The following is a 57671-nucleotide window of genomic DNA, read 5'->3' as shown; positions in this document are numbered from 1 at the left end:
CGAGACAATCAGGTAAAGCAATGCGTGCACCGGGTGGGTATGGGTGATAACCCGCAGGGTTGCCAGTATCGCCACCAGGCCTGACAAATAAAAAGCGACTTCCATGCTTAACTCCTTAGGGCAGCAAACCTTTGACGTCAATGGGTTTGGCTTCGTTTTCCGCTTCGCCCTTATCTTTCCCGTCGATCGCCATACCGGCCATGCGGTAAAAATTATATTCCGGATATTTACCCGGCCCCGAAATCAGCAGATTTTCTTTTTCATAAACCAGATCCTGGCGCCGGTACTCACCCATTTCAAAATCCGGGGTCAGTTGGATAGCCGTGGTCGGACACGCCTCTTCGCACAGGCCGCAGAAAATGCAGCGCGAAAAGTTGATGCGGAAAAACTCCGGATACCAGCGTCCGTCCGCGGTCTCGGCTTTCTGCAGGGAAATGCAGGCCACCGGGCACGCCACCGCGCACAGGTTACAGGCCACGCAGCGCTCTTCGCCGTCCGGGTCGCGCGTCAGTACGATGCGGCCGCGAAAACGCGGCGCCGTATTGACCGGCACATCGGGATACATCAGCGTTTCACGCTTGCTGAACGCCTGCATGCCGATCATCCAGATACTGCGTAGCTGGGTGCCGGCACCATACACTAATTCTTTTAACGTCATGGTTTATTCACCCCTCATTGAGCGTTGTACAAAATGACCGCCGCCGTCGCCAGCAGGTTCAGCAGCGTTAACGGCAGGCAGATTGTCCAGCCGAACGACATCACCTGGTCATAGCGCGGACGGGGCAGCGCCGCGCGGATCAGGATGAACATCATCATGAAGAAGGCGGTTTTAATGGCAAACCAGATGAACGGCGGTAAAAACGGCCCCTGCCAGCCGCCGAAAAACAGCGTGACGATCAGGGCCGACACCGTGACGATGCCGATATATTCGCCGACAAAAAACAGGCCGAATTTCATGCCCGAATATTCGATATGGTAGCCGTCGGCCAGTTCCTGTTCCGCTTCCGGCTGGTCGAACGGATGCCGGTGGCAGACCGCGATGCCCGCCAGCACAAAGGTGGCGAAACCGAAGAACTGCGGAATGATATTCCACAGATGGGCCTGGGAGGCGACGATATCGCCGAGACTGAACGAACCGGCGCGCGCCACCACGCCCATCAGGGACAAGCCCAGGAAGACCTCGTAGCTGAGGGTCTGGGCCGAGGCGCGCATGGCGCCGAGCAGCGAGTATTTATTATTGCTCGACCAGCCGGCGAACAGCACCGCGTACACCGCCAGGCCCGCCATCATCAGGAAGAACAGCACGCCGATATTCAGATCCGAGACCACCCAGGTCGGGCTGACCGGGATCACCGTAAAAGACACCAGCAGAGCGGTAAAGGCGATAACCGGCGCCAGGGTGAAGATCATGCGATCGGAAAACGGCGGCACCCAGTCTTCCTTGAAAAACATTTTCAGCATATCCGCCACCAGCTGGAGCGAACCGCCCCAGCCGACCCGGTTGGGTCCGTAGCGGTTCTGGAACAGGCCCAGCAGCCGGCGTTCGGCAAAGCTCATGTAGGCGCCGCAGGTGACCACCACCAGCAGGATCACCACCGCTTTCAGTACCGTCAGAATGATGTCAATCACGTCCGATGTTAACCAACTCATAACGCGGCCTCCCGCAGGTTTTCAACGCGTTGTCCTACCCACACCGGCGGAATGCCGGGCAGGCCCAACGGCAGGCCCACCTGACCGGCCGCCAGGGCGTCGCTAAACCTGACCGGCAGGCGCAGCGACTGCCCGGCGCAGGTGAATTCCAACAGCGTGCCGCTGTTGACGCCCAGCCGCTCGGCGTCCTGGCGGCTTACCGCCACGTAAGGCTGCGGCATGCGCTCCTGAATCACCGCGGCGCGTTGGGAGGTTTCCTCGCTGCCGAACAGATGGTAGTACGGCGCCACGCGCCACTGGCCGTCGACCGGGGCGACAAACGCCGCCGGCACGTCGGTGAACCAGTCCATACGGCCCTCGCCCGCTTCCAGCAGCCGTACGCCGGGATCGCCGTGGCGCAGGTGTCCGCCCACTTCCGCCTGGAATTTATTCCAGGCCTGCGGGGAGTTCCAGCCCGGCGCCCAGGCGAAGGCCACCTGCTTGCTCATGCCCTGGGGGCTGCTGTTGCCTTCCATGGAGAACGCGAACATGGTGTCCTTGTCCTGGGGCTGGCGCGGCTCGTGCACGTCGATGTTGGCGCGCATCGCGGTGCGACCGCTGTAGCGGTGCGGCTCGCGGGCCAGCTTCTGGCCGCTGACGCGGAAACCGGCATCGGGCGCGGCCTCTTTGATCCCGGCCAGCTGCGGCAGCGTCTCGGCGCAGGCGCTGATGATATGATCGAACTGGGTCCAGTCCACGTGGCGATCCAGGTAGGTGGAGTGCAGCGAATGCAGCCAGCGCCAGCTCTCCAGCATAATGGTCTCGGCATCATAGTAGGCCGGGTCGTATACCTGGAAGAAGCGCTGCGCGCGGCCTTCCTGGTTGATAAGCGTACCGTCGCTTTCGGCAAAGCTGGCCGCCGGCAGGATCAGGTTGGCCTTATCCATGATGGCGGTGCGCTGATGATCGAGCACGATAAGATTGACGGTTTTGGCCAGCGCCGCGTCCACCCGCTGGGCCGGCGCGTGGCGGTACAGATCGTTTTCCAGCACGATCGCGCTGTCCGCCGCGCCCTGCTCAAGCTGTTCCAGCGCCTGGTCCAGGGTACCGCCGCCCATCAGCGCCAGTCCCATGCTGTTGGCGCTTGACGCCACGAAGGTTATGCCGACGTCGGCGCCGCGGCCTTTCAGCGCGCGGGCGACGTTGGCGGCGGCGGCAATCACCGCCTCGCTGCCGGCGTTGCTGCCGGAGACGATCAACGGCTTGCGGCTGCCCGCCAGGGCCTGCACGATCACATCGATCCTGGCGCGCAACTCGTCATCCAGACCCGCTACCGCCGGGGCGCTGTCGTCCAGCGCGTGGGCGACGGCAAAGCCCAGGCGCGCCTGATCCTCCACCGGGGCGCAATAGGTCCAGGCGGCGATATCGTCAAGCTTGGTGCGATCGACGCTGGTGACAAACAGCGGATGGCGGGCATGCTGGCCGATGGTCTGGATGGCGGCAATCTGCCAGTCGGCGACTTTTTGCGCCGCGGCCATTTCACGGGTCTTGCCCTTCACCGCCTGGCGTACCGCCAGGGCGATGCGCGCGCCGGTCTGGGTTAAATCCTCGCCCAGCACCAGCACCGCGTCGTAACTTTCCATTTCGCGCAGCGACGGGGTATGCACGCCGCCGTTGCGCAGCACGTCCAGCATCAGGGCCAGCCGCGCCTGCTCGGCGCCGGAGATGCCGGTATAGAAATTGGCGGCGCCCACCAGTTCACGCAGCGCGAAATTGCTTTCCACGCTGGCGCGCGCAGAGCCGATGCCGATCATCTTCTTGGCGTGGCGCAACGCGTCGGCCGCGCCCTGCATCGCCTGTTCGGCGTTCAGGGCGATCCAGTCGTCGCCGCGGCGCTGCAGCGGATGGCGCGGACGATCCTTGAGATTGACGTAACCGTAACCGAAACGGCCGCGATCGCACAGGAAGTAGTGGTTAACGCTGCCGTTAAAGCGGTTTTCAATGCGCCGCAGCTCGCCGTAACGCTCGCCGGGGCTGGTATTGCACCCCACGCTGCACTGCTGGCAAATGCTGGGCGCGAACTGCATATCCCATTTGCGGTTGTAGCGTTCGGAATGGGTTTTATCGGTGAACACCCCGGTCGGGCACACTTCCACCAGGTTGCCGGAGAACTCGCTTTCCAGCGTGCCGTCCTCGGGACGGCCGAAGTAGACGTTATCGTGGGCGCCGTAGACGCCCAGATCGGTGCCGTCGGCATAATCCTTATAGTAGCGGACGCAGCGGTAGCAGGCGATGCAGCGGTTCATCTCGTGGGAGATAAACGGGCCGAGGTTCTGGTTGCGGTGGGTGCGCTTGGTAAACCGGTAACGGCGGAAATTCTGGCCGGTCATGACCGTCATGTCCTGCAGATGGCAGTTGCCGCCCTCCTCGCACACCGGGCAATCGTGGGGGTGGTTAGTCATCAGCCACTCCACCACGCTTTTACGGAACTGTTGCGCCTCTTCATCATCGATGGAGATAAAGGTACCGTCCGACGCCGGCGTCATGCACGACATCACCAGCCGGCCGCGCGTATCCTCGGCGTTTTGATATTGCTTGACCGCGCACTGGCGGCAAGCGCCGACGCTGCCCAGCGCCGGGTGCCAGCAAAAATAAGGAATATCGAGACCCAGGGTAAGACATGCCTGCAACAGGTTGTCCGACCCCTTAACCTCGTATTCTTTGCCGTCTACATGAATGGTAGCCATAGTCAGCATGCTCAAGTGTGGCCCGCAATAGCGCGGGCGTTAATCAAAATGCGTCTCGGGTGCATAACATCCGCCCGGCCTCGTTTGGCCTAAAGGCGCGGATGCAGGGTTACCAACGCGCTTTCAGCAAGTTTGGCTGGATACCGGCAATAGTGCGGGTATTACCGATATGCTGCGTTGCAATTCCCGCTTCAAATTCTTCCCGGAAATATTTTATCGCGCTTTGCAGCGGCTCGACGGCGCCCGGCGCATGGGCGCAGAAGGTTTTGCCCGGGCCGAGGAACCGGCACAGCTGTTCCAGCGTTTCAATATCCCCCGGCTGCCCCTCGCCTTTTTCTATGGCGCGCAGCAGCTTCACGCTCCAGGGCAGGCCGTCGCGGCAGGGTGTGCACCAGCCGCAGGACTCGCGCGAGAAAAACTCTTCCAGGTTGCGCGTCAGGGATACCATATTGATTTCATTATCCACCGCCATGGCCAGCGCCGTGCCCAGGCGGCTGCCCGCCTTGCCGATATTCTCGAAATCCATCGGCAGGTCGAGGTGATCGCCGGTCAGGAAGTCGGTGCCGGCGCCGCCCGGCTGCCACGCCTTGAGCGTCAGGCCATCGCGCATGCCCCCGGCGTAATCTTCCAGGATCTCGCGCGCGGTGATGCCGAAGGGCAATTCCCACAGGCCGGGATATTTGACCCGCCCGGAAAACCCCATCAGCTTGGTGCCGGTATCGCTGCTTTTGCCCGCCGTGATGCCTTTGTACCAGTCCACGCCGTTCTCAAGGATGGCCGGCACGTTGCACAGGGTTTCGACGTTATTGACGCAGGTCGGTTTGCCCCAGGCGCCGGCGGTGGCCGGGAACGGCGGTTTGGAGCGCGGGTTGGCGCGGCGGCCTTCCAGGGAATTGATCAGCGCCGTCTCTTCGCCGCAGATATAACGCCCGGCGCCGGTATGGACGATCAGCTCGAAATCAAAGCCGGTACCGAGGATATTCTTGCCCAGATAACCGGCCTCGGTGGCTTCGGCGATGGCGCGCCTGAGGTTCACCGCCGCCTCGATATATTCGCCGCGCAGGAAGATATATCCGCGATAGGCCTTAAGGGCAAAAGCGGCAATCAGCATACCTTCCACCAGCAAATGGGGCAGTTGCTCCATCAGCAGGCGGTCTTTATAGGTGCCCGGCTCCATCTCATCCGCGTTGCACAGCAGATAGCGGATGTTCATGGCCGGATCCTTGGGCATCAGGCTCCATTTCAGGCCGGTGGAAAACCCCGCCCCGCCCCGCCCTTTCAGGCCGGAGTCCTTGACCAGGGTGACAATGTCGTCCTGGGACATGCCTTTGAGCGCTTTTTCCGCGCCGGCATAGCCGTTCTTGCCGCGATACTCGTCAAGCCATACCGTCTGGCCGTCGTCGCGCAGGCGCCAGGTCAACGGATGCATTTCGGCGGTACGTACAATCTGTTTGATCATCGATACTGCTCCAATAGCGGACCGATACCTTCCGGCGTCAGATGAACGTGGGTGTCGTCATCAATCATCATGCTCGGCCCCTTGTCGCAGTTGCCCAGGCAGCAGGTGGGCAGCAGGGTGAAGCGCCCATCGCCGGTGGTCTGCCCCGGCTTGATATCGAGCGCTTGCTCCAGCGCCGCCTGGATGCCCTGGTAGCCGGTGATATGGCACACCACGCTATCGCAATATTTAATGATATGGCGCCCGACCGGCTGGCGGTAAATCGAACTGTAAAACGTGGCCACGCCTTCCACATCGCTGCCCGGAATGCCCAACACCTCGGCAATCGCCGCGATGGCGCCGTCCGGCACCCAGCCGCGCTGTTTCTGCACGATTTTCAGCGCTTCGATGGAGGCGGCGCGGGCATCTTCATAATGGTGCTTTTCATGCTCGATGGCCTCTCGCTCCTGGGCCGTGAGCACAAAGGCGGCGGTGTCGTCCTGGCGGCCGGGGGCGGCGTCGCGCCCATGCGTATCTGTATGTTCATGCATAATTAGCGGTCCACATCTGACATAACAAAATCGATACTGCCCAGATAGACGATGAGATCCGATACCAGGCTGCCGCGAATCACCGAGGGAATTTGCTGCAAATGCGGGAAACTCGGGGTGCGGATACGGGTCCGGTAGCTCATGGTGCTGCCATCGCTGGTCAGGTAATAACTGTTGATCCCCTTGGTGGCCTCGATCATCTGGAACGATTCGTTAGCCGGCATCACCGGTCCCCAGGAGACCTGGAGGAAGTGGGTAATCAGGGTCTCGATATGCTGCAACGTCCGCTCTTTCGGCGGCGGCGTGGTCAGCGGATGATCGGCCTTGAACGGGCCTTCCGGCATATTGTTCAGGCATTGTTCAAGGATGCGCAGGCTCTGGCGCATCTCCTCCACCTTCAGCATCACGCGGCTGTAGCAATCGCTGACGCCGTCGCCCACCGGCACCTCGAAATCAAACTTGTCGTAGCCGGAGTACGGACGCCATTTACGCACGTCGAAAGAGATGCCTGTTGCGCGCAGCGCGGCGCCGGTCACGCCCCAATCCAGCGCTTCCTGGGCGCCATAGGCGGCGACGCCCTCGGCCCTTCCGCGCAGTACGCTGTTGCGCAGCGCCGCCTTGACGTAGGAATCCAGGCGCTTGGGCAGCCAGTTCAGGAAGTCGCGCAGCAGGCCGTCCCAGCCGCGCGGCAGATCGTGCGCCACGCCGCCGATGCGGAACCAGGCCGGATGCATGCGAAAGCCGGTAATGGCCTCCACCACGTCATAAATTTTCTGCCGGTCGGTAAAGGCCAGGAATACCGGCGTCATGCCGCCGACGTCCTGGATATAGGTGCTGATATACAGCAGATGGCTGTTGATGCGGAACAGCTCGGAGAGCATGACCCGGATCACCTCGACCCGTTCGGGCACCACGATGCCGGCGAGTTTTTCCACCGCCAGCACATACGGCATTTCATTGACGCAGCCGCCGAGGTATTCCACCCGGTCGGTATAGGGAATATAGCTGTGCCACGACTGGCGCTCGCCCATTTTTTCCGCGCCGCGGTGGTGATACCCGATATCGGGCACGCAGTCGACGATTTCCTCGCCGTCCAGCTGCAGGATAATGCGGAAAGCCCCGTGCGCCGACGGATGGTTCGGCCCCAGGTTAAGAAACATGAAATCTTCGTTTTCGCGCCCGCGTTTCATGCCCCAGTCTTCCGGCTTGAAGGTCAGCCCTTCCATTTCCAGATCCTCTTTCTGCTTGGTCAGCATATAAGGATCGAATTCGGTGGCGCGCGCCGGATAGTCTTTACGCAACGGATGGCCCTGCCAGCTTTGCGGCATCATGATGCGGGTCAAATGCGGATGGCCGTCAAAGGTCATGCCGAACATTTCCCAGGTTTCGCGCTCATACCAGTTGGCGTTGGGGAAAATTTTGGTCACGGTGGGCAGATGGAAATCGCTCTGCGAGAGCGCCACCTTCAGCATGATATCCCGGTTGCGGTCGATGGATATCAAGTGATAAAACACGGTGAACTCAGCGGCGGGCAGGCCCTGGCGATGGGTGCGCAGGCGCTCGTCCACGCCATGCAGATCGTAGAGCATTACATAGGGCTTCGGCAGTTTTTTTAAAAACGTCAAGACCTCGAGAATCTGCTCGCGTTTGACCCATACCACCGGAATGCCGGTACGGGTGGGCTGGACGGTAAACGCCTCGGCGCCAAAACGGTCACGCAATTCGCCGATTACCGGATCGTCAAGATGATCCCGGGTCTGCCAGGCCGGCTGGGCGAGATGTTGCGTCATCAACTCTGTCATAGTTATTTTCACCAAATTAATGCTGTGCCGGCGTCATGCCACTGTGCGCGTTAAATGATTATGGACGACAACCGCCACATCGCCGCGCGCGTCAAATCTCGTCGGGAGATCGCAGGTTGGTTACCGCGATACGCTCGCCCTGTTTACGCTCGCGCTCCGACTGCATATTGGCGCGATAAACCCCCTGATCGCCCACCACCCAGGAGAGCGGACGCCGTTCCTTGCCGATGGATTCCTTTAACAGCAGCAGCGCCTGGATATAGGCTTCCGGACGTGGCGGGCAGCCGGGAATATAGACATCGACCGGCAAAAATTTGTCCACGCCCTGCACGACGGAATAAATATCGTACATACCGCCGGAATTAGCGCATGCGCCCATGGAAATCACCCATTTCGGCTCGAGCATTTGATCATAAAGACGCTGGATGACCGGGGCCATCTTGGTGAACGGCGTGCCCGCGATCACCATGAAATCCGCCTGGCGCGGTGAGGCGCGAATAACTTCCGACCCGAAACGCGCCACATCGTGCACCGCGGTAAAGGACGTGGTCATTTCGACGTAGCAACAGGACAGGCCGAAGTTATACGGCCACAACGAGTTGCCCCGGCCCCAGTTCACCGCATTATGCAACGCGTTTTCCAGGGTACCCAAAAAAACGCTGCGGTTGACGTGCCCATCCAGGGGATCGGCGACGATATCCTGTTTTTGCAGGGGATAACGGTCATTTTCACCGCCATTCTCACCGTCCGGCTCAACACGGGTGAGGGTGTAATCCATGGTTATGCCTCGCTGTTACTGCTGATGACGTTGGTTTTCGGCGATTGGGCCCGCGCGCTTGAGACGCTGGGAACGCTCGGGCGTCCAGTCCAGCGCGCCGACGCGCACCAGGTACACCAGGCCCGCCAACAACACAATAATAAAAACGGCTGCTTCGAAGAAACCGACCCAGCCGACTTCGCGGATGGATACCGACCAGGCGTATAAATACAGGGCTTCCACGTCAAAAATGACGAAAAACATGGCCACCAGGTAAAATTTAGACGAAAGACGCAGTCTTGCCGTCCCCACCGGGTCGATACCGGACTCGAAGGGCACGTTTTTTGAGCGGGAGTGGGCGCGTCCGCCTAATAAGAAACCGCCCAGCAGCATAAAGCAGCACAGGCCGACGGCACCAACGAGGAATACGGCGAACGCCCAGTAATGGGCGGTAACTTCAGTGGTTATTGACATTTTCTTTGCTCATCAAAAGTGGCATTTTGCAGTCTGCTCTTCGTCAACGGCAGTTCGACTCACCACATCGATTTATGGGAAGGAGTAGGAAAAAACCGCACCGCGCTGTTGCCACCGGCATACACAGCCATTGTGTGGGGTTTTTACTCCTTTACATAACCTTTTGTCAACTTGGACAAAAGAAACTTCATAGTAATTTACACAGTTAATATCTAATTAACATTTGATGCGCACGATTTTAGCTTAATCGAGTCAGTGTTGCGCGCCAGCAACATAGCAATAACATAGGGCGGTTCTATGACACCATGATTGCCCGCAGGTAACTATACCATTTTCAGGCAAAATCACGTTATTCCGCGCAATCGGTAAGGGCAAAATTTGATCCAGGGCACAATTTTGCAACTAATCAGAATAAAAGATGCACATTCTGTGCGCCATTAACCAAAAAACATTATAGAAACAGTGTTTTGATTTAGTTGGCATGAATAAAAAACAACCAGTTCTGGTGTGCGCGCGCTAATGCGCGACGGAGATGACGGACCGGGGATACCAGGCGGGAAGACTGTATTTTAAGACCTGTTGAAATATAAAACTACATTATTACAGCATAAATTATATTTTACGAAAAATTAAGCCCCATTTTCAGGGGCTTAATATCCAGTTGATTTCATTTATTCGTCACTGACCGTGAAGCTTTCCCCCTCCCCTTTTACCGGGCGGGCCACGTCTGGTTTATAGGAGTCGTTACCGGTCTGTACCGCGCTGAAGATAGCCATGGCCAGTTCATTCTCGCACTGGGGATGTTTACACAGGACATACTGCGTATCGGGCAGCGTCGGCAATCCTTCGTTTTGCCCCAGCACCCGCAGATCGGAACTCATCATCTCCACCGGCCGGACGGTAATGCCCAATCCCGCTTTTACTGCGGCGCGCACGGCGGCCAGGGTAGAAGCAGTGTAGGCGATGCGCCATGAGATGCCGGCGGCCTGCAGTTGCTCGATGGCCATGGCGCGAAAGGGACTGGGCTCATCGGACACCACCAGCGGAATAACTTCCCCTGGAATAAAGCGGTAATCCGACGAACAGAACCATAACGTCGGCGACGAACGCAGCGTAACGTAAGGATGATTTGGATTAGTCAATGTTGTAATAGCCAGATCCACTTCGCCGTTTGTCAGCATTTCCTGCATCAAAGGGCTGCGTTTGACATTAACGTCAATCGCTAATTTTGGATAGATCCGCGTTACACGACTGAGTAAGTAAGGCAAAATTGAGTCGGCAGTATCGTCGGAAGCACCGATGGTCAGCACCCCCTGGATATTACTGTACATCAAGGAAGTACATGCCTCGTCGTTATACAGTAAAATTTTCCTGGCATAACCCAGCAATTGTATTCCGTGTTCGGTCAACAGCTTATTGCGACCGTGACGGGCAAACAACTCTTTGCCGACAAGTTGTTCTAATCGTTGCATTTGCTGGCTGACAGCCGACTGTGTTCGACATACTGATGCTGCAGCGGCCGCAAAGGTGTTGAGATCAGCGACTGCAACAAACGTTCTCAATAAATCAAGATCAAGATTGAGCACTGGACGATTTGCATTGGTCATAATATTGTCTTCACTTTTGTATTCTAATTACACACTACTACCCTGGCGTTTCAAAAAAATCATTTCCAAGCTAAAACTGTTATGAGCATATCCCCTTCATACCATAGCGACGTTACCACGGCCGTTATGTTAACTGGTACATGCTTTAATCTCTGGGGAGTTCGCACTCATCAAACAAAGCTCTAACCGATATAAAAGGTAGCCCCGGTCCTCGAAATCCAGCCCTCGTCCTGGATGAGACACTAAATTTCACAATGATATCATTTGCATAGCGCAGAAAAAAAATCCGTAACGGCTTGAATGACACATCAAAACTTAAATGTAATTTATTAAAACCGGCCTTGGTATTTAAAATAAATGTTGAATATTACCGGTTAAGTCGTATTTTCTTATCCCAACCGTCATAATTAACATAAATTTTTCTTAACTATTGTTTATACGATCAAAATAAATCTCTTTCTAAATGCACACCTGCATAAATGTATACCATAAATAGCTACCATAAACGAAACAACAATAATTTGTAAGCATCAAAATGTGACCTTTATTTTTCTATGGATAAATGTTCACAAACAGATGAAGTGGCAATACTTTACCCCGATAAAAAGTGTGATGCGCGTCAGGCAAAGCGGGTTAATTTTCCCGCCGTGTTTTACCCTTGGGGAAGCGATATAATGGTGTCGCTTACTGTAACCTTGTCCTCGTCGGCTGACCGCCGCCCACCGCCTTTCATTTAGCAGAGTAACCTTTATCAGGTCCAAGTAGTATAAAAAATACGCAAAAAATCGCAAATTAACTGTTCTTATAGGATTTTAAAGCATTAAAATCTTGACATGATGGTGTTTTAATAGTTTTTTAATCTAAAAAATTAGCGAAGAAAATAAATTTTTAACTGTTTCTTATTTTCCATCTTAACATTCGATGCGCATCCACCCGTTATCCTTCAAAAAATCAGAGCGGAAGAGTACATTATGCAGAACGCGTGATTCCATGGTTGGAATACGTTTACCTGTGAGAAGGCCTAATATCGTGATTTCACCTGTAGAAAAATCCAGCAAACTGGAAAATGTTTGTTATGACATTCGTGGTCCGGTGCTGAAAGAAGCCAAGCGCCTGGAGGAAGAAGGCAATAAAGTCCTCAAATTGAATATCGGCAATCCCGCCCCGTTCGGCTTCGATGCGCCGGAAGAGGTACTGGTGGACGTTATCCGCAATCTGCCGACCTCGCAGGGCTATTGCGATTCCAAAGGCCTTTATTCGGCGCGCAAGGCGATTGTGCAGCACTACCAGGCGCGCAATATGCTCGACCTGACCGTCGAGGACGTTTTTATCGGCAATGGCGTATCGGAGCTTATCCAGCAATCCATGCAGGCGCTGCTCAATACCGGCGACGAAATGCTGATCCCGGCGCCGGATTATCCCCTGTGGACCGCCTCGGTGTCCCTCTCCGGGGGCAATGCCGTGCATTACCTGTGCGATGAAGAGGCCGGCTGGTTTCCGGATCTGGACGATATCCGCCGCAAAATCACCCCGCGTACCCGCGGCCTGGTGATTATCAATCCCAATAATCCGACCGGGGCGGTATACAGTAAGGAAATGTTGCTGGAACTGGTGGAAATTGCCCGCCAGCATAACCTGATCATCTTCTCAGACGAAATCTACGATAAAATCCTTTACGACGCGGCGCAGCACCACTCCATCGCCGCATTGGCGCCGGATCTGCTGACGGTCACCTTCAACGGACTGTCCAAGACCTACCGCGTCGCCGGTTTTCGCCAGGGCTGGATGGTGCTGAACGGGCCGAAAAAACACGCCCGGGGCTATATCGAGGGGCTGGAAATGCTGGCGTCGATGCGCCTTTGCGCCAACGTCCCCATGCAGCACGCCATCCAGACCGCGCTTGGCGGCTACCAGAGCATCAGCGAGTTCATCGCGCCGGGCGGCCGGCTGTATGAACAGCGCAACCGCGCCTGGGCGCTGATCAACGATATTCCCGGCGTGTCATGCGTCAAACCCAGCGGCGCGCTGTATATGTTCCCGCGCATCGACGCCCGGCGCTTCAATATTCTTGATGATCAGAAGCTGGTGCTCGATTTGCTGCTACAGGAAAAAGTGCTGCTGGTCCAGGGCAGCGCCTTCAACTGGCCGTGGCCGGATCACCTGCGCATCGTGACGCTGCCGCATGTCGACATCCTGGAAACCGCCATCGGCAAACTGGGGCGCTTCCTGCAGCATTATCATCAGTGACCCACGCCGTTCGGGCCAGCCCGGCACGGAACCGGCGGATTTGCATAATCCGCCGGCTGTGCGCACAATAGATCCCTTATTCACCTGCCGTAAGGGCGCATCATGACCCAAAGCCACTTTTTTGCCCATCTTTCCCGTTTGAAACTGATTAACCGCTGGCCGCTGATGCGCAACGTCCGCACCGAAAACGTCTCCGAGCACAGCCTGCAGGTGGCGTTTGTCGCCCACGCCCTGGCGGTGATCAACAACCGTAAGTTCGGCGGCGCCCTGAACCCGGAGCGCATCGCGCTGCTGGCGATGTACCATGACACCAGCGAAGTATTGACCGGCGATATGCCGACGCCTATCAAATATTTTAACGCGCAGATGGCCCACGAATATAAAAACATCGAGAAGATCGCCCAGCAGAAGCTGATTGACATGTTGCCGGCCGAGCTGCGGGACGACTACCGCGCCCTGCTTGACGACGATTATTACCAGCCAGAGGAAAAAGCGGTGGTGAAACAGGCGGATACCCTGTGTGCCTACCTGAAGTGCCTGGAAGAGATCTCCGCGGGCAATAATGAATTTACCATGGCGATGGCGCGGCTGGAAAAAACCCTGGAGCAGCGGCGCAGCCCGGAGATGGAGTACTTTATCCGGGTGTTTGTGCCCAGTTTCAGCCTGTCCCTGGACGAGATCAGCCAGGACACGCCGCTCTAGCCCCGTACCTCCGTCCGGATACAGTCGTGCCGGGCGCACGCCGTGAGATCAAAACGGGTAGAGTATCGGCACCAGCACCACGCTCACCACCATCACCAGCAGGGTAAACGGCACGCCGATACGGACAAAATCGCCGAACTTATAGCCTCCCGGCCCCAGCACCAGGGTATTGACCGGCGACGAGACCGGGGTCATAAACGCCGAGGACGCGGCGATGGCGATAATCATGGCGAAGGGATAGGGCGACACCGCCATCTCGTTGGCCGCGGCGACCGCGATCGGCGCCATCAGCACCGCGGTGGCGGTATTGGAGATAAACAAGCCGATAACCGCGCAGAGGATAAACAGGCTCAGCAGCATGATATGCGCCCCCGCCCCGCCCGAGATATCCATCAGCAGCCGCACCACCAGGTCCACCCCGCCGGTTTTCTGCAGCGCCAGCGCAAAGGGCATCATGCCGACGATAAGGATAAGGCTCGGCCAGTGGATGGCGCGATAGGCGCTTTCCATATCGATACAGCGGAACTTGCCCATCAGCACGCAGGCGATGAGGGCGGCGATGGGGTTGGGTATCTCCTCCGTCAGCATCATGGCCACCATCAGCGCCAGGCAGAAGAGCGCGTGGGGCGCCTGGCTCACCGCCGGCGCCACGTCGTCCACCTCGGCCGGCAGGTTCAGTACGATAAAATTGTTTTTCTTCAGCTGCAGCTGGCGAATCAGCTTCCAGTCGCCAATCACCAGCAGGATATCCCCAAGCGTCAGCTCCTCGTCAATCAGCTTGCCCGCCATCGCCTCGCCGTTGCGACGGATGCCCACCACGTTAACGCCGTAGCGGCTGCGAAAGCCCACCTGGCGCAGCGTCTTGCCCACCAATTCGGAATCGGGAATCAGGCTCACCTCCGCCATGCCCACATCCCTGGCCTGTTCGGAGAAATATTCGCCGCGCAGCACCATGGGTTCCAGCTGCTGCTCGCTGCAAAACTGTCGCAGATCCACCTCGGAGGCGGACATATCGATTAATAATACATCGCGCTGGCGCAGTTCGGTATTGCCGCCGGCGCTTACCATTACCCGGCGAAATTTGCGCCAGCGCTCGATGCCGACCACGTTGGCGCCGTAGCGATCGCGCAGCCTGAGGTCGTCCAGGCGCTGGCCGATAAGCGGCGAGCCGGGGCGCAGGGCCAGGCGACGCGCGCGGCCGGTCAGCTTATAATCGCGGATCAGATCGCGGAACGTCCGGCGCTGCCACTGCTCCCGCTCATGGCTGGCCTCGCCGCCGCCCAGCCAGTAGCGCGCCACCAGCATATAGCCGACGCCCAACGCCAGCACCACCACGCCCACCGGCGTAACGGCGAAGAAGCCGAAGCCCTCGGCGCCGTCGCGCACCAATTCGCTGTTGACCACCATATTGGGCGGCGTCGCCACCAGGGACATCATGCCGCTTATCAGGGCGGCAAAGCTCAGCGGCATCATCATGCGGCTGGGGGAGGTTTTCATGCGCTGCGACACGCTCAGCACTACCGGGATGAATATCGCCACCACGCCGGTGGAGCTCATAATGGCGCCCAAGGCGGCGACGGTGATCATCAGCAGGATCAGCATGCGGGTTTCGCTTTTGCCCGCCACCCGCATCAGCCACTCGCCGACCTGGTAGGCGATGCCGGTACGCACCAGGCCCTCGCCGACGACAAACATGGCGGCGATCAGTAAGACGTTGGGATCGCTGAAGCCGGCGGTGGCTTCCGGCAACGATAGGGTGCCGCTCAGGACAAAGGCGATGATCACCAGCAGCGCCACCACATCCATGCGCACTTTGTTGGTGGTAAAGAGAAAGATAGCGATCAACAGCAGGGCCAGCACCCAGATGAGTTCGTTATTCACAACGTTTTCCCGGATTATAAAGCGGTGTCTGCGGCCAATCATGCCATAAAAAAGCCCCGGGATGGCGGGGCTAAATCATTAAACAGTTGATTTCTCTCAAGCTGTGCGCAGGCTGACGCGCGCACCCTGGCCGTCGCGTTCAATCACCAGTTGTTCCAGGGAGGTCAGGAGCAGGCCGATCGCCTCTTTCTGCGGCGTTTCCGGCGGCGGATTGACCGCGATGACCGGACAGCCGGCGGCCAGGCCGGCCTGGATGCCGGCGATGGCATCCTCCACGACGATGCAGTCCACCGGCGCAAACCCCAGTTTTTTCGCGCCCAGCAGATAGGCGTCCGGCTGGGGTTTGCCGCGGGCGACCTGCTCGGCGGTGATAAGCCATGCCGGCTGCGGCAGGCGCCCGGCCCGCAGCCGCGCGGTGGCCACCGGCATCGACCCGGAGGTCACGATGGCCCAGGGAATATCCAGCGCGTTGAGCCGGTTAAGCAAATCCACCGCCCCGGGCAGCGCCGTTACCCCGTCGATGCACTCCGCCTCGAACTTTTCCAACGCGCTGAATTCGGACTGGATGCGTTCTTCGCTTTCCCCCGGCATAAAATGGCGCAACGACGTAATAGCCTGTTTGCCGTGGATAAAGTTCAACACCTCGTCGACGGGAACCCCCCGCCGCCTGGCCCAATTTCCCCAGGCTAATTCCACCACCGGCAATGAATCAATCAAGGTTCCATCAAGGTCAAATAAAAAACCTTTACACAGCACAGGCATATCTCCGGGTTAAGCCGTCAGGCATTGATAATTTGCGTAATTTCCACCGCGCTGAGATGATATTGGCGCGGGCAGGATTGCCAGACGGCCAGCATTCGCAGATATTTATCCCACATCTTGGTCTGGGCGTTGAAACCGTGGGTGCCGGAATCAAAGTGAGTGTAGCGTCCCTCGGTAAAGACCATAAAGCGTACATAGCCCAGGTAACGCGCCTCGGTGGCGGCGTCAAAGCCAAGGAACGCCAGGCGACGCTCGTCGATGTCCTGTTTTTCCTTCAGGTTCGACCAGGAGACCTGCAGCGCGTGGTGCAGTTCCATGATATCGATAATCGTGCGGCAGACGTCTTCGCTCAACTGGCCGAAATCACGGTCCAGCTCGCGCATCTGCAGGCCGTAGCCGCGTTCCACAATGGTTTGCTGACGGCGATAGCGTTCGCCGTTGTCCGGGTCCAGCATGGACATCATCTTATACTGGTTGGACAGAATTAACCGTTGGGCGTTTGTCATCTCCATCATCCACTCCTGATTGTATACCGTGGGGCGCCGAACTGTTCGCGCCAATGGCGAGCGCCGCCCCGTGGGTGCCTCTAGTCGTCTGGCGCTAGCATCGCATAATGCGTACGATGGCGGTACCGGAAGCCGGCGCTTTTTTGATTTAAGACAGCAGGTGGCGAAATATCGCCCGTCCGCTGCCCGGGGCGGCGGCTGGCGGACAGCGACATAACGCTTATAAATCGTCCAGGAAGGCTTTATCCAGCAGCTTAAACGCACGCTTAAGCACGTCGGCCAGCATTTGATAGGTCGGCACGCCTTCCACCGGCGCCAGCGCCTGACCCGCCTCGTTAAGCTGATGGCGTACTTCATGGAACCAGTGCAAAAGCGTGGGGGGCAGCGGCGTCACGGAGCGTTTACCCAGCCACCACAGCCCCTGCATCGGCAGGCTGCAGGCAAAGATGGCGGTGGCCACCGCCGGCCCAAGCTGGCCGCCGAGGGCGATTTGCCAGGTCAGGGTAAAGACCGCCACCGCCGGCATGTAGCGCACGGCAAAGCGGGTGGCCGCGATCATGCGGTTTTCAGGAAAAAGCGGCGCCAGGCGTTTCTCGGTCGGCCAGGTTTTCATATAATCTTGTCCGCGCTGGAAAATTTTGTACCAGCTTACCGAACCGGAAGGAATTGTCGCCATAGCGGGCCTCAACTTTACGAATAAAAATTAAAATTTTTGTGCAAAATCACAATCAAATTGTATAACTTTTAAATATATTTTGTCTTTACTACCGGCAATCGTTATCCTTATTGCCGCCTTATGGCTGGCCCCTACGCACCGTTTGCGCCGCCTGAGCAGCACGATTCCGTGTAATGTCGCTACGATTAACCGCGATAAGTAAACACGTGTTTCAAAAAAATGTTTAACTTCAACAGTTTTCGATTTCATGTCAAATAAAACGCACTTTGGCATGATGTTAATCATAAATCTCAACGGCGTAATGCGCTACGCTTTATAGCTGATTGATGATTTATTAACCATGCACAACAAATAGGTACTTCCATGTCGAGTAAGCTAGTACTGGTTCTTAACTGTGGCAGTTCATCCCTAAAATTTGCCATTATCGATGCTGCCAACGGTGAAGAACATCTCTCCGGCCTCGCAGAATGTTTCAACCTGCCGGAAGCGCGCATCAAATGGAAGATGGACGGCGGCAAGCACGAAGCTGCGTTAGGAAACGGCGCCGCGCACAGCGAAGCGTTGAGCTTTATTGTTAATACAATTCTCGCTCAAAAACCAGAATTATCAGCGCAGCTCACCGCAATCGGCCATCGCGTCGTTAATGTTGGCGAAAAGTATACCGCCTCCGCCCTGCTCTCGGACGATGTGCTGCAAGCCATCAAGGATTCCATCCCGTTTGCGCCGCTGCATAATCCGGCCCATATCATCGGCATCAACGAAGCGCTCAAGGCGTTTCCAAAACTGGCCGACAAAAACGTCGCCGTGTTCGATACCGCCTTCCATCAGACCATGCCGGAAGAGTCGTTCCTGTATGCCCTGCCCTATGCGTTATATGAAGAGCACCGCATCCGCCGCTACGGCGCCCACGGCACCAGCCACTACTTTGTGACCCATGAAGCGGCGCGCATGCTGGATAAACCGGTGGAAGACGTCAACCTGATCACCTGCCACCTGGGCAACGGCGGTTCGGTTACCGCAGTGCGCAACGGCAAGAGCGTTGACACCTCCATGGGCCTGACCCCGCTGGAAGGCCTGGTGATGGGCACCCGCAGCGGCGATCTCGATCCCGCCATTATCTTCTTCCTGCATAATGCCATGGGCATGTCGGTTGAACAAATCGATAAACTGCTGACCAAGGAATCCGGCCTGCTGGGCCTGACCGGCGTCACCAGCGATATGCGCTGGGTTATCGACAATTACGATACGAAACCTGAAGCCAAGCGCGCCATGGATGTCTTCTGCCACCGCCTGGCGAAATATATCGGTTCCTATACCGCCCTGATGGACGGTCGCCTGGACGCGGTGATCTTCACCGGCGGCATCGGCGAAAACGCCGCCAAGGTGCGCGAACTGACCCTGGGCAAACTGGCCCTGCTGGGCTTTGAAATCGACCAGAAGCGCAACGAAGCGGCCCGTTTCGGCAACAGCGGCGTGATCACCACCGACGCCAGCCGTCCGGCGATTGTCATCACCACCAATGAAGAACTGGTCATTGCCCAGGATGCCGCCCGTCTGACGGCGTAACAGTATCTCCGTTCCGCCGGACAAGCGCCGGCGGAATACTTGTTTGACTAACGAGCAACCGTTGAAAGAGGTTTAGCCGTGTCCCGTACAATCATGTTGATCCCAACCGGCACCAGTGTCGGCCTGACAAGCATCAGCCTGGGTGTCATTCGCGCCATGGAGCAGAAAGGCGTGCGCCTGAGCGTGTTCAAGCCGATCGCGCAGCCCCGTGCCGGCGATGACGGTCTTGACGCCACCACGAATATTATCCGCGCCAACTCCACCATTCCATCCGCCGAACCGCTGCGCATGAGCTATGTGGAGTCGCTGCTGGGCTCCAACCAGCAAGACGTGCTGATGGAAGAGATCATCGCCCGTTATCATGACAATACCAAAGACGCGGAAGTGGTATTGGTGGAAGGCCTGGTGCCGACCCGTAAACATCAGTTCGCCAACGCGCTGAACTATGAAATCGCCAAGACGCTGAACGCGGAAATCGTCTTTGTGCTGTCGCTCGGCAACGATTCGCCCGATCAGCTGAAGGAACGCATCGAGCTGGCCCGTTCCAGCTTCGGCGGCAGCAAGAATAAAAGCATCGTCGGCGTTATCGTCAATAAACTGAACGCGCCGGTGGACGAACAGGGCCGCACCCGTCCGGACCTGTCGGAAATCTTTGACGACACGCCCAAGGCCAGCGTCGCCAATATCGATCCGAAGCAGCTGTTTGAAAACAGTCCGCTGCCGGTACTGGGTTGCGTACCCTGGAGCTTTGACCTGATTGCCGTGCGCGCCATCGACATGGCCAGGCATTTGGGCGCCACCATTATCAACGAAGGCGATATCCAGACCCGTCGCGTGCGTTCGGTGACCTTCTGCGCGCGCAGCCTGCCGAACATGCTGGAGCATTTCCGCCCGGGTTCGCTGCTGGTGACTTCCGCCGATCGTCCCGACGTGTTGGTTGCCGCCTGTCTGGCGGCCATGAACGGCGTGGAACTGGGCGCCATCCTGCTGACCGGCGGCTATAAGGTGGACGAACGCATCCAACGCCTGTGCGATCGCGCCTTCCTGACCGGCCTGCCGATGTTCACCGTGCAGACCAATACCTGGCAGACCTCACTCAGCCTGCAGGGCTTTAGCCTTGAAGTGCCGGCCGACGACCATAGCCGGGTGGAAAAAGTGCAGAACTACGTTGCCGGTCATATCGACAACAACTGGATCGAGTCCCTGACCGCCAGCTCCGAGCGTTCGCGTCGCCTGTCGCCGCCGGCGTTCCGTTATCAGCTGACCGAGCTGGCGCGCCAGGCCGGCAAGCGTATCGTGATGCCCGAAGGTGATGAACCCCGTACCGTGAAAGCGGCGGCTATTTGCGCTGAACGCGGCATCGCGCATTGCGTGCTGTTGGGCAATCCGGACGAAATCCATCGCGTTGCCGCCGTGCAGGGCGTGGAATTGGGTAAAGGCATCGAGATTATCGACCCGGAAGTGGCCCGCGAACGTTACGTGGCCCGTCTGGTGGAGCTGCGCAAGAGCAAAGGCATGACCGAAGTGGTCGCGCGCGAGCAGTTGGAAGATAACGTCGTGCTGGGCACCCTGATGCTGGAACAAGGCGAAGTTGACGGCCTGGTATCCGGCGCGGTTCACACCACCGCCAATACCATCCGCCCGCCGCTGCAGTTGATCAAGACCGCGCCGGGCAGTTCGCTGGTGTCCTCGGTGTTCTTTATGCTGCTGCCGGAACAGGTGCTGGTGTATGGCGACTGCGCCATTAATCCGGACCCGACCGCGGAACAACTGGCCGAAATTGCCATTCAGTCCGCTGATTCCGCCGCGGCCTTTGGCATCGAACCGCGCGTGGCGATGATCTCCTACTCCACCGGCACGTCCGGCGCCGGCAGCGATGTGGAAAAAGTGCGTGAAGCCACCCGTCTGGCGCAGGAAAAACGTCCTGACCTGGTGATTGACGGTCCGTTGCAGTACGACGCCGCCATTATGGCCGATGTGGCGCTGTCCAAAGCGCCGAATTCGCCGGTTGCCGGTAAAGCTACCGTGTTCATCTTCCCGGATTTGAACACCGGCAACACCACGTACAAAGCAGTGCAGCGTTCAGCCGATCTGATCTCCATCGGGCCGATGCTGCAAGGGATGCGCAAGCCGGTTAATGACCTGTCGCGCGGCGCGCTGGTGGACGATATCGTTTATACCATCGCCCTGACCGCCATCCAGTCCAAACAGGCTGAAACGGCTAAATAAGCCCGCTGGCCCTGTCAGTAGTAAGCACAACGCCGGCGCAAGCCGGCGTTTTTATTTGTGCGGGTAGCCTTGATACGCCTTGTCTGGGATGGGTGGTTACGCGCCTACCGCGCCAGGGGACTTCGGTCGGGCGGAAAATACATGCCCGGTTCGCCTCTCCATTGGCATGCGCTTCCCTTAACACGCCGGGTGTAGGTTCCGCGATCGCGGTCCCGGGTCCTGGCGGGCTATGGGAGTCCTAGGGTCGGGCCCTCTTGGGCATCCGTCAAGGTCAACGTCGCCACGTCGATGTCGCCGGGGTGGGGGTTGCGCTGGCGGCGTGCGGGGGATTTATGTTGCTATGGCGATGGTTTCGCTTGCCGTGCGTTCGGCGGTTATATGGAATGCCGGGTGCCGGCAAGCGATAAGGAGGCCGTACCGCGACGGCCTCCTTGACCTCCGCGCGCCCGGAAGGCAGCGCGCTTTATGCCGGGGCATATGTCGCTGTTGGTAATGTATTTTTTTAAGCGATAGCGGCGCTGTTGTGTTGGATAGGGTCTGGCGTCGGGATAGGTTAACCTGCTTGCGGGGAGGTTTATGTTGCCGTGGCGGGGGTTTCGCTTGCCGTACGTTCGGCGGTTATATGGAATGCCGGGTGCCGGCAAGCGACAAAGAGGCCGTACCGCGACGGCCTCCTTGACCTCCGCGCGCCCGGCAGGTCGCGCGTCGCTGCGCGATGCCTTCCGTCGCCCATGCCCCCGTGATGCACCGGCCCGGTTAGCGCTCCCGGCGCCACCGGGCCTTTCGCCGCTCCCGGCGGCTCATGCCGGGGACACAGGCGCCGTCAGCGCGCTTTATGCCGGTCCACATGTCGCTGTTCGCACGGCATATTATGTAGCAATAGTGGCGCTGTTGTTTTGGATAAAGTCTGGCGTCGGAATGCGATTGACGGTTCTGGAATACAACGGGTACGGAATGCAGCTGGCACAGCGAAAAGTTGGACATGCAGTCATGCAGTCATGCAGTCATGCAATAAGACATTCATCATTCAGTTTTAAGTTTTAAGTTTTAAGTTTTAACAGTAATCATTAAGCCATCAGCCATCAAACTGTAAACTTTAGCGCAAAATGTATACTGATACCTTTCCCGGTAATCACATGCCGCGATGGACCCCAAAGCGCTGTTTTTCTCACAGGCGATGGTGTTGACGTGGTGCCGGCATCGAGTGCGCCGGCGGCGCGCAGCGCGGCTGGATGAGCCGCCGGGAGCGGCGAAAGCCCGGATTGCGCTTGGAGCGCATATCGGGCGGTCCAAAAGCCGGGATGCGGCGTTGCCGGGAACCGCGCAGCGGCGCACGATCTGCCGGACGCGCGGAGGTCAAGGAGGCCGTCGCGGTACGGCCTCTTTGTCGCTTGCCGGCACCCGGCATTCCATATAACCGCCGAACGCACGGCAAGCGAAACCTTCGCCACGGCAACATTAATCTCCCCGCACGGCAAGCAAAACCCCCGCCACGGCAACACAAATCGCCCCGCACGGCAAGCGAGACCCACGCCCGATTCAGCCGCCAAGACAGGTATTACCTTTAACATGCCCAGATTAGCCTTGAGGCAGGCAGTTACTCTTCTGCGGTTTTTTGCTCCGGGGCGGAGGGAGGTAAAGGCTTGCCGTGGCTTTGCTGGTTATTGCGGCTCATCCAAAGCGAAAGCGCCTTGAGGGAGTCCGGGGTGAATTCATCGCAGCGGGCGGTGATTTCCTCCGGGCGCAGCCATTTGACCGCCTCCACTTCTTCAGCCTGTAGGGCAAACGGACCGTGGGTGACGCAGCTGAACAGCGCGCCCCAGACCCGGCAATGGTCGTTTTCAAAGTAGAACAGCCCGTGCTCAGCAAACGGCACGCCGGCGATGCCCAGCTCTTCTTCTGCTTCCCGGCGGGCGGAATCAAGCATATTTTCACCGCTTTGCACCACGCCGCCGGCGGTGGCATCCAGATAACCCGGGTAAAAATCCTTGGTGGCGGTACGGCGCTGCACCAGGATATTGCCCATGCCGTCATGGACCACGATGTAGCTGGCGCGGTGCCTGAGACGTTCTGCGCGCATCTGCTGACGGCTGGCCTGGGCGATGACTTCATTCTCTTCGTTGACGATGTCAACCCATTCCACGCCAGCAGCCTGACTCTGTTCCACCATCTTTCGAATCCCTTGTTAACGAGACGCGGGAGAGCCGCGCACCTTAATTGTAATAAAATAAAAAAATTTGCACGAGTGGATCCGTCATAACTTAGTGGTTAATCGCCACTTGCGCAATAGTCTCGCTCGTTTCCAATGACACAACTCGTAATATTTCCTGTTCCAGGAGGCCGTAGCTGGCGGCGAAGCCGCCTTTGGGGAGACTGACCGAGCCGGGATTGAAATACAGGATATCCTCCCGCCGCTCCGCCTGCGGAATATGAGTATGGCCGTAGACCACCACGTCGCCACGCCGCAGCGGGGGATGGCTGGCGGGATTGAAAAGATGCCCGTGGGTGACGAACAGCCGGGTATGATTCTCCAGCAGGACCTGCTGCCAGGGCGCGGTAATAGGGAACGTTAACAGCATTTGATCCACCTCGCTGTCGCAGTTGCCGCGCACCGCGATGATACGATCGGCATAGCCGTTCAGGAGCTCCGCCACCGCCGCCGGCTGGTATTCCTCCGGCAGGGCGTTGCGCGGGCCGTGATAAAGCAAATCGCCCAGCAGCACCAGCCACTGGGCGCCGCTGGCGTCATAGGCCGCCAGCATACGGCGGGTAGCGGCAAGCGAGCCGTGTATATCGGCGGCAAACATCAGTTTCATGGCAGCATCCTCTGGTTGTTCATCATCTCTCAAGCTTAACAAACTTACCGGCGCCGGTAACGGCGCTATGATGCGGCGGCCGGAACGGGTGGTGATTTCAACGGGCATTTGTTCTAGAGTGTCATCACGCGGCTATACATTCACAAGGAGCTTCTATGATTGACCTCTATTACGCGCCCACGCCCAACGGCCATAAAATAACGATTTTCCTGGAAGAAACCGGCCTGCCTTATCAAATCCATCCGATCAATATCTCCGCCAACCAACAGTTCGCGCCGGAATTTCTCACCATCTCGCCCAACAATAAAATACCGGCGATCGTCGACCAGCAACCCGCCGACGGCGGCGCGCCGTTAAGCCTGTTTGAATCCGGGGCGATTTTGCTTTATCTGGCGGATAAAACCGGCCAGCTTATCAGCAAGGATTTCCGCGAGCGCCAGGCCACGCTGCAATGGCTGTTCTGGCAAATGGCGGGTTTTGGCCCCATGCTGGGCCAGAACCACCATTTCAGCCATTACGCGCCCAAGCCGGTGCCTTACGCCATCGAGCGCTACCAGCTTGAGACCGTGCGCCTGTACGGCGTTTTAAACCGGCAACTGGCCCGCCATGCCTATATGGCCGGCGACAACATCAGCATTGCCGATATCGCCACCTATCCCTGGGTCGTTTCCCACGAGCGTCAGCATATCGATTTAGCGGATTTCCCGGCGGTACGGCGCTGGTTCGACAGCATTCGCTCCCGCCCCGCGGTCGAGCGCGCCTATCAGATACCCGCGCAAAAAGCCTAGCCCACGCGCCGCGCCGTCCAGCCGGCGGCGCGGTTTATTTTACCGGTTTAATTGTCAATTTATTGTCAGTTCAGGGGTTTTGTTCACTCATTTTCCCGCAAAAATGGCCTATGCTTGTAACCAAGCTGTTAATTGACGTGCGCATTGCGGGAAGCGAGGGCAAATATGAAAATTTTGATCACCGGCGGAACCGGGCTTATTGGACGGCACCTGATCGCCAGGCTGCTGACATTGTCGCACCAGATCACGGTACTGACCCGCGATCCCCAGCGTGCCCAGCAAAAACTGGGTACCCACGTGACCACCCTGACCACGCTGGCCTCATGTCCCCACCTGGATGCGTTTGACGCGGTATTCAATCTGGCGGGCGAGCCTATTGCCGATAAGCGCTGGACCGAGGAACAAAAAGATCGTCTTTGCCGCAGCCGCTGGGACGTGACCGAACGCCTGAGCCAGCTGATACGCCAGGGGGACGATCCGCCCCGCGTATTTATTTCCGGATCGGCGACGGGTTTTTACGGCAACCAGGATCAGATCCTGGTCACCGAGGACGAACCGCCGGTCGCCGAATTCACCCACACCTTATGTCAGCGCTGGGAAGAGCTGGCGCTGAGCGCGCAAAGTCCGCGCACGCGCGTCTGCCTGTCGCGCACCGGCGTGGTGCTGGCGGCGGACGGCGGCATACTGGGCAAACTGCTGCCGCTGTTTAAACTGGGGCTGGGCGGACCTATCGGCAACGGTCGCCAGTTCCTGTCCTGGATCCATATCGACGACATGGTGGATGCGCTGATCTTCCTGCTGAACACCGACGGGTTAAGCGGCCCGTTCAACCTGGTGGCGCCCTACCCGGTGCATAATGAACAATTCGCCGCCACCCTGGGCGAGGCGCTGCACCGCCCGGCCTTAATGCGCGCTCCGGCGGCGGCGGTAAAGCTGATGATGGGCGAAGGCGCCACGCTGATGCTGGGCGGCCAGCGGGCGGTCCCCAAACGCCTGGAAGCGGCCGGATTTACCTTTCGCTACATGGAGCTCAGGGACGCGCTGGCCGATATCGTTAAAGACGAATAAATCCCGAGCACCCCATGGCACGGTATGCCCGCCAACATCGATCTCAAAGCAGACGTGTTCAAGGGAGAGCGTGCCTATGGGGTCAATCGGGCGTGGTGTTCCCGCCCGACCGAGGCCCCATGGCATGGTAGGCCCGCCAACACTTATCTCAAAGCAGACGTGTTCAAGGGAGAGCGTGCCTTTGGGGTCGAATCGGGCGTGGTGTTCCCGCCCGACCGAGGCCCCATGGCATGGTAGGCCCGCCAACACTTATCTCAAAGCAGTCGTGTTCAAGGGAGAGCGTGCCTATGGGGTCGAATCGGGCATGATTTTACCGCCCGACCGAGGCCCCGTGGCATGGTAGGCCCGCCAACACTTATCTCAAAGCAGACGTGTTCAAGGGAGAGCGTGCCTATGGGGTCGAATCGGGCGTGGTGTTCCCGCCCGACCGAGGCCCCATGGCATGGTAGGCCCGCCAACACTTATCTCAAAGCAGACGTGTTCAAGGGAGAGCGTGCCTATGGGGTCGAATCGGGCGTGGTTTTCCCGCCCGACCGAGGCCCCATGGCAGGGTAGGCCCGCCAACACTTATCTCAAAGCAGTCGTGTTCAAGGGAGAGCGTGCCTATGGGGTCGAATCGGGCGTGGTTTTCCCGCCCGACCGAGGCCCCATGGCAGGGTAGGCCCGCCAACACCGCTCTCAAAGCAGTCGTGTTCAAGGAAGAGCGCGCCTATTTGAGAGCGCCGGACAAGAATTGCTGCAACCGGGCGCTCTTCGGGCTCCCGAACACATCGGCCGGTGTCCCCTCTTCCTCGATAACCCCCTGGTGCAAAAATATAACGTGATTGGACACATGCCGGGCAAACTCCATCTCATGGGTCACCACCACCATGGTTTTACCCTCTTCCGCCAGCTTCTGCATAATACGCAGCACCTCGCCCACCAGCTCGGGGTCCAGCGCGGAGGTCGGTTCATCAAACAACAGCACATCCGGTTCCATCGCCAACGCGCGCGCAATGGACACCCGCTGCTGCTGGCCGCCGGACAGATTGATTGGATATTTCGCCTGGGCGCGCGCGTCAATGCCCACCTTATCCAGATACAGCACCGCCCGCTCGCGCGCCTCGCTCTTACTTAATCCCAACACCTGCACCGGCGCTTCCATCACGTTTTCCAGCACCGTCATATGGCTCCACAAATTAAAATGCTGGAATACCATGGTCAGCCGGGTCCGCAGCAGCTGCAGCTGTTTTTTATCGAACACTTTCAACTGCCCGTCCCGATCCCGCACCATATGGATATCGATATTATTGACGCTTATCGACCCCTCGCTCGGTTTTTCCAGGAAGTTGATACAGCGTAAAAATGTACTTTTACCCGACCCCGAGGAGCCGATAATGCTGATAACATCCCCCGCGCGCGCCTCCAGCGAAACCCCTTTCAGGACTTCCTGATCGCCGTAGCGCTTGTGCAGCTCCTTAATCAACAGTTTGGTATCTTGCATAGTCATATCCTGCGCGTAATGGGATTATTGCGGCTTAACGTGGCGCAGCCAGCGTTTTTCCGCCCGGCGAAACAGCCCTATCAGCACAAAAGAGATCATCAGGTAAATCACCGCCGCGATACCGAAGGCGTAAAAAGGCTGGTAGGTCGCCGCGTTGATGTCGCGCGCAATCTTCAGCACGTCGGGAACCGTGGCGGTAAAGGCCAGGGCGGTGGAGTGCAGCATCAGGATCACCTCGTTACTGTAGGCCGGGATGGCGGTACGCAGCGCGGAGGGCAGGATGATGCAACGGTACAACTTAAACCAGGTGAACCCATAGGCCCGCGCCGCCTCGATTTCGCCGTGCGGCACCGCGCGAATGGCGCCCGCGAAGATTTCAGTGGTATAGGCGCAGGTATTCAGCGTCAGCGCCAGTATGGTGCAATTCAGGCCGCTGCGAAAAAAAGCGTTAAGCATATCCGTGCCGCGCACAATCTCCAGACTGTACATGCCGGAATAAAATACCAGCAGTTGCACATACAGCGGCGTACCGCGAAAGATATAGGTAAACAGCCAGACCGGGAAACGCACCCAGGGACGCGGCGACACGCGCGCCACCGCCATAAAAACCGCCAGCACCCCGCCGATAACCACGGAAGAAATCAGCAGCCACAGTGTTACCGCCAGTCCGGTAAAACGATAACCGTCGCTCCATAACAAAGCCGGACCATATTGCCGCAGGATCTCAATCATAACTCGGCCTTCTTAACGCCCATGGAATAACGCCGGGTCAGCCATAACAGCACCCCGTTGGACAAGGTGGTGAAAATCAGGTAGACCACCCCCGCCACGATGGCGAAATAAAAGGGTTGATAAGTACCCTTGCCGGCCAGCTGCGTGGCCTTGACCACATCGTTAAGGCCCAGCAGCGAGACCAGCGCCGTGGCCTTGAGAATAACCTGCCAGTTGTTGCCGATACCGGGCAGCGCGAAACGCATCATGGCCGGAAACATGATGCGGCGGAAAATCTGCGCGCCGGAAAAACCAAAGGCGGTGGCCGCTTCTATCTGGCCGCGCGGCACTGCCATAAACGCGCCGCGAAAGGTTTCGGTAAAATAGGCGCCGTAGATAAAACCGAGGGTAATGATGCCGGCCGCCATGGGGTCGATATCAATCTGGTCCATGCCGATGGCTTCGGTCAGGCTGTTCAGGGCGATTTGCAGGCCGTAGAAAATCAGCAGCATCAGCACCAGATCGGGTACGCCGCGAATGAGCGTGGTATAGCCGTCAAAAATGCCTGCCAGGGTACGGCTGCGGGAAAGTTTTGCGCCGGCGCCGATCAGGCCGATGATTACCGAGAGCACCACCGACGTAAGCGCCAGCTCAAGGGTAACCAGGGCACCGTTAATGATGAGTTGCGAATAACCATAAAGCATCGATCATATCCTGTCCTGGCGGAGGATAACAACTATTCGCCCGCGCAAGGCGCGGGCAAACACAAAATGACAGGATTAACCGCCGTACACGTCAAAATCAAAATACTGCTTGGCAAATTTATCGTAGGTGCCGTCTTTGCGCATCTCGGCAAAGGCTTTGTTCAGCGCGGCCTTCAGATCGGTTTCATCTTTACGCAGGCCCATGCCGGTGCCGACGCCGAAGAATTTATCGTCTTTAACCGCCGGACCGGCGAAGACATAGCCTTTACCGGCAGGCTGTTTCAGGAAACCTTCGCTGGCGGCCACTTCATCCTGGAACGCGGCGTCGACACGGCCGGCGGCCAGATCGGCATAGATCAGATCCTGGTTGGCATAGGCGACGACGTCAATGCCCTTCGGCGCCCAGTTGGCGTTGGCATAGGCTTCCTGGGTGGAGCCTTGCAGCACGCCGACGCGTTTACCCTTCAGGGCATCCAGGGTCGGGGTAATGGTGGTGCCGGCCTTGGCGATCAGGCGGGCATTGGCGGCATACAGCTTATCGGTAAAGTCGATTTCCTGTTCGCGTTTTTCAGTGATGGAAAGCGAGGAGATGATGGCGTCGATTTTTTTCGCTTTCAGCGAGGGGATCAGGGCGTCGAAATCACTTTCCACAAAGGTGCATTTAGCCTGGATACGTTTGCAAAGCTCTTTGGCGAGGTCAATATCAAAACCAACCAGTTCGCCGCTGGCATTTTTCGATTCGAACGGCGCATAGGTGGGATCGGTGCCGATTTTAATATTTTTGGGCACGGCGGCATACGCGCTGCCGGCAGCGGCCAGAGCAAATACCAGAGGAAGGACTTTAACCAGCTTATTCATACATTACCCTCGGAATAATTTTAATTAGGCACACACCGTGATGTTTTCAGCGGAATGAGTTGCACTTTTCGTGCCATTTCAGCGCGAGTGGCCAATAGCCCGACCACCTGCGCACAAAACCGGCTGACCTGCTTATTTACTACCCGGGCCGGGGCGAACCCGCGCCGTTTCCAGCCTGAGGGCATAGCGTCAGGGCGGGTGCCGCGGGGCGGCTGCACCATAAAAAAACACAGCCTGATCACTATTGGTGCAATGTTATCAGAACGCGCCATCAGGTTGCGTCGCTATGCTGGAAACAACCTATAAAAATGCCGGCGGCTTCACATCCCGCGAATAAATCCGGCAGGATTTTCACCGTCAGTTAGCGCCCTGCCAGCGCTGGAACAGGTCCTGCGGCAGCGCGATATCGAATTGGTCCAGCACCCGGTTGACGGTCTGGTCGACCACGTCGTGCAGGGTGACGGGACGGTGATAAAACGCCGGCACCGGCGGCATGATGACGGCGCCCATTTCCGCGGCGGCGGTCATCAGCCGCAGATGGCCCACGTGCAGCGGCGTTTCGCGCACGCCCAGCACCAGGGTGCGCCGCTCTTTTAACACCACGTCGGCCGCACGCGTGAGCAGGCTGTCGCTGTAGCTGTTGACGATGGCCGACAGGGTTTTCATTGAACAGGGCAGAATCACCATGCCGGCGGTGTGGAAGGAGCCGGAGCTGATATTGGCGGCAATGTCGCGGCAATCGTGGAACTCATCCGCCAGGGCCTGCAAATCGCGCACGCTGTAATCGGTTTCAAGGGCCAGCGTCTGGCGCGCGGCGTTGCTCAGCACCAGATGGGTTTCAATGCCGTCCAGCGCCTTGAGCACCTGCAGCAGCCTGATGCCATAAATGGCGCCGCTGGCGCCGGTAATGCCGACGATCAGTCGTTTCATGTCAGTTCTCCCTGTCGCGGACGCCGGATGGATCGGCGCCGCCCATAATAAAAACACCCGGCGCGTGTTACCGCCCGGGTGCATATATCGTCTACCGGTTAACCGCCGGGGGATCGGTGCGGGTTGCGCCCCTCACCCTTCGTTATACATCTCCAGGTTTTCGACTTCGTTTTGGCGCTGGACGGCTTTGACGTCGTCGTTGCGTAACGATTCAAGATAGTCGAGATAACGCTGGTCGACATCCTTGGTGACGTAAATACCGTTAAATACCGAGGATTCAAATTGTACCACATCCGGGTTATCTTCCCGCACCGCCGCCTCGAGGTCGCCGAGGTCCTGGAAGATCAGCGCGTCCGCGCCAATCAGCGCGCGGATTTCGTCCACTTCGCGGCCGTGGGCAATCAGTTCGGTGGCGCTTGGCATATCAATGCCGTAGACATTGGGGAAACGGATTTCCGGCGCCGCGGAGGCCAGGTAGACATTACGCGCCCCGGCTTCGCGCGCCATTTCCACGATCTGTTCGGACGTGGTGCCGCGCACGATGGAGTCGTCCACCAGCAGTACGTTTTTATCGCGGAACTCGGCGCGGTTGGCGTTGAGTTTGCGGCGTACCGATTGGCGGCGCACCTGCTGGCCGGGCATGATAAAGGTACGGCCCACGTAGCGGTTTTTTACAAAACCCTGGCGGTAAGGCAGGTTGAGGATGCGGGCGATTTCGAGCGCGATATCGCAGGATGTTTCCGGGATGGGGATCACCACGTCGATATCCAGGTCTTCCCATTCACGGGCGATTTTTTCGCCCAGTTTTTGCCCCATGCGCACGCGGGCGCTGTAGACCGAAATTTTATCGATAAAGGAATCCGGGCGGGCAAAATAGACATATTCGAACAGGCACGGATGGCTTTGGGGGTTTTCGGCGCACTGGCGGGTGAACAGTTGGCCCGCTTCAGTGATATACACCGCCTCGCCCGGCGCCACGTCGCGCAGGAACTCAAAGTCCAGCGTATCAAGCGCCACGCTTTCGGAAGCCACCATGTATTCGTTGCGTCCGTCGGCGAGGGTGCGCTTGCCGATAACCAGGGGGCGGATGCCGTTCGGATCGCGAAACGCAATCAGGCCATGGCCGATAATCATGCCGACCACGGCATAGGCGCCGCGGATCTGCTGGTGGGTGGCCGCAACCGCCGCGAAGATATCATCGGCTTCCAGCGGGTAGTCCGGGAAGCGGTCCAGTTCGCTGGCCAGGATATTCAGCAAGATTTCCGAATCGGACGTGGTATTGATATGCCGGCGTCCTTTTTCGAATAATTTTTTGCGTAATTCGTGGGCGTTGGTCAGGTTGCCGTTATGCGCCAGGGTGATGCCGAACGGGGAATTGACATAGAAGGGTTGCGCCTCGGAGGCGCTGGAACTGCCGGCGGTGGGGTAACGTACATGGCCGATGCCCATGGTCCCCTGCAAACGCTGCATGTGGCGTGCTTCAAATACATCCTTCACCAGGCCATTGGCTTTGCGCAGGCGAAAGCAATCCAATGCATCAATGGTGACGATGCCTGCGGCATCCTGCCCACGGTGCTGGAGCACCGTTAACGCGTCATAAATCGACTGGTTGACCGGCATAAATCCGGCGATACCGACAATACCGCACATAATGTCATTTCCTCATCAGCGTTACCAAAGCGTGAGATGCTTGGGTAAGAAACTCGACGTGCTTTGCAGATAGTCGAAGAACCATCTGATAATACCGCTGAATTGCGGTATAAGCTGGGACTGCTGCCAGTCCGCGCTCTGGGAGAAGCCGGTGAAGGTATCCAGGAAGAATAGCATGGCCGATACGACCAGTATGCCCCTGAGTGCGCCGAAACAGACGCCCAACACGCGGTCGGTGCCGGATAAACCGGTCCGCTCCACCAGAGAGCCAATCACGTAGTTGACGATTGCCCCGACGATCAGGGTAGCCACGAACAGCAAGGCAATCGCGATACCGTTACGAACCAGCTGATCTTCAAAGCGGGTAAAATAGATAGCAAGATAAACATAATAGTGGCTGGCCACAAAAAACGCACATGCCCATGTCACTAATGATAATGCTTCACGTATAAACCCGCGAATCAGACTTATCAGAGCAGAAAATACGATGATGCCAATAATGACGTAATCAACCCAGATCATGCATGCATCCCTTGGTCATCCGCCCCGAAGCTGGTTCGCGGCGAATTCTATCAGAAAACGAAAACGTTTGCGCAGCGGAATTCCTGCCCAAAGTTAAATAAATAACGGCGATTAAAAAAAGCCAATCGCCGCAGGAAGATAGGCCGGCGACGGCACGCTCTCCCTTTAACACGCCTTGTGCAAGGACGGTGCTAGCGGGCCTACCGCGCCATGGGGCGCTCGGTCGGGCGGGAACACCACGCCCGATTCGACCCCATTGGCACGCTCTCCCTTTAACACGCCCTGTGCAAGGACGGTGCTAGCGGGCCTGCCGCGCCATGGGGCGCTCGGTCGGGCGGGAACACCACGCCCGATTCGACCCCATTGGCACGCTCTTCCTTTAACACGCCTTGTGCAAGGACGGTGCTAGCGGGCCTACCGCGCCATGGGGCGCTCGGTCGGGCGGGAACACCACGCCCGATTCGACCCCATTGGCACGCTCTTCCTTTAACACGCCTTGTGCAAGGACGGTGCTAGCGGGCCTGCCGCGCCATGGGGCGCTCGGTCGGGCGGGAACACCACGCCCGATTCGACCCCATTGGCACGCTCTCCCTTTAACGCGCCCTGTGCAAGGACGGTGCGAGCGGGCCTGCCGCATATCTATTACCGGGGCTGGTAAGCCCGCAGCTGGCCGCTCAGGCCGCTGAGCTGGTTCATTTCAGGCAGCGAGCTTTGCAGCTTTTGCTTCGATGCGTCCGGCCCGACGAAAATGCGTGTAATCTGCCCCGCCACCGGCGTCGACGGCACGGTATAGACCCGGTAACCGGACAAGCGCAGCTTGCCGACAATTTCCGTTACCTTGGTCGCGTTTTTCAGCGCCCCGAGCTGCACTACCCAGGCTTGTCCCTGTGGCGCCTGTTCCGGGGTTTCCTTTTCCACCGGCTTAGGCGCGGCGACCGGTTTGGCTTCAGGGGCCGCGTCCGTGCGCGGCGCAACGGGTTTGGCCTCGGCGATTTCCGTGCGGGCCTCGGGTTTCGCGGCCGGCTTGGCCGGTTCCATGCGCGGCGCGGGCGCGGCGACGGGTTTGGCTTGCTCAGGTCGCGCGGTGGGTTTGACCGGCTCCTGGCGGGCGGCGGCGGTGGGTTTGGCCGGTGCGGCCTTTACCGTCTCGCGCGGCGGGGCCTTGGGCGCTGCCTTCACCGGCGGCGACGCTGGCTGCGGGGCGTCCGGCGTGTCGGAGTCGTCCGCATCCGGCGCCTGGCTGGCCTGCTCTACCGCCGCCCCCGCGCCTTCCGGCGGCTGGCTGGGCAGGGCCTGGTTGGCCTGCGGCGAGGCATCCGCCTCGTCGCTGTCGCCGGGTTTAGGCACCAGGGGAATAGCGGCAAACTCGTCCTGGTAGTGCTTTTTTTTGCCATCCAGCAGCCCGGGCAGGACAATAACCCCCAAGGCGACGATGATGATGGTTCCCACCAAGCGGTTTTGAAACTTACTCGCCACGTTCTTTCTCCGGGTCTGTTATCGCAACGATCGGCGCCACGGTATGAAATGAACCAAACACCAGCACGCAGTCATCGGCGTCGGCATCCTGCAACGCCTGTCGCCAGGCCGAGGCCACATCGTCAAATTGCCGGGCATGATCGAGATGGGCCGCCAGCTGCGCCGCGGTGGCGCCGCGCGCGTCAATCAGGGTGGCGCAATACCATTCAGCCACCTGCCCGCGCAGGCAGCCCAGGGTGCCGGCAATATCCTTGTCGGCCAGCATGCCCACCACGGCGCGCACTTTCCCCCGGATTTTCAGGGTTGCCAGCCGTTGCGCCAGATACCCGGCGGCGTGTGGATTATGCGCCACATCCAGGATGCGCAGCGGCCGTTGGCCGACGACCTGGAAACGGCCCGGCAGGGACGCCTCGGCGAGTCCCCGGCGGATGGCCTGGTCGGAGACCGGCAGGGGAAAACGCCGGAGCGCCGCAAGGGCGGTGGCGGCATTTTCCAGCGGAATCAGCGGCAGCGGCAATCCGGTCAGCGCCGACTGCTGGTCGCGCCAGTCCCAGGTATCGCCGTCCCGGCTGAAGCGCCAGTCGCGATCGCGGCAGTACAGCAGCGCGCCCACGGCGAGCGCCGTGCTGTCGATTGAGGCGGGTCGATCCGGTTCGCCGACCACAGCCGGGCGGCCCGCCCGCAGGATACCGGCTTTTTCCCGGCCGATACTCTCGCGATCCGGCCCCAGCAGTTCGGTATGATCAAGGGCGATGCTGGTGATCACCGCCACATCGGCATCAACGATATTGGTGGCATCCAGCCGCCCGCCCAGGCCGACCTCGAGCACCGCCACGTCCAGCCGTGCCTGCTTGAACAGCCAAAAGGCCGCCAGGGTGCCGAACTCGAAATAACTTAGGGAAGTGGCGCCGCGCCCCGCTTCAACCGCCGCCATGGCCGCGCTGTGCTGCGCCTCGGGCAGTTCCCGCCCCTGGATGCGCACCCGTTCGGTATAATGCAGCAGATGGGGAGAGCTGTAGACGCCGACCTTGAATCCCGCGGCCAGCAATACCGCCTCGATCAGCCGGCAGGTGGTGCCTTTGCCATTGGTGCCCGCGACGGTAATAACCCGGGGGGCGGGACGCAGCAGGGCCATATCGGCGGCGACCAGGCCTACCCGATCCAGGCCGAGGTCGATGGTCTTGGCGTGCAGGCGTTCAAGATAATGCAGCCACGCCGCCAGCGGCGAGGTGGCTTGTGGAGCAACAAGGTTTTCCATAGGCCCCGTCCTCAGACTTCGTCCGGACGCTCTTCGTGGATCGTCTCAGGCCTCGCCTCATGGGAATGTTCCGCTTCCGGCTGCGGCCTGCCGGTCATTTTGGCCAGCAGTCCCGCCAGTTTAAGGCGCATCTCCGGCCGGCGGATAATCATATCAATGGCGCCTTTCTCCAGCAGGAATTCGCTGCGCTGGAACCCGGCCGGCAGTTTTTCCCGTACCGTTTGTTCAATGACGCGCGGCCCGGCAAAACCTATCAGCGCCTTGGGTTCGGCGATATTCAAATCGCCGAGCATGGCGAGACTTGCGGATACGCCGCCCATGGTCGGATCGGTAAGCACCGAAATATAAGGCAAACGGCGCGCGCGCAGCTTCGCCAGCGCGGCGCTGGTTTTCGCCATCTGCATCAGCGATATCAGCGCTTCCTGCATACGGGCGCCGCCGCTGGCGGAAAAGCAGACCAGCGGGCATTCGTCTTCCAGCGCCTGCTCGACGGCACGGACAAAACGCGCCCCGACCACCGACGACATAGAGCCGCCGATAAAGGCGAATTCAAAAGACGCCGCGACCACCGGCATAGCGTATAGGGTGCCTTTCATTACCACCAGCGCGTCTTTTTCATCGGTGGCCTTTTGCGCCGCCGCCAGGCGATCTTTGTATTTTTTCGAGTCCTTGAACTTCAGGATATCCCGGGGTTCCAGCTCGCTGCCCAACTCCACCTCGCTGCCTTTATCCAAAAAGGCATGCAGGCGGGCGCGGGCGGTCATGCGCATATGATGATCGCATTTGGGGCAGACCTCGAGGTTGCGCTCAAGCTCGGCACGGTAGAGTACCTGCCCGCAGCTATCACACTTGGTCCATACGCCTTCGGGGATATTCGCCCTGCGCGCCGGGGTGATAGTGCTCTTGTTAAGTATTCGTTCAATCCAGCTCATCGATAACCTTTCTGTTTGAACCTGGCAAGCGCCAGTCCGCTATTCATACCTTGGCCGCGGCGCGGCAGGACGTCCGTCGTTGTCTTGCCGCCGCCTTATTCAACGCGCCTGGACGGCGCGATGAAGAGCCTTTGAAAATGTCGCCCATTAAACCATAACCGCCAACGAGTTGGGATAGAAAACTCTGCCCGTCGCTCACAAATCATCCATGGCGCGGACAAATCCCGCGCGTTTATCTGCGGGCGGCGGCGCGCCTGTGGCGCCATACCTCAATCACCCCGGGCAGGATAGACAGCAGAATGATGGCGACAATCAATAATTTCAAGTTTTCCTGCACCACCGGCAGATCGCCGAACAGGTAACCGGCATAGGTAAACAGGACTACCCATATGACGCCGCCGGTAATATTGAACAGGGCGAAATGGCGATAGGACATATGTCCCATGCCGGCGACGAAGGGCGCGAACGTCCTGACAATCGGCACAAACCGGGCCAGGATAATGGTTTTACCACCGTGACGCGCGTAGAACTGGTGGGTCTTGTCCAGGTAGCTGCGGCGGAAAATCCTGGAATGGGGATTACTGAACAGTTTTTCACCGAACAGCCGCCCGATGGTGTAGTTGACCGCATCGCCCAATATCGCGGCGGCGGCCATCAGCAGCGCCATCAGATGCACATCCAGGCTGTTGCTCGGCAAAGCCGCCAGCGCGCCCGCGACAAACAGCAGCGAATCGCCGGGCAGGAAGGGCGTCACCACCAGACCGGTTTCACAAAACAGAATGAGAAACAGGATGGCGTAGACCCAGATGCCGTACTGCGCCACCAATTCCGCCAGATGGACGTCAATATGCAGAATAAAATCAATAATAAATCTTATAAATTCCATGTTCAGAATTCCGGAAGCGCAAATGATATGTTCAGTACCGTCAATCCAGCAGGAATAACGGTCCCATGGGAGGATACGGCAAATCGAACTGGCCAGGGTAGTCCACCGCCACCAGATAAAGCCCTTCCGCCCTGGCAGTAGCGGCGGCCAGGGCGCGATCCCGTGCTTCCAGTAATTCGTTCATCCACTCCAGCGGACGGTTGCCGCAGCCTATTTCCATCAGGCTGCCCACGATATTACGCACCATATGATGCAGGAAAGCGTTGGCCTTGATATCCACCACGATATAAGCGCCGTGGCGCGTGACCTGCAGATGTTTTAGATTGCGCCAGGGCGTGCGCGACTGGCACTGCAGGGCGCGGAACGATGTAAAATCATGTTCGCCCAGCAGACATTGCCCCGCCCGCTCCATGATATCCGCATCCAGCTGATGGTAATAATGCGTCACGCCCCGGGATAAAATTGCCGGGCGATAAGGATGATTATAGATAATATAGCGGTAACGACGCGCCGTGGCGCTAAAACGCGCGTGAAATTCGCCCGCGACGGCGCGGACCCAGCGCACCGCCACGTCCGGCGGCAGGTTGGCGTTAACGCCCAGGGTCCAGGCGGAGTCTTCGCGCCGCGCGCCGGTGTCGAAATGCACCACCTGGCCGGTGGCGTGCACTCCCGCGTCGGTACGCCCGGCGCACTGCACCGCGATCGGCTCGTTGGCGACTTTGGATAAGGCCTGCTCCAGGCAAGACTGGACGCTGACGACTTCCGACTGGCGCTGCCAGCCGTAGAAACGGCTGCCGTCATATTCAATGCCCAGCGCTATCCTGGACGTTGCCGGCTGACCGGCGAATACTTCCCGGGACATTAATAAAAGTACTCCGCCACCAGCAGCTCCGCGGTCAGCAACGCCATCAGCGCGCCGCCGAAGCGGACATTATCCGCCACCGACCAGAATTGCAGCAGATCCGGCATGCCGTAATCGTTGCGCAGGCAGCCGATGCTAAGGTGCGCCTGTCCCGAGGCATCCTCCACCTGGGTGGGATACTCCCCTTCCTCGCTGACATTGATGCTTTCGCCCGCCGTTAACGCGTCGCGCGCTTCCTCAGGGCCCATCGGCCGCTGGGTTTCCAGATGCACCATCTGGGCGTGGCCGTAAAATACCGGGGCCTGGACGCTGCTGACCGCAATCGGCAATCCCTCGTCCTGCAGAACCTTGCGCACTTCATCCACCAGGCGCCGCTCAACCTGGACGCTGCCCAGTTCGTCCGCCACCAGAGGCAACATATTAAACGCCAACTGGCGGCTGAAGAAGCCCGGCTCGGTGGGCAGGCCGTTCAGCAGCCTGGCGCTTTGGCCCGCCAACGCGTCCACCGCCGCCTTGCCCTGGCCGGAAGCGGAGAGCAGGTTGACGACATGCAGCCGGGCGATGCCGGCCAGGTCGGTAAGCGGCCTCACCGCCAGCAGCAGCTGGCTGGTCAGGCTGTCGGCGACCGCCACCAGGTTGCGGTTGCGATAATCCGCCAGCACCGCGTCATTGACGCCGGGCACCACCAGCGGCACGTCCGGCTCCAGTGCGAACAGGCCGCTGGAATCGATAACCACGCAGCCCGCGGCGGCGGCGGGTTCAGCATAAAGCGCGCTGGCGCCGCTGCCCGCCACGAAAAAAGCCAGTTGCGCCTGAGTCCAGTCAAACTGCGCGGCGTCGGCGACCAGGATACTTTTGCCGTCGTAACGCAGGGTTTCACCGGCGCTGCGCTCGCTGGCCAGTAAAAACAGTTCACCTACCGGGAACTGCCGCTCTTGCAGCAATTCCAGCAGCGCCGTACCGACCGCGCCTGTTGCGCCCAAAAGGGCGATATTCCAGCCGTCAGACATAACAACTCTCCAAAGCAATGCATCATCGGGGCGGGGAGGCAGAGCCTGCCCGCGCAATAAGGTTATACCAGCCATACTTCACGTTAGGGTATAGGTACGGTCGGGTGTCTAGCGGGCGCCGGCCAGCAGGGCGTTAAAACCGAGTTCGCGCAGCGTCGCCGCCGCCGCGGCGTCATCGCTTTCAACACACAGCGACGACCATTCGCGTCGGTCATGGTACTGCCTGCGCAGCCGGTCGAATTCTCCCGGCATGGCCGCCACCCGGCGCAGGGACGCATCATCGCGGCGCACATCATACACCAGATGGACCAACTGGCGGAGCATCGCCTCGTCAAGGCCGCCGTGCAACCGTACCCGCTCTACCGACGGCCGGGGCAACAGCTCGCCGAGCGGCGCCCGCAGCGGCGTGCCGAGAAAAGCGCTGTATGCCTCGAAAACCTGGGTGGTGCCGCGCGCCTTGCCTTCGAGCGTATAGCCGGCAATATGCGGCGTGCCGATATCGACACGAGACAGCAGCGATGGCGACAGCGCCGGCTCCGGTTCCCAGACATCAAGCACGGCGCGCATTTTTTTCCCGTGCTCCAGGGCGGCCAGCAGCGCGGCGTTATCCACCACCGCGCCGCGGCAGGCATTGATTAAAATACGGCCGTCGGGCAGCGCCGCCAGCAGTTCCGCATCCACCTGATGCCAGGTGCGATAAGGCCCGGACATGTTCAAGGGGGTATGGAACGTCAGCACGTCCGCCTCGCGCACCAGGGTTGCCAGCGGATGGAAATCCCCGTCATCGCCCCGATCGGCGCGCGGAGGATCGCACAACAGGGTGCGGATGCCCAGCGCCTTAAGGCGGCGATCGAGCCGCCCACCCACGTTGCCTGCGCCGATAATGCCGACGGTTTTATCACGCAGGGAAAAGCCGTCGCGCTCCGCCAGCATCAGCAGGGAGGAAAAAACATACTCCACCACCGCGACGGCATTACAACCCGGCGCGGCGGAAAAAGCGATGCCGGCCTGCTCCAGCCAGGCTTCATCCACATGATCGGTGCCCGCGGTCGCCGTGCCGACGAATTTCACGCCGCTGCCGGCCAGGAGCCCGGCGTTAACCTGAGTGACCGAGCGCACCATCAGCGCATCGGCGCCCGCAAGCGCTGCGGCCGACAGCTGGCGTCCGGCAACCGGCACGACCTCGCCCAACCGGCTGAACAATTCGTGGGCATAGGGCATGTTTTCATCGACCAGTATTTTCACATCCGACTCCGGAAGCCAGCGGCCTGCGTGTTAAAAAGGGGGAATATTTTGCCACCGAACGGGGAAAAATCCCAATGCTATCGCGCACGGGATTGGCACAACATATTAATACCGTATTATTATTGCCCGCTTATGTTTAGGATGCCCTAAGAAAAACCCTTTTATCCGCCAGGCTACTCTGAGAACCGTATCATGGCGGATTGACGTTAAAAGGACCGTCGCATGACTATTTTTTATCCCCTGCTGGCCGTGCTGATCTGGTCGGTCAACGCCATCGTCAGCAAAATGTCCGCCAGCGCCATCGACCCGGCGGCGATTTCCTTTTACCGTTGGCTGGTGGCCCTGGTGATACTGACGCCCTTTGTCCTGCCCGGCGTGCTGCGCAACCGCCGCGTCGTGCGCGCCCAGGGCTGGCGCCTGCTGGTGCTTGGCCTGCTGGGCATGGTGTTGTACCAAAGCCTGGCTTATTATGCCGCGCACAGCGTGAGCGCACTGTTTATGGGGATACTGAATTCGCTGATTCCGCTGCTGACGGTGCTATTGAGTATCCTGCTGCTGCGCGCCGTGCCGACGCTGGGCGTCTTGCTGGGCACCCTGCTCTCGTTCGGCGGCCTGGTCTGGCTGGTCAGCGCGGGGCATCCGCGGGTGCTGCTGAGCCACGGCATGGGCGGCGGCGAGCTGATGATGATAGGCGCATCCGCGTCCTATGCCCTGTACGGGGTACTGACCCGGCGCTGGACGATACCGCTGCCCAATTGGCAATCGCTTTATATCCAGGTGGCGTTCGGCGTGCTGCTCCTGCTGCCGGGGTTCCTGCTGGCGCCGGACGTTGGCCTGACCGCGCGCAATATTCCGCTGGTGATCTTTGCCGGTATCGCCGCGTCCCTGATCGCGCCTTACCTGTGGATCCAGGGGGTAATGCGGCTGGGTGCCAATACCGCGTCGATATTTATGAACCTGGCGCCGCTGTTTACCGCCGCCATCGCGGTACTTTTTTTACATGAGCGACTGCACAGCTATCACGTCGTCGGCGGTGGGATTACACTGTTGGGAGTTATATTGGCACAACGGCTGCGCATTCCCCTGATACGCAGGCCAGGTAAAGAGCAGAAAATGCCTTCCTGACGCGTGCCGCTACCGCAAGCCACGGCGGCTTGTTATCATTCGCCGCATTGTTGATCTGAGCGCACGATGCCATAACGCAGTTGCTATGGCCGGGCTGGACGACAGCGCCCTATGCTAAAGGATGAGTCATATGCAACCTGTAAGTGGCCCCGGTACACCTTTACAGGGCGATCCGCCCCATGGCGCCGCGGGCAGCGCACCTTTAGGGCCGGAGAGTGAAAAGCCGCTGACCACGGCGCAACGCACCGCCCTGGAACGTCTGATTATCAAGATCATGGCGTTAAGCAACAGCAAGGCCCCGGAGATCTGGGCCGCATTGCGCCATCAATTGAATATCGCCAACGACGGCGAGCTGACGGCGGGCCATTTCCAGCCCGCCGAACAGCTGCTGCAAACCAGGCTGGGCCAGGCACAGCAAACCCACGCCGGGCGCCAGCTTATGCAACAGCTCACCGAACTGCTGCCCCAGGGTAACAACCGCCAGGCGGTCAGTGATTTTATTCGCCGGGAATATGGTCATACCGTGCTAAGCCAGCTTGGCCCCGAGCAGTTGCTGCAGGTGGTGGCGTTACTGCAAAACGGCCAGCTGAATATCCCGCAGCCACAGCAGTCCGCCATTACCGATCGCACGCTGTTGCCGGCCGAACATCATGCCCTGAACCAGCAGATTACCCGCCTGGCGGCGGTCACCGGCGAATCCCCGGCGGAAATCTGGCAAAGCGTGATGACCATGATGGGCCTGAAAGCGGGCGATCCTATCCCGGCGCGCCATTTCCAGCTGCTGATGCAATTTCTGCAGGGACATATGACGCTGTCGCAGCAGGCCTCCCCTACCCTGGCATCGGTGCAGGCCACCCTGAAACAGCCGACCAATAGCGATGAACAGCAGGCAATAGAAGCGTACTGCCAACAGCATTTCAACGCGCTGCCCCAGAGCGTGCTGACGCCGGCGCAGGTGGGCGCGGTAATGCAGTTCCTGTTTATCTATCGCCTTACCCGCACGCAAAGCCAGCATCAAACCCCCGACCCCCGTCTGCTGCAGCCGGCCATGAGCCCGCTTATCGCCACCGAACCGATGACGCCGGCGGCAAAAACCATCCGCTCGCGCTGGATCATGGCGATTGCCGTGGCCGGAGTCCTGTTGCTGATCTGGATCCTGATCTGAGCTGATTGGCCGACAAAAAAACCATCCTGCATGCGGACACGCCGGCAGGATGGTTTTTTAATTACGGTCAGGGAGAGGATATTCCCGCATGCCCGATAGACGTTGCCTAACGCACGCCCAAGGGCATCGGCCCGTTAGAGATACTTGCGCATGACCAGGGTGGCGTTGGTGCCGCCGAACCCGAAACTGTTGGTCATTACCGTGGTCAGCCGCCGCTCGGTGGGTGCGGTGATGACATTCATGCCTTCGGCCTGCGGATCGAGCTCATCGATATTAATGCTCGGCGCGATGAAGTTATGCTCCAGCATCAGCAGGGTATAGATGGTTTCATGCACCCCCGCCGCGCCCAGGGAGTGGCCGGTCATGGCTTTGGTGGAGGAAAACGCCGGCTGCTGGCTGCCGAAGGTTTCACGGATGGCCCACAGTTCCTTGACATCGCCCACCGGCGTGGAGGTGCCGTGTACGTTGAGGTAATCGATCGGGGTATCGACGTCTTTCAGCGCCATCTGCATGCAGCGGATAGCCCCTTCCCCGGAAGGCGCCACCATGTCGGCGCCGTCGGAGTTGGCGCCGTACCCGATAATTTCGCCATAGATATGCGCGCCGCGCGCCAGCGCGTGTTCCAATTCTTCCACCACGACGATACCGCCGCCGCCGGCGATGACAAAACCGTCGCGGTTGACGTCATAGGTACGGGACGCCCTGGCCGGGGTCTCGTTATAGCGGGTAGACAGCGCGCCCATGGCGTCGAATTCGCAGGCCATTTCCCAGCACAATTCCTCGCCGCCGCCGGCAAACACCACGTCCTGCTTGCCCAGTTGGATCATTTCCACCGCGTTGCCGATACAGTGCGCGGAGGTGGAGCAGGCGGAGCTGATGGAATAGTTGACGCCACGGATTTTAAACGGCGTCGCCAGGCAGGCGGACACGCCGGAAGCCATGGCCTTGGTGACCATATAGGGGCCGACGCCGCGCAGGCCGCGCGCGCGCATGCCGTCGGAACCGGCAACCTGGTTGCGCGGCGAGCCGCCGCCGGAACCGACGATGAGGCCGGTGCGATCGTTGGAAACCTGCTCGGGGCTTAGCCCGGAATCCTGGATAGCCTGCTCCATGGAAAGGTAGGCATAAATGGAGGCATCACTCATGAAGCGCGCAATTTTACGATCGATCAGCCCGTTAGTATCAAGTTTAATATCCCCCCACACATGGCTGCGCATACCGGAATCTTTCAATTCCTGGGAAAAAGTGATTCCGGAGCGGCCTTGTTGCAGAGATGCCAGGACTTCTTTCTGGTCATTACCAATACTCGATAAGATCCCCAGGCCGGTAATCACTGCACGTTTCATTTAATACCTCTTGTATTTATATATAAGATTCTGTGACGCACTTTAGCGTACAGTTGTACGCTGAACAAGTCCGATCAGACGAAGTTTGCAAAATTTGCGCCGCAAAGCACACCTCGTTAAAATCTCAACATTTCTTGACAAAAGAGTCTTACGCCGTGAATCGCGCGCCTATCTGCAACGCCATCCTTAATTGGAATGAAGACGGTACACCTGTATCCCGACAGTTTGATGACATCTACTTTTCCAGCCAGGATGGACTGGAAGAAACCCGCTATGTTTTTTTAGCCGGCAACGGACTGCCGGAGCGGTTTGCACAACATACGCGGGCATCGTTGGTGGTGGCGGAAAACGGCTTCGGCACCGGACTTAACTTTCTGGCGCTGTGGCAGGCCTTTGACCAGTTCAGACGGCGGCGGCCCGACGCGCCGCTGCGACGCCTGCACTTTATCAGCTTCGAGCAGTTCCCCCTGAAAATCGAGGATATGGCGCAGGCCCATGCGCGCTGGCCGGAGCTGGCCGGCTATGCCGCCGGGCTGCGCAGCCTTTGGCCGTTGCCGACGCCCGGTTGCCACCGGCTGATCCTGGCGGACGGCGCCGTCACGGTGGATTTATGGTATGGCGAGATCAACGCGTTGCTGCCGCTTCTGGACGACAGCCTGTCCGGCCGGGTGGATGCCTGGTTCCTGGACGGCTTCGCCCCGGCGAAAAACGCCGGCATGTGGAGCGAAGCCTTGTTTCACGCCATGGTGCGATTCGCCGCGCCGCAGGGGACCTTCGCCACCTTTACCGCCGCGGGATTTGTGCGGCGCGGCCTGCGCCAGGCGGGATTTACCGTCCTTAAGCCGCCGGGTTTCGGCCGCAAGCGGGAAATGCTGGCCGGCAGCCTGGCCGCGCCGCTGGCGACAGCGCCGCGCGCGCCCTGGTACGTCCGGCGCCCCGCGCGCGACCCGCTTGAGGTGGCGATTATCGGCGGGGGAATTGCCGGCGCCCTGGCGGCGGAGGCCCTGCAGCGCCGCGGGTCGCGGGTGACTCTTTATTGCGCCGATAGCGGCCCGGCCCAGGGGGCGTCAGGCAATCGCCAGGGCGCCTTATATCCACTGCTGAATAATGAGGATGACGAGCTGGCGCAGTTTTTTGCTATCGCTTTTCCTTTCGCGCACCACTATTACCAGGAGTGCGCACGCCAGGGGGTCATCTTTGAGCACCAGTGGTGCGGCGTCACGCAACTGGCCTATGACGACCGATCCCGGCGCAAGCTGCGGCAAATCCTGGCCACGGACTGGCCCGCGCAGCTCATCAGCGCGGTGGCCTGCGAAGACATGCCCGCGCTGACCGGGCTTGCCACCGGCAGCGGCGGGGTCACCTATCCGCTGGGAGGCTGGCTCAACCCCGCCCAATTCACCGCCGGCATCATCGCGCGCGCGCAGTCCCGCGGCATGGCGGTGCACTACGGCCATGAGGTGCGGGGATTAAACGCCGGCGCGGACGATTGGTTGCTGGATTTCGGCGCGGGGCGCCAGGCCCGCCATGCCACGGTGGTGCTGGCCGCCGGGCACCGCATGCTGCAATGGCCTATTACCGCCCGGCTGCCGTTGACCAGCGTGCGCGGGCAGGTCAGCTATGTTGCCGACCAGCCGGCGCTGCGGACCTTGAAGCAGGTGCTGTGTTATGACGGTTACCTGACGCCCGCAAGCCCCGGCTTTCGCTCCCACTGTCTGGGCGCCAGCGCCCGGCGCGACGACGAGGACGTGACTTACCGCCCCGATGAGCAGCGGGCCAACCGCGACCGGTTAATCGCCTGCCTGCCCGGGCAATCCTGGGCACAGTGCGTTGATGTCAGCGCCGGCGAGGCACGCGCCAGCATACGCAGCAGCGCCAGGGATCATCTGCCCATGCTCGGCGGCGTGCCGGATTTTGCCGCCACCCAACGCGCGTATGGCGATCTGCCCGGACGCCTGCTGGCCGGCGAGGCGGTGGCGGACGCGCCGGTGTATGCCAATCTGTTTATGCTGGGCGGCCTGGGGTCGCGCGGTTTATGCACCGCCCCCTTGGCGGCGGAGATCCTGGCCGGCCAGATATTCGGCGAGCCACTGCCGCTAAGCCTGGCGCAGTCGGCGGCATTAAGTCCCAATCGTTTTTGGCTGCGTAAAGTGTTAAAGGGGCGTGAAATATAAATCCACTTCGGTAAAAGAAGATATTATATTCACCCGGTTAAATGAATACTGATATTTCTCTGGGTGAATGATATTTACCAAAATAGAAATTATCCTGCGGATGAATCCATGATTAAAACCCCACCCAAAACTCATACCCATTCTGCCGGGGACCGGTTTTACGCCGGGCGCAGGCGGTTAAAATGGCGACTGTTGTTATACCTATTACACCTCTGAGAAATGAATGCTTTTACAATTGGTATGATATCTTGTGCGTAATCCTCCTTTATAGTGTGATCAATATCACATTTAAGCGTCCATAGAATGTTGATTCTACCCGTGGGATGATTTTTCTCCAAAAGTTAAAGGACCAATAACTATAACCGCAAGAATAATCATAACGTATTGATTTTTAATATTTTATTTTATTAATTTTCATAAAATCGCACCTACCTGGATGCATGCGATTTGTGATAATAATCTCATTTAACAAAAATCATAATGCTCATACATAAATTTACAATAGTTGCAGTTGTTAATAATCCATAAAATGGCGGCGCTAAAAAGATGATTTTTCATTTAACTGGAGATGAATGATGATAAGAATAAAAAAACTCACGGTTTGGCAAAAAATGGGTTTTGGCATGGGAGATGCCGCATGTGGCATCGTTTATTCGTCGGTAACCATGTTTCTGACTTATTTTTACACGGATATATATGGTATATCAGCGGCCGCGGTCGGCATTATGTTCCTGGTAACCCGTATTTTAGATGCAGTATCGGATCCGCTGACAGGCTTATTAGCGGATCGGGTACGCACCCGATGGGGACATTTCCGGCCCTGGCTGGTATGGTTTGCCGTTCCATATGCCGTTATTGCGGTGCTCACTTTTACCACGCCCGAACTCACCGGCACCGGCAAACTAGTCTATGCCTATATTACCTATACGCTGTTAATGCTGTTCTATACCTTTATCAATATTCCTTATTGCTCTCTCGGCGGGGTCATCACTTCGGATGAAAAAGATCGCCTTTCCGCCCAATCCTATCGTTTTACCATTTCATCGGCGGCGGGTTTGGTGGTTTCCATCGGCACATTATGGCTGGTGGACTGGTTCGGCAAAGGAAATAAACAACTGGGCTATCAATGTACGATGGCGGTCATGGGTGTCCTCGCGGTCATTATGCTGTTTATCTGTTTTTTTACTACCCAGGAACAAATCAACCCGCAGGCACGCGGCAATGAAACCGTATTAAGCGATCTAAAAAATCTGCTATCCAACGATCAGTGGCGCATCGTGGCCATCATCACGTTCTTTTCCAGCATGGCCGGCGTCATGCGCAGCGCCGCCACGCTCTATTACGCCACTTACCTAATGCTTGATCCGCAGCATTCCGACCTGACAGGCACGGCGATGAAAACGGCGTTTATTACCACCAGCGTCGTAGGCACCATTCTCGGCGCAATGGCAGCCGGCTTTTTCGCTAAACGCTTTAATGCGGTCAGCATGTTTAAAAACATTAATTTACTGTTGGTTCTCACCGGCGTGATTATGTTCTTTATGCCGCCGAAATGGCTAAGCGTCGTGTTCCCGCTTTATTTCCTGATTGGCTTTTTCCATCAAATGTATCAGCCCTTTAAATGGAATATGATGGCCAATGCCGCGGATTACGGTGAATGGAAAACCGGCCGGCGCATAACCGCCCTTTCTTTCTCCGGCAATTTGTTCGCGCTGAAACTGGGCATGGCGGTGGCGGGCGCGCTGGTGGGATTTTCCCTGGGTTGGTTTGGCTACCAGGCCGGATCGACGACACAAAGCGCTCTGGCCACCACCGGCATCATCGGTTTGCTGACCGTCGGCCCCAGCCTGTCTTACCTGGTCTTATATTGGCTGACCCGTTTCTATAAGCTCGATGATAAAACCATGGCAAATATCCAGGCGGACCTGGCGCAGCGCCAGCTGATACCGCAGGCCGCGGCCGGCGATATCATTATTACCGGTGACGAGCCGCTGGCGAATCGCCTTTAATGGGCGGTACTGCGTCGCGGCGACATTTATCTTCGTCAAAGGACATTAATCATGCATGACAATGAGCTTTCCCCGTGGCGCCCCGATCGGGGTGACGGAACTTATCAGAATCCAGTGCTACATGCCGATTATTCGGACCCGGACATTGTACGCGTCGGAGATGATTTTTATCTGGTGGCCTCCAGTTTTAATCATATGCCCGGGCTGCCGATCCTGCACTCCACCGACCTGGTCAACTGGCAAATCGTTAACCATGTATTACCGTGCCTGGCATTGCCGGGGTATGACGCCTTTCAGCCGGGGAAAGGAGTTTGGGCGCCAAGCATCCGCTATCACGCCGGCCTGTTTTGGGTGTTTTTCAGCACACCTGACGAGGGCATTTTTATGTGCCGAACAACCGACCCGCTGGGAGAATGGTCAGCGCCGCACTGTCTGAAACAGGCTAAAGGCTGGATCGATCCCTGCCCCTTCTGGGACGACGACGGCCGGGCATGGTTGGTTCATGCCTTTGCTTATAGCCGTAGCGGCATAAAACATCGGCTGCAGCTGTGCGCCATGTCGCCGGATGGCCAGACCCTGCTGGACGAAGGACAAGCGCTTTATGACGGCAGCGCCGACTTGCCGACCCTTGAAGGGCCTAAACTGTACAAGCGCCACGGCTGGTATTATATCTTCGCCCCGGCCGGCGGCGTGGCCACCGGCTGGCAGGCGGTGCTGCGCGCGCGCAGCATCCAGGGTCCTTATGAAGCAAGAAAAATCTTGAGCCAGGGCAATACCGCAGTCAACGGTCCGCATCAGGGCGGCTGGGTGGAGCTTGATAATGGCGAAAGCTGGTTTATGCATTTTCAGGACGCCGGGACCTATGGCCGCCTGGTTCATCTGCAACCCCTGCGCTGGGTGGATGACTGGCCGGTGATCGCCTGCGGCGAACCCGTGGAACGTTGGGTAAAACCTGCAACCGCTCTTTCCCGCGCGCCCTGTGAACCGCGCACGTCGGATGATTTCTTATCGGCCCGTCCGGGCTTGCAATGGCAGTGGCAGGCCAATCCCCAGCCCTACTGGGCGAGCCTGGATAACCGGGGCCTCCACTTAGCCTGCGAACACCTGCCGCTGCGCGACGGCCAGCCTTCGCTCTATGATGCTGCCAATCTCTTGCTGCAGAAATTCCCCGCCCGGGAATTTACCCTTACCACCCGCATGACGGCGGACCTACGCCATGACGGCGAGCAGGCCGGCATTATTATCTATGGCGAACGTTACGCCGCCCTCAGTGTGCAGCGGTCCCAAGGCCGGTATTGCCTGACCTGGGATACAGGCTGGCGGGGCGATGGCGGCGAGGTCAATATCTCCAAGCGCGACCTGGTACCCTGGCCGGACGCCACGCCGCTCTATTTGCGCATTACCGTCAGGCGGGATGCCATCTGTACGTTTTCCTACGGCGCTGATGGCCAGGCTTTTACCTTGCTGCCCACCGCATTTGCCGCCGGTCCGGGGAAATGGGTAGGAGCAAAAGCCGGTTTGTTTGCCGTGGCGCGCAATAAAGGAGACGGCCAGGCCGGCACGGCCAATTTTTCATTCTTTACCGTTAGCGCGGCGGTTTAACGCGCCACCTTAAGTTCAAGCAGCATGATGCGAAGGGGGAGAACGTTAATTTCTCCCTCTCAGGGGAACTATTGTTTTAAAACGCAGCAACTCCAATAATCATTATATGAGAAAATAAACAATGAATAAAACAATGGCAGCAACTGTGATTATTCTCGCCGCGCCTTATCTGTCGGCAGCGGAAATTTATAATAAGGATGCTAACAAGCTCGATTTTTACGGCAGTGTGCAAGCGCGGCATTATTTTAGTAATTACACTGGCAGCGATGGTGATAACAGTTATATCCGCTTCGGATTCAAAGGGCAGACCCAGATTAATGACCAGCTTACTGGTTATGGTCAATGGGAATATAATGTTCAGACCAATCACACCGAGGGCGGCAGTGACGCCTTATCGGGCAATAAAACCCGCCTGGGCTTTGCTGGCCTGAAATGGAGCAATTTTGGCTCTCTGGATTATGGACGGAATTGGGGGGTGCTGTATGACGTCGCTTCCATCACAGATATTGCGGCGATATTTGACGATTTGACCTACAGTTATTCAGACAGTTTTATGAGCGGTCGTTCAACCGGCCTCTTGACCTATCGTAATAACAATTTTTTCGGTCTGGCCGATGGATTGAAATTTGCGGTGCAATACCAAGGTGCCAATGATGAAAACTCTAACGACGCACGCATGGCGACCAAGGCGAATGGTGATGGTTACGGTTTTTCTTCCTCTTATACTTTTGACTGGGGCGGTGCCATACTGGGCGCGTATTCAGTGTCCAATCGCACCAAGGCGCAGCAACAACTTGCCTATGGCCGGGGCGACAAAGCGGAAAATTGGGCTACGGGCCTAAAATATAATGCCCACAGCCTGTACCTGGCCACGCTTTATTCCGAAACGCACAATATGGCGCCCATAGGTTCTATCGGCATGGCCAATAAGGCACAGAATATGGAGGCGGTGGCACAATATCTGTTCGATTTCGGCCTACAGCCGGAAATAGGTTATTTTCAATCGAAAGGCAAACAGATCGAGGGTTATGGAGATGTTGACCTGATCAAATACGCCGATCTGGGCCTGACCTATTTCTTCAATAAAAACATGTCGGTCTATGCAGACTATAAAATCAACTTGTTAAAAGATGATAATCCAATGTCCATCGCGGCCGATGATGTCTTCGGCCTGGGGCTCAGCTACCGGTTTTAACCGTTTTCATGTTTTATGCCGCCGGTCGTGCCCAAAGCACGGCCGGTTTTTTGCCCCGCCCTCCGGCGGCTAGAACACCATATTCACCCTGCCCCACAGGGTCCTGCCCGGCTCGGTAATCGGCCTATCGGCCGCGTAGCCGAAGCCGCTGTTGCCCGCCAGGTTGAGGTGCTCGCTGTAGCGCTTGTCGAGGATATTGTCGACGCCGCTGCTGAGCTTGATGCCTTTGGTTAATCTGTAGGCCACATTGGCCGACAGGACGCCGAAGCCGGGGCTGGCGGCAAAATCCTTACCCGCCGCATTGCCCTGGTTGGCGGCGATGCGGCGCTGGGCGCTGACCACGCGCCATAGCGCGGTGCTGCTAAAGCGTTGCCGTTCATAGGTCAGGCCGGCACGGGCGTCCAGCGGCGGCATCTGCGGCAACGGACGCCCGTCGCGGGTATTTTTGCCCCACGACCAGGCAAGGCTGGCGTCGGTTTTCCAGTGTTCGGCCAGCCGATACCCCATGCCCAGCTCCGCGCCCATGATATGGGCGCTGATATTGACCGCCTGGCTGCCGTAGGCATTGTTCGGGTCGTATTTGACTAAAATAAAATCATCCACCCGTCCGGCATAACCGGACAGCCACCCGTTAAAACCGCCATTCACGTAGTGCCAGCCGGCATCGATCTGGGTGGTTTTTTCACTTTTCAGCGCGGCAAAGGGATCGGATCCCGGCCGCGGTCCGGCTTTGGGTTTGAATAATTCCCAATAATCCGGAAAACGTTCGGTATAACCTATGCCCGCATACCACAGCAGCGGCGCGCTCAGCTGCTGCTCGTAACGGATAAAGCCCGCGGGCAGGATTGCGGCGCGCGACCGCGACCCAGTATCATCGTATTTGTCCGCCAGGCTGCGATCGAGGCGCGCGCCGCCGATAATACGGTTATGCCCGGAGGCATGCCAGGTCAGCTCGCTGAACACGCCGTAATCCTGAAAACGCGCATCCCGGTCCCAGCCGGTGCTTTTTTTGACGCGATGTGTGTTGGTTTGCATGTCCGTGCCGGACTGCAGCTGGAAATCGGTCCACAGCCAGGTGCCGGCGGCGCGCCCCCCCAGGGTGCGGCGATCCGGGTTACTGCGCCGGGCGGCGTTTGGCGGCCCCTGGCGTGCGCGCATCGTGCAGCAACGGGCGGCGGCCGGCTGCTGCACGGGAGAGCGCAGGCTGGTGTTGTCCATGACATGATTGGCATAGCTGTAGTAGAGCTGGGCCTCGACCCGGTCCAGCACATCACCGATACCGGTTTTCTCAAAGCGCGCGCCCAGGCTTTCGCGTTTGATTTGCGCGCCGTCCATGCCCCGGCCCGCATAACTGGCCTCGCCGTTGCCGCGGCCCAGGGTCAGCTCCATCCGGGTGGCGTCATCCGGCGTCCAGCCCAGCGCCAGGTCGCCGTTCCATTTATCCCAGCGCGAGGGCACGCGGCGTCCCGCGCCGTCGCGATAGTCGCCGGCGCGGGACTGGTTGGCGGACAGTTGCATATAGCCCAGCGCATTGCCCACGGCGGCCTGGACAGTTTCATCCCGGCGCCCGTTGGATCCCGCCAGCAGGCCAAGCTGGGTTTTTACGCCGGCCTTATCGAAATGCGGAAAGACGCGTTCGAAACGCAGGGTGCCCGCCGAGGAGCCCGGCCCCCACAGAACGGTTTGCGGGCCTTTGACCAGGGTCAGGACATCATAGCTTTCCGGGGAGATATAGGCGGTCGGCGCATCCATGCGGCTTGGGCAGGTACCGAGGATTTCCGCGCCGTCGGCGAGTATTTTCAGCCTGGATCCGAACATGCCGCGAAAAACCGGATCGCCGTTGGTGCCGCCGTTGCGGATCTGGGCGAAGCCGGGAATGGTTTTAAGGTAACCGGCGCCATCGCTGGCCGGCAACGGCTGGCGCGGCGTCTTGGGGGACGTGACGACGGTCAGCGGGGAATGCAATGGCGCGGTTACCGTTATCACATCGCTGTCGGCGATGACCGGCGGCGCGGCGGCGGACGGCGCGGGCACAGTATGGGCGACGGCGTGGTGGGCCGCCACCAGGGTAAATAACGGTATCAGGCCGGTCAGACGGCGCGGCGGACAGGTGTCTTTAGGGTGTATGGGGTAGCCAGACATCATCGTTCCTTGTGATTGAGTTTCTGCTTCCTGATAAGACGGAGGTAAGGGTACTACCGGCGCGGACGGCCAGGCCTGTTAATGTCCGGCGGAAGGGGATGGCGCGTTGGCGTGATTCAGGGGGGAACGGGTATGTGCCGGCGGTACGCGCGGCAGGGATACACGGGCGTTCACGCGGCGAGCCGCAGGAAATAACGCCGCAAATGCTACTGTAACAAGGTCTGTAAATTGGCGCCATCAGCCTGAAAAACGTCCATCACGTTAATGCCGGATTGTACGTGATAGGCCAGGATGGCGTGTGATAACTTAAATTTCGTTTATCGTTGGTACGGCTTTGGCCTGTTCATACAGCCGGTGCCACATGCCCAGCACCAGCACCTGATCCGGCGGCGACAGTTCACCATTGCCGATAGCCTTGGCCAGGCAGGCCTGTACCCGATCGTGCAGCGCTTCAAGGGTATGCTCGTTATTTTCCTCCGCTTCGGCGACCGCCAGCGTCAGGTGGCCGCGCAAATAGCCGCCGGCAAATAATTCATCGTCGGTGGCATGCTCCACCATATCGTCAATTAACGCCAGGATACGCGTTTCAAAAGTTACGATCATCGAATGTCCTCATTCATTCTGCAACGTCGGGGCGGCATCTATCGCGACCGGGGAACGGAACTGGCTCCGCGTTAACGGCGGGGTATGGTAAAACGCATGCAACGCCTGGATAAAACAGGCCGCACGGTCAGGAATACCCTGGTCGAGATAGCGGATGACCTGCCCATGCACCAAGCGCTGGAACGCGATACGGTCCGGCTCGCTATCGCCATTGAGATTATCGCAGCTGACATTGAAGGGAAACCCCGCCGCCGCACAAAATAGCCATTCCAGGGCCTGGGGCTTGATTTCCACCTGCTCGAACTGGCGCTGCGTGGTGTCGTCGCGCCCGTCCGGGCAGTACCAATAGCCAAAATCCACCATTAGCCGGCGCCTGGCGCCGGCGATACACCAATGGGAGATTTCATGCATGGCGCTGGCGTAATAGCCATGGGCAAAAACAATGCGGTGAAAAGGCAGATCCCCATCGGCCGGCAGGTAAATGGGTTCGTCGTCGCCCCTGATTAGCCGGGTGTTAAGCGTGTCGGCAAAACAGCCGTCGAACAAGGCGATCAAGTGCTGAACATCATGGGTTTCGCTAGACATAATCTCGGTTCGGTTATCACAATGAAGACAGCCAGAGCGCAATCGCCGCGCCATGGCTATCGTACAAAAGTTTCAGGCTCATCAGGAGCGATACCACCACGATGGTCGGGCGTATCAGCCGTTGCCCCTTGGTCAGCACCATGCGGGCGCCCAGGCGCGCGCCCAGGATTTGCCCGGCCAGCATGACAACGCCCACGCTCCACACCACCTTGCCGGCAAAGATAAACAGCAGCAGTCCGCCCAGGTTGGAGGTGAAGTTAAGCACCTTGGCATGGGCCGTGGATTTCGCCAGGTTAAAGCCGCACAGCGTCACGTAGGCCAGCGCATAAAAAGAGCCGGCGCCGGGGCCGAAAAACCCGTCATAAAAGCCGACGCCACACCCTGCCACCAGCGCAAACGGCCAGGCGGACAGGCGGCGCTTGCGATCGTCCTCGCCGATATGCGGCATCAGCAGAAAATACAAGCCGATGCCTATCACCAGCAGCGGCAATACCTGGCGCAACAGGTCGGCGCGCAGATGCTGGATCAGTATCGCGCCGGTCATCGAGCCGATAAACGTCATGGCGATGGTCAGCTTCTGGTTGCCGATATCCACCGCCCGCTGGCGCACAAAATAAAGACTGGCGGAGAAGGAACCGCCCACCGACTGCAGTTTGTTGGTGCCCAGCGTCTGCGCCGGCGACAATCCCGCCGCCAGCAGCACCGGCAGGGTAATTAACCCGCCGCCGCCGGCAATGGAGTCGATAAACCCCGCCAGCATGCTGACGAAAAACAACAAGGCAAACACCAGCGGGGAAACCGCTAACCAATCCATGAATGAATGAATCCAGTGGTAAAAAAACCATACCCGCCCGGCATGAAGCCGGGCGGCGCCAACCGGCACCCGTGCCGGACGCTCCCCGGCCCGCGGCGGCGTCGGTTATTGCGTGATCAGATGGCGATCCAATAGCGCCTGACAGGATGCCGGCAGCGGCGGCGGCGTTTTTTTCACCGGCGGCACGCCCGGTTTCGGCGGCAGGAACCAGCTGTCAAGCTCGGCGCCGCAGCCGTCGCCGGCGGGCGGCGGCGCCTGCTCACGGCATTCCAGGCTGTCGGCGGGACAGCGCAGGCGCACGTGCATATGGGCGCGATGGCCAAACCACGGACGTACCTTGGTCAGCCAGCCGCGATCCTCGCCCGCCACCCGGCACAGCTGCTTTTTAATCGCCGGGCTGACAAAAATCCGCGTGACCTCGCTGTCTTCGGCGGCCAGTTTGATCAGCATCGCGGTTTGCGGCTGCCATACCGCCGGATTAACATCGCGGCCGTTAGCCGTCACCAGATCCAGGGGCTGCGGTTTGAGCAACTGCTGCGCCGTCCAGCGCTGGCGCGGCAGCTGCAGCCAGATATCCACGTCCAGGCCCGACTGATGGCTGGCGTGGCCGCTGCCGAAACGCCCGCCCGCGGGCATGGCCATATCGCCCACCAGCAGCACGTCGCCCAGGTTGAGATGGCGGATCTGATTGCTCAGGCGCAGGATAAACATCAGCAGATCGGGATGGCCGTAAAAGCGCCGCTGATCCGGGCGCAAGACCTGGTAGTTGGCCGCCTGCAGCTGCAGCGGCTGCGCGCCGATAATGCAGCCGTTGGCGAACTCGCCGATGGCCTGCGCCGGTCCGGGAACCGGATGATTGATGCTCTGCCACGGCGTTGGCGCCGCAAACACCTGGACGGAGGCCAGGGCCAGTAATCCGACTATCCATTGCCGCATCATATTACCACTGAGGAAGGGTTGAGTTGACATCGCCGCACTGCGCGCGCTGGCGCAGGAAGTGGTCCATTAATACCATCGCCATCATCGCCTCGGCGATGGGCACCGCCCGGATGCCCACGCAGGGGTCATGGCGGCCGCGCGTCACCATTTCCACCTGCTCGCCGGCGCGGTTAATGGTCTGGCCAGGCACCATGATGCTGGAAGTGGGTTTCAGTGCCAGATGGGCGAGTATCGCCTGGCCGCTGCTGATGCCCCCCAATACGCCGCCGGCATGGTTGCTGGTAAATCCCCGCGGCGTGATTTCGTCGCGGTTTTCACTTCCCCGCTTGGCCACCACCGCAAAGCCGTCGCCGATTTCCACGCCCTTCACCGCGTTAATGCTCATGAGGGCATGGGCCAAATCGGCGTCCAGACGGTCGAACACCGGCTCGCCAAGGCCCGCGGGCACATGTTCCGCCACCACCGTGACTTTGGCGCCGATGGAGTCGCCCTCTTTCTTCAGGGCGCGCATCAGTTCGTCCAACGCCTCCAGCCGGTCCGGATCGGGACAGAAAAACGGATTTTGCCCGACCTGGTCCCAGTCTTTCAGCTCGCAGGCGATGTCGCCCATCTGCGCCAGGTAGCCGCGCACCGTCACGCCGAATTTTTGCGCCAGGTATTTTTTGGCAATCGCACCCGCCGCCACCCGCATGGCGGTTTCCCGCGCCGACGAGCGGCCGCCGCCGCGATAATCGCGCACGCCGTATTTCACCTCGTAGGTGTAATCGGCATGGCCGGGACGGAACACATCCTTGATGGCGCTGTAGTCCTGCGAGCGCTGATCGGTGTTTTCAATCAACAGGCCGATGCTGGTGCCGGTCGTCACCCCCTCGAACACGCCGGACAGGATCTTCACCTGATCCGCCTCGCGCCGCTGGGTGGTATAGCGCGAGGTGCCGGGCTTGCGCCGGTCCAGGTCCTGCTGCAGGTCTGCCTCGGTCAGGGGCAGGCCAGGCGGCACGCCGTCGACGACGCACCCCAGCGCCACCCCATGTGATTCACCGAAGGTGGTGACGCGAAATAATTGGCCGATACTATTCCCTGCCATCAGGACGCCTCTCTCAATGTGTTAACACGCATACCGGTTAATCCTGGAATATTGTAAAGCAATCGCTACAGGCCACAAGCTGTTCGCGGGTCAGTGAGAATACCCCCTCGCC

50 protein-coding genes (2 of these 50 running past the window's edge) are annotated in these 57671 nt (G+C 58.9%); 12 read left to right on the top strand and 38 right to left on the bottom strand.

Going from position 1 to position 57671, the window contains the following annotated elements; genetic code table 11:
- The 10 genes from nuoJ to lrhA form a co-directional block, all read right to left on the bottom strand.
- Positions 1-105, bottom strand: the 5' portion of a protein-coding gene (gene nuoJ, locus ACL2XF_RS02690; protein WP_413727944.1) for an NADH-quinone oxidoreductase subunit J. The gene continues 456 nt to the left of window position 1, outside the view; the window shows 105 of its 561 coding nt (coding positions 1-105); its start codon is at positions 103-105; its stop codon lies beyond the left edge, outside the window.
- Positions 106-115: 10 nt separating this feature from the next.
- Positions 116-658: an NADH-quinone oxidoreductase subunit NuoI gene (nuoI, locus tag ACL2XF_RS02685; protein WP_410014211.1), complete on the bottom strand. Its 543-nt coding sequence runs from the start codon at positions 656-658 to the stop codon at positions 116-118.
- Between the two features lie 14 nt (positions 659-672).
- Positions 673-1650 (bottom strand): NADH-quinone oxidoreductase subunit NuoH, encoded by a 978-nt coding sequence (nuoH, locus tag ACL2XF_RS02680; protein ID WP_410014210.1) that lies wholly within the window; start codon positions 1648-1650, stop codon positions 673-675.
- A complete protein-coding gene (gene nuoG, locus ACL2XF_RS02675; RefSeq protein ID WP_410014209.1) occupies positions 1647-4376 on the bottom strand; it encodes an NADH-quinone oxidoreductase subunit NuoG in 2730 nt (909 codons plus the stop codon). The genes nuoH and nuoG overlap by 4 nt, the downstream gene beginning before the upstream one ends.
- A 109-nt stretch (positions 4377-4485) precedes the next feature.
- On the bottom strand, positions 4486-5835 hold the full coding sequence (nuoF, locus tag ACL2XF_RS02670) for an NADH-quinone oxidoreductase subunit NuoF (protein ID WP_413727943.1): 1350 nt from the start codon (positions 5833-5835) through the stop codon (positions 4486-4488).
- Positions 5832-6365: an NADH-quinone oxidoreductase subunit NuoE gene (nuoE, locus tag ACL2XF_RS02665; protein WP_410014207.1), complete on the bottom strand. Its 534-nt coding sequence runs from the start codon at positions 6363-6365 to the stop codon at positions 5832-5834. Before nuoE ends, nuoF begins: the two co-directional genes overlap by 4 nt.
- A 2-nt stretch (positions 6366-6367) precedes the next feature.
- Positions 6368-8167, bottom strand: coding sequence for an NADH-quinone oxidoreductase subunit C/D (gene nuoC, locus ACL2XF_RS02660; protein ID WP_410014206.1), 1800 nt, complete (start codon positions 8165-8167; stop codon positions 6368-6370).
- 91 nt (positions 8168-8258) lie between these two features.
- Positions 8259-8945, bottom strand: a complete 687-nt coding sequence (locus ACL2XF_RS02655) for an NADH-quinone oxidoreductase subunit B (RefSeq protein WP_331121041.1) — start codon at positions 8943-8945, stop codon at positions 8259-8261.
- A gap of 15 nt (positions 8946-8960) precedes the next feature.
- Positions 8961-9398 (bottom strand): NADH-quinone oxidoreductase subunit A, encoded by a 438-nt coding sequence (locus ACL2XF_RS02650; protein ID WP_331121040.1) that lies wholly within the window; start codon positions 9396-9398, stop codon positions 8961-8963.
- A 671-nt stretch (positions 9399-10069) separates the two neighbouring features.
- Entirely contained in the window at positions 10070-11005 is a 936-nt protein-coding gene (gene lrhA, locus ACL2XF_RS02645) for a transcriptional regulator LrhA (RefSeq protein ID WP_410014205.1), read from the bottom strand.
- Between the two features lie 1032 nt (positions 11006-12037).
- Between lrhA and ACL2XF_RS02640 the strand changes: the two genes are divergently transcribed.
- Positions 12038-13252 carry a pyridoxal phosphate-dependent aminotransferase gene (locus tag ACL2XF_RS02640; RefSeq protein WP_410016764.1) on the top strand — a complete coding sequence of 405 codons (1215 nt, stop codon included), beginning with the start codon at positions 12038-12040 and terminating at the stop codon, positions 13250-13252.
- Between the two features lie 102 nt (positions 13253-13354).
- Positions 13355-13954: a 5'-deoxynucleotidase gene (gene yfbR, locus ACL2XF_RS02635; RefSeq protein WP_410014204.1), complete on the top strand. Its 600-nt coding sequence runs from the start codon at positions 13355-13357 to the stop codon at positions 13952-13954.
- A 48-nt stretch (positions 13955-14002) separates the two neighbouring features.
- Here yfbR and ACL2XF_RS02630 read toward each other — a convergent pair whose 3' ends face one another.
- The 4 genes from ACL2XF_RS02630 to yfbV form a co-directional block, all read right to left on the bottom strand.
- On the bottom strand, positions 14003-15877 hold the full coding sequence (locus ACL2XF_RS02630) for an SLC13 family permease (protein WP_413727942.1): 1875 nt from the start codon (positions 15875-15877) through the stop codon (positions 14003-14005).
- Positions 15878-15931: 54 nt separating this feature from the next.
- Entirely contained in the window at positions 15932-16591 is a 660-nt protein-coding gene (locus ACL2XF_RS02625; RefSeq protein ID WP_413727941.1) for a sugar phosphatase, read from the bottom strand.
- 23 nt (positions 16592-16614) lie between these two features.
- Entirely contained in the window at positions 16615-17109 is a 495-nt protein-coding gene (locus tag ACL2XF_RS02620; protein ID WP_410016763.1) for a YfbU family protein, read from the bottom strand.
- A 214-nt stretch (positions 17110-17323) separates the two neighbouring features.
- Positions 17324-17779: a terminus macrodomain insulation protein YfbV gene (gene yfbV, locus ACL2XF_RS02615; RefSeq protein WP_410014201.1), complete on the bottom strand. Its 456-nt coding sequence runs from the start codon at positions 17777-17779 to the stop codon at positions 17324-17326.
- A gap of 363 nt (positions 17780-18142) precedes the next feature.
- On the opposite strand from yfbV, the gene ackA reads away from it, so the two are divergent.
- Together ackA and pta are read left to right on the top strand one after the other, a co-directional pair.
- A complete protein-coding gene (gene ackA, locus ACL2XF_RS02610; protein WP_410014200.1) occupies positions 18143-19345 on the top strand; it encodes an acetate kinase in 1203 nt (400 codons plus the stop codon).
- A gap of 78 nt (positions 19346-19423) precedes the next feature.
- A complete protein-coding gene (gene pta, locus ACL2XF_RS02605; protein ID WP_410014199.1) occupies positions 19424-21574 on the top strand; it encodes a phosphate acetyltransferase in 2151 nt (716 codons plus the stop codon).
- 1597 nt (positions 21575-23171) lie between these two features.
- Here the strand turns inward: pta and yfcD are convergent.
- Positions 23172-23744, bottom strand: coding sequence for an NUDIX hydrolase YfcD (yfcD, locus tag ACL2XF_RS02600; RefSeq protein ID WP_410014198.1), 573 nt, complete (start codon positions 23742-23744; stop codon positions 23172-23174).
- A gap of 91 nt (positions 23745-23835) precedes the next feature.
- Positions 23836-24390, bottom strand: coding sequence for a phosphodiesterase (yfcE, locus tag ACL2XF_RS02595; protein WP_413727940.1), 555 nt, complete (start codon positions 24388-24390; stop codon positions 23836-23838).
- A 155-nt stretch (positions 24391-24545) separates the two neighbouring features.
- On the opposite strand from yfcE, the gene ACL2XF_RS02590 reads away from it, so the two are divergent.
- Both ACL2XF_RS02590 and ACL2XF_RS02585 read left to right on the top strand, forming a co-directional pair.
- A complete protein-coding gene (locus tag ACL2XF_RS02590; RefSeq protein ID WP_410014196.1) occupies positions 24546-25178 on the top strand; it encodes a glutathione binding-like protein in 633 nt (210 codons plus the stop codon).
- Between the two features lie 165 nt (positions 25179-25343).
- Positions 25344-26246: a TIGR01777 family oxidoreductase gene (locus ACL2XF_RS02585; protein ID WP_410014195.1), complete on the top strand. Its 903-nt coding sequence runs from the start codon at positions 25344-25346 to the stop codon at positions 26244-26246.
- Between the two features lie 709 nt (positions 26247-26955).
- Here the strand turns inward: ACL2XF_RS02585 and hisP are convergent.
- From hisP to pdxB, 14 genes are all read right to left on the bottom strand, one after another.
- On the bottom strand, positions 26956-27729 hold the full coding sequence (gene hisP / locus ACL2XF_RS02580; RefSeq protein ID WP_410014194.1) for a histidine ABC transporter ATP-binding protein HisP: 774 nt from the start codon (positions 27727-27729) through the stop codon (positions 26956-26958).
- Between the two features lie 24 nt (positions 27730-27753).
- Positions 27754-28461, bottom strand: a complete 708-nt coding sequence (locus tag ACL2XF_RS02575) for an ABC transporter permease (protein WP_410014193.1) — start codon at positions 28459-28461, stop codon at positions 27754-27756.
- Positions 28458-29144 carry a histidine ABC transporter permease HisQ gene (locus tag ACL2XF_RS02570; RefSeq protein WP_413723337.1) on the bottom strand — a complete coding sequence of 229 codons (687 nt, stop codon included), beginning with the start codon at positions 29142-29144 and terminating at the stop codon, positions 28458-28460. Before ACL2XF_RS02570 ends, ACL2XF_RS02575 begins: the two co-directional genes overlap by 4 nt.
- Positions 29145-29219: 75 nt before the next feature.
- Positions 29220-30002, bottom strand: coding sequence for a lysine/arginine/ornithine ABC transporter substrate-binding protein ArgT (argT, locus tag ACL2XF_RS02565; RefSeq protein WP_410014191.1), 783 nt, complete (start codon positions 30000-30002; stop codon positions 29220-29222).
- 357 nt (positions 30003-30359) lie between these two features.
- A complete protein-coding gene (locus tag ACL2XF_RS02560) occupies positions 30360-30932 on the bottom strand; it encodes a UbiX family flavin prenyltransferase (protein ID WP_413727939.1) in 573 nt (190 codons plus the stop codon).
- A 132-nt stretch (positions 30933-31064) separates the two neighbouring features.
- Positions 31065-32582 carry an amidophosphoribosyltransferase gene (gene purF, locus ACL2XF_RS02555; protein ID WP_413727938.1) on the bottom strand — a complete coding sequence of 506 codons (1518 nt, stop codon included), beginning with the start codon at positions 32580-32582 and terminating at the stop codon, positions 31065-31067.
- 21 nt (positions 32583-32603) lie between these two features.
- Positions 32604-33104: a colicin V production protein gene (cvpA, locus tag ACL2XF_RS02550; RefSeq protein ID WP_413727937.1), complete on the bottom strand. Its 501-nt coding sequence runs from the start codon at positions 33102-33104 to the stop codon at positions 32604-32606.
- Positions 33105-33746: 642 nt separating this feature from the next.
- Positions 33747-34580, bottom strand: a complete 834-nt coding sequence (gene dedD / locus ACL2XF_RS02545) for a cell division protein DedD (RefSeq protein WP_413723339.1) — start codon at positions 34578-34580, stop codon at positions 33747-33749.
- Complete coding sequence (gene folC / locus ACL2XF_RS02540; RefSeq protein WP_410014187.1) at positions 34570-35838, bottom strand: bifunctional tetrahydrofolate synthase/dihydrofolate synthase; 1269 nt, start codon at positions 35836-35838, stop codon at positions 34570-34572. The genes dedD and folC overlap by 11 nt, the downstream gene beginning before the upstream one ends.
- Positions 35839-35849: 11 nt before the next feature.
- Complete coding sequence (accD, locus tag ACL2XF_RS02535) at positions 35850-36770, bottom strand: acetyl-CoA carboxylase, carboxyltransferase subunit beta (protein ID WP_410014186.1); 921 nt, start codon at positions 36768-36770, stop codon at positions 35850-35852.
- Between the two features lie 232 nt (positions 36771-37002).
- A complete protein-coding gene (locus ACL2XF_RS02530; protein WP_410014185.1) occupies positions 37003-37656 on the bottom strand; it encodes a DedA family protein in 654 nt (217 codons plus the stop codon).
- A gap of 40 nt (positions 37657-37696) precedes the next feature.
- Positions 37697-38518 carry a tRNA pseudouridine(38-40) synthase TruA gene (gene truA / locus ACL2XF_RS02525; RefSeq protein ID WP_410014184.1) on the bottom strand — a complete coding sequence of 274 codons (822 nt, stop codon included), beginning with the start codon at positions 38516-38518 and terminating at the stop codon, positions 37697-37699.
- Positions 38518-39528 carry an aspartate-semialdehyde dehydrogenase gene (locus ACL2XF_RS02520; RefSeq protein WP_410014183.1) on the bottom strand — a complete coding sequence of 337 codons (1011 nt, stop codon included), beginning with the start codon at positions 39526-39528 and terminating at the stop codon, positions 38518-38520. Before ACL2XF_RS02520 ends, truA begins: the two co-directional genes overlap by 1 nt.
- A gap of 108 nt (positions 39529-39636) precedes the next feature.
- Positions 39637-40773, bottom strand: coding sequence for a 4-phosphoerythronate dehydrogenase PdxB (gene pdxB, locus ACL2XF_RS02515; protein ID WP_410014182.1), 1137 nt, complete (start codon positions 40771-40773; stop codon positions 39637-39639).
- Between the two features lie 222 nt (positions 40774-40995).
- Between pdxB and ACL2XF_RS02510 the strand changes: the two genes are divergently transcribed.
- Both ACL2XF_RS02510 and flk read left to right on the top strand, forming a co-directional pair.
- Complete coding sequence (locus ACL2XF_RS02510; protein WP_410014181.1) at positions 40996-41898, top strand: DMT family transporter; 903 nt, start codon at positions 40996-40998, stop codon at positions 41896-41898.
- A gap of 130 nt (positions 41899-42028) precedes the next feature.
- Positions 42029-43063, top strand: coding sequence for a flagella biosynthesis regulator Flk (gene flk / locus ACL2XF_RS02505; protein ID WP_410014180.1), 1035 nt, complete (start codon positions 42029-42031; stop codon positions 43061-43063).
- A 134-nt stretch (positions 43064-43197) separates the two neighbouring features.
- Here flk and fabB read toward each other — a convergent pair whose 3' ends face one another.
- Positions 43198-44409 carry a beta-ketoacyl-ACP synthase I gene (gene fabB, locus ACL2XF_RS02500; protein WP_413727936.1) on the bottom strand — a complete coding sequence of 404 codons (1212 nt, stop codon included), beginning with the start codon at positions 44407-44409 and terminating at the stop codon, positions 43198-43200.
- 155 nt (positions 44410-44564) lie between these two features.
- Here fabB and mnmC point away from each other — a divergent pair, with 155 nt between their 5' ends.
- The 4 genes from mnmC to ACL2XF_RS02480 all read left to right on the top strand — a co-directional run bounded on the left by mnmC (position 44565) and on the right by ACL2XF_RS02480 (position 51389).
- A complete protein-coding gene (mnmC, locus tag ACL2XF_RS02495; RefSeq protein WP_413727935.1) occupies positions 44565-46583 on the top strand; it encodes a bifunctional tRNA (5-methylaminomethyl-2-thiouridine)(34)-methyltransferase MnmD/FAD-dependent 5-carboxymethylaminomethyl-2-thiouridine(34) oxidoreductase MnmC in 2019 nt (672 codons plus the stop codon).
- Between the two features lie 575 nt (positions 46584-47158).
- Complete coding sequence (locus tag ACL2XF_RS02490; RefSeq protein WP_413728756.1) at positions 47159-48592, top strand: glycoside-pentoside-hexuronide (GPH):cation symporter; 1434 nt, start codon at positions 47159-47161, stop codon at positions 48590-48592.
- Between the two features lie 51 nt (positions 48593-48643).
- Positions 48644-50194, top strand: coding sequence for a glycoside hydrolase 43 family protein (locus tag ACL2XF_RS02485; RefSeq protein WP_413727934.1), 1551 nt, complete (start codon positions 48644-48646; stop codon positions 50192-50194).
- A gap of 121 nt (positions 50195-50315) precedes the next feature.
- Entirely contained in the window at positions 50316-51389 is a 1074-nt protein-coding gene (locus ACL2XF_RS02480) for a porin (RefSeq protein WP_413727933.1), read from the top strand.
- Positions 51390-51458: 69 nt separating this feature from the next.
- Here ACL2XF_RS02480 and ACL2XF_RS02475 read toward each other — a convergent pair whose 3' ends face one another.
- From ACL2XF_RS02475 to prmB, 7 genes are all read right to left on the bottom strand, one after another.
- Complete coding sequence (locus ACL2XF_RS02475) at positions 51459-53531, bottom strand: TonB-dependent copper receptor (RefSeq protein WP_413728755.1); 2073 nt, start codon at positions 53529-53531, stop codon at positions 51459-51461.
- Positions 53532-53837: 306 nt separating this feature from the next.
- Positions 53838-54134: a YfcL family protein gene (locus ACL2XF_RS02470; RefSeq protein WP_410014177.1), complete on the bottom strand. Its 297-nt coding sequence runs from the start codon at positions 54132-54134 to the stop codon at positions 53838-53840.
- Between the two features lie 9 nt (positions 54135-54143).
- Entirely contained in the window at positions 54144-54719 is a 576-nt protein-coding gene (locus ACL2XF_RS02465; protein WP_413727932.1) for an elongation factor P hydroxylase, read from the bottom strand.
- Positions 54720-54735: 16 nt separating this feature from the next.
- Positions 54736-55533, bottom strand: coding sequence for a sulfite exporter TauE/SafE family protein (locus ACL2XF_RS02460; RefSeq protein WP_410014175.1), 798 nt, complete (start codon positions 55531-55533; stop codon positions 54736-54738).
- A 105-nt stretch (positions 55534-55638) separates the two neighbouring features.
- Complete coding sequence (mepA, locus tag ACL2XF_RS02455) at positions 55639-56469, bottom strand: penicillin-insensitive murein endopeptidase (protein WP_413728754.1); 831 nt, start codon at positions 56467-56469, stop codon at positions 55639-55641.
- A gap of 4 nt (positions 56470-56473) precedes the next feature.
- On the bottom strand, positions 56474-57559 hold the full coding sequence (gene aroC / locus ACL2XF_RS02450) for a chorismate synthase (protein ID WP_410014174.1): 1086 nt from the start codon (positions 57557-57559) through the stop codon (positions 56474-56476).
- A gap of 37 nt (positions 57560-57596) precedes the next feature.
- Positions 57597-57671, bottom strand: partial view of a 50S ribosomal protein L3 N(5)-glutamine methyltransferase gene (prmB, locus tag ACL2XF_RS02445; protein WP_413727931.1) — the 3' end only. It continues 858 nt past the right edge of the window; only the last 75 of its 933 coding nucleotides appear in the window; the start codon falls outside the window, past its right edge — the gene reads right to left on this strand; it ends in the stop codon at positions 57597-57599.

It is taken from the genome of Sodalis sp. RH19, assembly GCF_047324215.1.
Classification (GTDB): Bacteria; Pseudomonadota; Gammaproteobacteria; order Enterobacterales; family Enterobacteriaceae; genus Acerihabitans.
Note: the sequence above shows the minus strand (reverse complement) of the source record. Positions and strands in the feature narration are given on the sequence as shown.

What these genes read in the sequence shown, in the direction of transcription:
- argT (WP_410014191.1), bottom strand. Translation starts at nt 30,002, where the DNA reads ATGAATAAGCTGGTTAAAGTCCTTCCTCTGGTATTTGCTCTGGCCGCT.
- ACL2XF_RS02465 (WP_413727932.1), bottom strand. Translation starts at nt 54,719, where the DNA reads ATGTCTAGCGAAACCCATGATGTTCAGCACTTGATCGCCTTGTTCGAC.
- ACL2XF_RS02570 (WP_413723337.1), bottom strand. Translation starts at nt 29,144, where the DNA reads ATGCTTTATGGTTATTCGCAACTCATCATTAACGGTGCCCTGGTTACC.
- aroC (WP_410014174.1), bottom strand. Translation starts at nt 57,559, where the DNA reads ATGGCAGGGAATAGTATCGGCCAATTATTTCGCGTCACCACCTTCGGT.
- ACL2XF_RS02470 (WP_410014177.1), bottom strand. Translation starts at nt 54,134, where the DNA reads ATGATCGTAACTTTTGAAACGCGTATCCTGGCGTTAATTGACGATATG.
- ACL2XF_RS02585 (WP_410014195.1), top strand. Translation starts at nt 25,344, where the DNA reads ATGAAAATTTTGATCACCGGCGGAACCGGGCTTATTGGACGGCACCTG.
- ACL2XF_RS02590 (WP_410014196.1), top strand. Translation starts at nt 24,546, where the DNA reads ATGATTGACCTCTATTACGCGCCCACGCCCAACGGCCATAAAATAACG.
- ACL2XF_RS02655 (WP_331121041.1), bottom strand. Translation starts at nt 8,945, where the DNA reads ATGGATTACACCCTCACCCGTGTTGAGCCGGACGGTGAGAATGGCGGT.
- cvpA (WP_413727937.1), bottom strand. Translation starts at nt 33,104, where the DNA reads ATGATCTGGGTTGATTACGTCATTATTGGCATCATCGTATTTTCTGCT.
- accD (WP_410014186.1), bottom strand. Translation starts at nt 36,770, where the DNA reads ATGAGCTGGATTGAACGAATACTTAACAAGAGCACTATCACCCCGGCG.
- yfbV (WP_410014201.1), bottom strand. Translation starts at nt 17,779, where the DNA reads ATGGCGACAATTCCTTCCGGTTCGGTAAGCTGGTACAAAATTTTCCAG.
- ACL2XF_RS02490 (WP_413728756.1), top strand. Translation starts at nt 47,159, where the DNA reads ATGATAAGAATAAAAAAACTCACGGTTTGGCAAAAAATGGGTTTTGGC.
- ACL2XF_RS02620 (WP_410016763.1), bottom strand. Translation starts at nt 17,109, where the DNA reads ATGGAGATGACAAACGCCCAACGGTTAATTCTGTCCAACCAGTATAAG.
- ACL2XF_RS02485 (WP_413727934.1), top strand. Translation starts at nt 48,644, where the DNA reads ATGCATGACAATGAGCTTTCCCCGTGGCGCCCCGATCGGGGTGACGGA.
- ACL2XF_RS02480 (WP_413727933.1), top strand. Translation starts at nt 50,316, where the DNA reads ATGAATAAAACAATGGCAGCAACTGTGATTATTCTCGCCGCGCCTTAT.
- mepA (WP_413728754.1), bottom strand. Translation starts at nt 56,469, where the DNA reads ATGCGGCAATGGATAGTCGGATTACTGGCCCTGGCCTCCGTCCAGGTG.
- nuoF (WP_413727943.1), bottom strand. Translation starts at nt 5,835, where the DNA reads ATGATCAAACAGATTGTACGTACCGCCGAAATGCATCCGTTGACCTGG.
- ACL2XF_RS02460 (WP_410014175.1), bottom strand. Translation starts at nt 55,533, where the DNA reads ATGGATTGGTTAGCGGTTTCCCCGCTGGTGTTTGCCTTGTTGTTTTTC.
- ACL2XF_RS02630 (WP_413727942.1), bottom strand. Translation starts at nt 15,877, where the DNA reads ATGATTGGCCGCAGACACCGCTTTATAATCCGGGAAAACGTTGTGAAT.
- nuoC (WP_410014206.1), bottom strand. Translation starts at nt 8,167, where the DNA reads ATGACAGAGTTGATGACGCAACATCTCGCCCAGCCGGCCTGGCAGACC.
- ackA (WP_410014200.1), top strand. Translation starts at nt 18,143, where the DNA reads ATGTCGAGTAAGCTAGTACTGGTTCTTAACTGTGGCAGTTCATCCCTA.
- lrhA (WP_410014205.1), bottom strand. Translation starts at nt 11,005, where the DNA reads ATGACCAATGCAAATCGTCCAGTGCTCAATCTTGATCTTGATTTATTG.
- yfcE (WP_413727940.1), bottom strand. Translation starts at nt 24,390, where the DNA reads ATGAAACTGATGTTTGCCGCCGATATACACGGCTCGCTTGCCGCTACC.
- fabB (WP_413727936.1), bottom strand. Translation starts at nt 44,409, where the DNA reads ATGAAACGTGCAGTGATTACCGGCCTGGGGATCTTATCGAGTATTGGT.
- ACL2XF_RS02475 (WP_413728755.1), bottom strand. Translation starts at nt 53,531, where the DNA reads ATGTCTGGCTACCCCATACACCCTAAAGACACCTGTCCGCCGCGCCGT.
- truA (WP_410014184.1), bottom strand. Translation starts at nt 38,518, where the DNA reads ATGTCCCGGGAAGTATTCGCCGGTCAGCCGGCAACGTCCAGGATAGCG.
- ACL2XF_RS02510 (WP_410014181.1), top strand. Translation starts at nt 40,996, where the DNA reads ATGACTATTTTTTATCCCCTGCTGGCCGTGCTGATCTGGTCGGTCAAC.
- nuoG (WP_410014209.1), bottom strand. Translation starts at nt 4,376, where the DNA reads ATGGCTACCATTCATGTAGACGGCAAAGAATACGAGGTTAAGGGGTCG.
- nuoH (WP_410014210.1), bottom strand. Translation starts at nt 1,650, where the DNA reads ATGAGTTGGTTAACATCGGACGTGATTGACATCATTCTGACGGTACTG.
- purF (WP_413727938.1), bottom strand. Translation starts at nt 32,582, where the DNA reads ATGTGCGGTATTGTCGGTATCGCCGGATTTATGCCGGTCAACCAGTCG.
- hisP (WP_410014194.1), bottom strand. Translation starts at nt 27,729, where the DNA reads ATGCAAGATACCAAACTGTTGATTAAGGAGCTGCACAAGCGCTACGGC.
- folC (WP_410014187.1), bottom strand. Translation starts at nt 35,838, where the DNA reads ATGGAAAACCTTGTTGCTCCACAAGCCACCTCGCCGCTGGCGGCGTGG.
- yfbR (WP_410014204.1), top strand. Translation starts at nt 13,355, where the DNA reads ATGACCCAAAGCCACTTTTTTGCCCATCTTTCCCGTTTGAAACTGATT.
- ACL2XF_RS02560 (WP_413727939.1), bottom strand. Translation starts at nt 30,932, where the DNA reads ATGAAACGACTGATCGTCGGCATTACCGGCGCCAGCGGCGCCATTTAT.
- ACL2XF_RS02575 (WP_410014193.1), bottom strand. Translation starts at nt 28,461, where the DNA reads ATGATTGAGATCCTGCGGCAATATGGTCCGGCTTTGTTATGGAGCGAC.
- flk (WP_410014180.1), top strand. Translation starts at nt 42,029, where the DNA reads ATGCAACCTGTAAGTGGCCCCGGTACACCTTTACAGGGCGATCCGCCC.
- nuoE (WP_410014207.1), bottom strand. Translation starts at nt 6,365, where the DNA reads ATGCATGAACATACAGATACGCATGGGCGCGACGCCGCCCCCGGCCGC.
- yfcD (WP_410014198.1), bottom strand. Translation starts at nt 23,744, where the DNA reads ATGGTGGAACAGAGTCAGGCTGCTGGCGTGGAATGGGTTGACATCGTC.
- ACL2XF_RS02530 (WP_410014185.1), bottom strand. Translation starts at nt 37,656, where the DNA reads ATGGAATTTATAAGATTTATTATTGATTTTATTCTGCATATTGACGTC.
- ACL2XF_RS02520 (WP_410014183.1), bottom strand. Translation starts at nt 39,528, where the DNA reads ATGTCTGACGGCTGGAATATCGCCCTTTTGGGCGCAACAGGCGCGGTC.
- ACL2XF_RS02650 (WP_331121040.1), bottom strand. Translation starts at nt 9,398, where the DNA reads ATGTCAATAACCACTGAAGTTACCGCCCATTACTGGGCGTTCGCCGTA.
- nuoI (WP_410014211.1), bottom strand. Translation starts at nt 658, where the DNA reads ATGACGTTAAAAGAATTAGTGTATGGTGCCGGCACCCAGCTACGCAGT.